The following is a 57671-nucleotide window of genomic DNA, read 5'->3' on the forward strand; positions in this document are numbered from 1 at the left end:
GATTCTCTTGGACCATTTTATCAACTTCTTCATAGACATTCGAAATGACCTTGGAATCCACTTCGTCTCCTACCACTATTTTCAAAATTTGATCGAAGGTGTCCTTTTCTTCTAAAGCTGTTATGATCTCTTCACACTGGAGGACATCCACAATAAACATTTCATTTGGCTGATTCACTTTTCCACCGTTGTAAAGAATATGATTCACATCAGCTGAATTATCATTAAAAGCAGGAAACAGAAAACCGGCCAATGGAGCCGTTAAATTAATAATCGGATCCACGGCATTATTCGATTTAAATTCTTTCTCAATATAATCAAAAAGCAACGCTTTTTTCGGTTGATCAGTTTTATTGAGACTGCAAAGGACAAACTCACTGGAGTATACCTCATCATCTCCACCTTCTTCCGATTCCATATCCCGCTTCCTTGTTGCCTTTTGGTATTCTCCACGGATAAAGGTTACGACCGTATCAAATTCATACTTTGTATGGGCGAACATTTTCTCAACGATTTGAAGCATTTTGTCGTTCCAAGCTTCCGTTGAATCTGCATGCAATCCATTGAAAAGAATCATTTGTGTGCTTTCTTCTACATCACTTCGAAATTTCAGTTCAAACAGCTTGGCATCTAGCCCCCCTGTCAAAACCTTCTTAAAGTTGGTTAAAAACAACTCCTGTGCTTCCTGCTCCAACAGTTCAAACGGCTGGGTAACCTGATGATAAATCTCTCCCGATTCTTTTTTTACATATACGTTAAATATTTCTCGTATTTTCATATATCTACTATTTAATTTAAATTGATTTCGGATACTTGCGATGTCTTTTTTATTCATATATCTCATCTCCTATCCTAGATTATACTGGTAGGATGAGAAAATAGTAATACTTGATTTTTGTTTGGTTTTAAGAGCAACAACTAAGACAGGACATGTTCACTAGTCTTTTTTTCGATACCTTTTTCAATATTCCTTAATTCAAAGGAAGGTAATAGTATTGACCATATGTTATTCATTTCAAATAATTTGGTAGGTATTAGCTAAAAAATGGTTATTTACTCTGTTGCAGCTATATTTTTTGCATCTGCTTAAGATTGTTCCATATTTTTATAGATACAAAAGCAATCAAAGCAAACGATAGGATAACTATAACGGTACCCATTAAGGAATCACTAAGACTGATTCCTATCAAGCTATATACGATCATTAAAGGGATATTCGAAATGATTATAGTTAACATGTAAGTGGAATATTTTATCCCAACTGCTGCAGCTAAAAAACATATTGCATCTGATGGTGCGATAGGACAAATGATTCCTAATGCTAAAAACTTATAATTGTAATTCTCCAATAAAGTTTTTAATTTTGGATATTTACTCTCTAGGTTCTGTTTAATCTTTTTACTAGAAAAAATTCTTGAGATTATATAAACTAATGTTTCACTCAATACTATCCCGACCATTGAGAGGATAATACCAAGTATTGGATTAAAACAAATTCCCCCTAATAACATTAGAGTTGCACCCGGGATCAACAGAAGCAGCCTAATTATCCACAAAGCAAGAAATAGTAATATTGTATATTTTGTATTTCCCGATATAAATTCCTTTAACACACCCATATCGAGTGACAGTAAATGAAATTGCTTTAAAAGATAGATAATTGCAATCCATAGAGATACGATGAAAATTATCTTTTTCATTTTCTACACTCTCCTCGCTTTCAATACATTCATGATAAGCAATGAGAATTAAGAAACACTCCGTAAAATTCTTAAGGATTCTTAAGTTTATTTATAAAAAAAATGCTTACAGAAATTTTTAATCCGTAAGCCATTACATATGTATTGGATGTTCTATAATAAAGCTCATCCAACCTTTTTTATATTCCGCATGAATATGACCGTTGTGAAGTTCAACAATTTTTTTGGAGATAGCAAGTCCAAGTCCAGAACCTTGATTATCTTTTCTCGCTTTATCCCCTCTGAAAAACCGTTCAAACAATTTATTTACTTCCTCTACAGGAGGCGTCTTGGCTCTGTTTGACACTTTCAAAATTGCCTTATTGTCATGTAGCTCAAAACTTACATGTATTTCAGAAGGTTTCATACTGTACTTTATCGCATTCATAAAGAGATTATCATAGACACGAACCATTTTGTCTATATCCATTAAAATCGGTACATTTTCTTCCGTGATTGATTTTTGAACACTTAATTGTTCCTTTTCAAAAATAGGAATGTATTCTCCAACTATTTGTTCCAATAATCCTGACAATTCTACTTCATTTAGATTCAGCAAAACATCCGGGCTCGATAAATGAGTATATTCAAATAGTTCATCAATTAGATATTTCAGCCTTTTTGATTTTGAATCTATCGTTTCAAGGTATTCCAAATATTGTTCTTTACTCACGTATTGTTCTTTTTTTAGTAAATCCAAATATCCGATAATCGATGTTAATGGTGTCCTTAAATCATGTGAAATGTTTGAAATAAGTTCGGTTTTCGCCCGTTCTAATTGTCTTTCATTTTCAAATTTATTCTCTAATTCTCTAGACATATGATTAATATTTTGTGCAAGTTGAGTCAATTCATCACTACTCTTGATTTTAATTGTCAAGCCAAGTTTACCATTGGCAATATGATGAATACTTTCAGAAATGAGTTTCAAATATAATATTTTTTTTCGCACCAATAACAAAAAAACGACAACAAAGGTACCGATACCAACAGAATACTGAAATAACAATGACAAATAACTAATAAGAGGGCTATGTTCTGTCACGTACATTTTATTATATAGATACACGTAAAATAAGGTAATAAGGATCATCATTCCTAATGACACAAAAAAACTGATTGCTATCGCAACAAGGAGTCTTACTATTAGCTTATTTCCAAACCTCCTCATATTTTATACCCTGTTCCCCATACGGTTTTGATATAAATGGGATGTTTAGAATCCTCTTCTATTTTGTCTCTGATTTTTGTAATGTGTACCATTACTGTATTATCCGATTTAAAAAAGTCTTCCTTCCATACTGTTTCATATATTTTTTCGACACTAAGAACAATGCCTTTATTTCTGGAAAGAAGCTCAAGTATGTCAAATTCTTTTGGAGTAAGCCTTACTTCCTTCCCCCGAACCCACACTTGTCGAGTATCGGTATTTACCGTCAAATCACCAATTTCAATAATGTTCTTAGTATTCTTTGTATCTGCATTGTATTTTTTATATCTTCTTAATTGGGATTTTACTCTTGCGATTAATTCTAATGGGTTAAACGGCTTTGATAAATAATCATCGGCACCTGAAGTCAGACCCTGTATTTTATCGATATCCTCCGATTTTGCAGAAAGCATAATGATAGGCATATTTCGTTCCTGCCTAATCTTCATACATGCTTCAATTCCGTCCATGTTGGGCATCATAATATCCAATATAATGAGGTCAAACTCTCTTTCTTCCAATAGTTTTAACGCTTCAATAGCATCTTCAACCTTATGAGTGTACAGACCTTCATTCTCTAAATAAACAGAAATGAGATTTCTTATATCTTTGTCGTCATCAACGATAAGAATTTTAGACTCCATAATATTCCTCCATATTTTGCGACATAGAACAGTTAAAGACATAGGCCGGAGGCAAATTTCTAATTTCCCGTTTTACATCAATTTTAGTAAAAAATTGTTCAATAAATGTCTTTTTAAATTTAGTGTATTGGAAAGTAATGAATTGCCCCTCCTTTTTTAAAATCTTAGTGGTATTTAGTAAAATTTTTAATGAAACGGTTTTTGGCAAGCTTGCAAAAGGAAGTCCAGAAATAACATAGTCTGCATAAGGTATATGATATTCCTTTAAATAATTCACAATGTTCTCCGCAGATCCATTTACAATGAATACATTCTTTTCCCTTTTGAATTTTTCTTTTAATAATATATAAAATTCTTTATTGTTTTCCACTAATAAAACAACGGTCTTTGGATTTCGTTTTTCAAGCAACTTTTCTGTAAATACACCTGTACCTGGTCCGTACTCCACAATGTATTGAGCATTCCTAAAGTTGATTTTTTCTACCATTTTATCTGCAAGAAATTTTGAACTAGGAAGTATTGCACCTACTGTTCTTGGATTAACAATATATTGAAATAAGAATAACAATCTTCTCATTACTAATCACTCCATTGATTTGAATTTATAATTATACTTTAAAATCTAAATCTAAAGAAAAAGGAGTGAAATTCCTTAAGAATTCTTAACTTTTGAAGTAAGTTCTCAAAAACAGTTTGTCCTTTGGGCAGAAGACCATTCCTAAAGGAATGGCCTTTTTCGGTTCACCGGAAGGTTAGTTTGTATTAATAATTTTATAGGCAGATAGAATGTGGAAACTGAGAAAAGAGAGCGGGAAGGCGTGGTAACGGATTGTGATCACTGAAAAGATATGTTTTTTAAGTTTAGTTTTCAATTGAAAAGAACATTCAAAGTCATAGACTTAGAGGATAGTCCATTTTACTATCCTCTAAGTCAGTAAGTTCCTTCCTCACTAGTTAAAGTAGCTTAGTTCCTCCAGATACCTTAAAATTACAGGAATTTCCTATCCCCATATTTCTTTAGAAATATCTACAATATATTTCAACTTCGCCCATTGCTCTTCTTCCGTTAAAATATTTCCGTGATGCGTTGAGGCAAAACCGCATTGTGGGCTGATACATAATTGCTCTAATGGTACGTATTTTGTTGCTTCTTTTACGCGTGCTTTAATCGTCTCCTTCTCTTCTAATGTACCATGCTTCGATGTGAAGACTCCTAGCACGACTTGGGGGCCGCCATTTGGAATGTATTCCAAGGGTTGGAAATCCCCTGAACGGTCGTCATCGTATTCTAAGAAAAATCCGTTCACTTTTTCTTTTGCAAATAAAGTTGGCGCGATTTTTGCATAACTGCCTTCAAAAGCTCATTTCGATCGGTAGTTACCACGGCAAAGATGTGTCGTTACAATTAGATCTTCCGGTTTATCTTCTAGTACGCTATTTGCAACCCGTAAGGCTAATTCGATTAATTCTTCACGAGAATAACCGCTATCATTAAATGGAATTTCCGGTGCATTAAGACCTGCAATGTAGACATCATCTAGTTGAAGATAACGGCAGCCGGCGTCATAAAAGGCGTTGATTGCCTCACGGTAGGCTTGAATTATGTCATTTGCATATTCTTCAATGTCTGGATAAACTTCCAAGTTACGGATACCAGCGTTAAATAATTGATTGGGACTCGGAATCGTTTGTTTTGCAATGGCACGGTCACCAACAATTTCTTTAAATTCAATAAAGTCTTTTACATGCGGGTGATGGGGGTTAAAGGAGATTTTTCCAACTACCCGAATATCATATCGTTCAGTTTCCTCCCCCTTAAATTTAAAGCCATGCTCTGGGATATAGCCCTCGACACCATTTAAATGCTCTAGAAAATCTGTATGCCAAAATCTTCTACGGAATTCACCGTCTGTGACAGCTTTCAGTCCGACTTCGATTTGTTTATCAACAACCTTTTTAATCTCGTCTGTTTCAATTTCGTGTAGTTCCAGGGCCGTAATATTCCCTTCTTGGAAATCCTTCCTCGCCTGATGAATTCTCTCTGGTCGTAATAAACTTCCTACATGATCCGCTCTGAATGGAGCTTTAATTAATGTTTTTGTCATTTTAATCTCTCTCCTTTAAGTATTTTTTTAATCTAGCATTATGGCAAAATAGCAAAAGAACGGACAGGAAAACCAGTTGCCTTCTCAGGCTTTGGACTAATATTGAAAATAACCGCTCCTTTGGCCGGCAGCTTATCTAGGTTCGTTAACAATTCAACTTGAAATGTATCTTGCTCAAGCACATAGTATTCACCAACGAGGGAACCATTTTTGCGATAATCAACAGAAGCATCTGTATCAAATGTTTCGTGTCCGACAGCTTTAATCTTTCTTTCTTCAAATAAAAATGTTAAGGCTTCAATTCCCCATCCAGGTGTGTGACTATTTCCCTCCTCATCTTTATTTTCAAATGCCTCCTTATCAGGCCAACGCTTGCCCCAGTCAGTGCGTAAAGCCACAAATGTTCCTGCTTCAATTTTTCCATGTTCCTCTTCAAACGCTAAGATATCTTCAACGGATAAGATAAAGTCATGATCATCTGCTACTTCCCGCGATTTATCAATCACGATAAGGGGCAAAACGAGTTCTTTTAACTCAAGCTCCTCAAGGTAACGTTTGTTGCGAACGAAATGGATCGGGGCATCAATATGTGTTCCGTATTGACCTGGGAACTGGAAACTTTGCGCAAAAAAGCCATCATCGTGGGTGAAAAGTGATTTGAATTCCGCATCGTCAAAAGCTGAAAAATGTGGAGAAGCGGGTCCAAACGTATGTGTGAGATCGACCCATTCTTTCTTTTGCAACACCTCAAATGCTTTCAAAAGCTCATTGTCTGTTTTTACTGTTGACATTAAATCACCTCATATATAATTTTTAAATATACTAAAAACCCCTCTTCTAGAAAACAGAAGAGGGGTGAATAAACGAATACATTACCTGCTCCTCTTATCTTCTAGCCCTACGCTACTGGAATTGGCACAGTACTTAAAAAAGTCCGCTGCCGAGGCATCAAAGGGCCAGTCCCTCCACCTCTCTGGATAAGAAAAATTCGAAATATTAAGTTATGGAATTTACTATACAATTTGGAAATGGATTTGTCAACATGAATGGATAAAGTATTTGATATGGCATGCTTAGAAAGATTAACATTTAAATAGAATAAGCCTGCTGAAAACGAAGGAAAAGCAGCCTTGAACAAGTATGATTACTGGTTCTATGACTGTTTTTTTGTCGTAGAGTTTTTGAATATTGTTTAAGAGGAACTTGATCAACATAATTAAAAGAAGAAGTACTTCATAAAGTGTATAGGAGGTACTTGATTAACTTATTTAAAAGAAAAAGTACCTCATAGAGCGTTTAGGAGGTACTTGAGTAACAGGATTAAAAGAAGAAGTACTTCATAGAGCGTTTAGGAGGTACTTGAGTAACAGGATTAAAAGAAAAAGTACTTCATAGAGCGTTTATGAGGTACTTCATTAACTTATTTAAAAGATGAAGTACCTCATAAAGCGTTTAGGAGGTACTTGATCAACAGGATTAAAAGAAGAAGTACCTCATAAAGCGTTTAGGAGGTACTTGAGTAACAGGATTAAAAGAAAAAGTACTTCATAGAGCATTTAGGAGGTACTTGATTAACTTATTTAAATGAAGAAGTACCTCATAAAGCGTTTAGGAGGTACTTGATCAACAGGATTAAAAGAAGAAGTACCTCATTAAGCGTTTAGGAGGTACTTGATCAACAGGATTAAAAGAAGAAGTACTTCATAAAGCGTTTAGGAGGTACTTAATCAACAGGATTAAAAGAAGAAGTACCTCATTAAGCGTTTAGGAGGTACTTGATTAACTTATTTAAAAGAAGAAGTACCTCATAGACCGTTCAAAAGGTACTTGATCAGCAAAATTAAAAGAAGATGTATTACTTCGTTCCAGTAGAGCCATGCCCGCCTCGGTTTTCATTTCCAAGCGATACAACCTCAACTAGCTCTACCGTCGGCATTTTTTTCATGATTCGGAACTGACAGATGCGGTCGTTCATTTCAATTACGGTATCTCTTAATGCGTACGCGGGGAAAAACCATTGATCTTGGTCGCCTTTATACGATTCGTCAATGACTCCCATGGAATTCGTTTGGATGATTCCAAAATTCTTGAACGTACTTGAACGGGGTACGACATGTGCTTCATATCCTTCCGGAAGCTCCATTGCAACGCCAAGTGGAATTAGTTTGAATTCATCTTTTTTTAATTCGATGGTTTTTGCTGCACGTAAATCTAACCAGTCACCTTGGACAATTTTATCGATTTTTACTAAGTTTTCATCAAAATATTTAATCTTAATTTGTTGTGTTGACATGTTTTTCTCCTCTACTTCTAAAGAATAGCGACGGGTTGCCCAAAAAGCCCCCATCGCTAAGCTGTTTAATAGTCATAATCTGTTTCTTTCATATCCTCAACGACTGAAAGTAAATAACCATTTCCCACCGTTGAGAAGAAATCGTGATTCGTTGTTCCGGTAGATAATCCATTAATAACAATCGGATTCACATCATCTGCTGTATCAGGGAATAGTGGTGATAAACCAAGATTCATTAATGCTTTATTGGCATTATAGCGAAGGAAAACTTTCACATCTTCCGTCCAGCCTACTTGGTCATATAAGGATTCTGTGTACTTCACTTCATTTTCATATAATTTATAAAGCAAAGAGTATGTCCAAGATTTGATCGCTTCTTTTTCCGAGTCTGTCAATTGCTCGAAGCCAATTTTAAACTTATATCCAATATAGGCCCCATGTGCCGATTCGTCTCTAATAATTAACTTGATGACTTCTGCCACGTTAATTAATTTTGCTCTACCTAAATAATATAATGGTGTGTAAAAGCCGGAATAAAATAAAAATGATTCCAAAAAGACACTGGCTACTTTCTTCTCTAACGGAGTACCGTTTTGATATATTTCATCAATGATACGCGCCTTCGTTTGAAGAAAATCATCTTCTCTCGCCCATCTAAAAATATCTTCAATTTCTTTTTTCGTATTGAGCGTGCTGAAAATCGATGAATAGCTTCGCGCATGCTCGGATTCCATAAATTGAATATTATTTAATACTGCAATTTCATGCTGTGTTTTTGCGTCCTTCCGCAATGCATCAATCCCGTTCTCCGATTGGAGTGTATCGAGCATCGTTAGTCCGCCAAATACCTTTTCTACCAAACGTTTCTCAGGATCAGGAAGTTTCGTCCAGTCGGATTTATCTTTAGACACAGGCATACGTGTCGATAGCCAGAATTGTTCTGTCAATTTCTCATACGTCATTTTATCCATTATATCTTCAATATTATTCCAATTTATTGCATCATAATAATTCCATTCCATCTAGAGTCTACCCCCCCTTAAATACTGCAAGATTCACAATAGTTCGCACCAACTTCAGTTCCATCATCCGTATACGTTCTAATGTAATAAACTGATTTAATGCCTTTTTTCCATGCATAATTTCTCAAGATATTCAAATCTCTTGTTGTTTTCTTCGTAGGATATTCGCTGTTTATTTTCCATTCATACATCCCATCTGGTAATTCAGATCTCATAAACAACGTCATACTTAAACCTTGATCGACATGCTTTTGTGCCGTTGCATACGTATCAATCACTTTTCGTTGATCGATATCATAGGCAGACTCATAGTATGGTAGTGTTTCGGTCGTTAAATATGGTGCAGGATAATACACTTTCCCACGTTTTCCTTCGGTACGTTCCTCAATTCGTTGAGTAATCGGATGAATGGAGGCTGTTGCCTCGTTCACATATGAAATCGATCCCGTCGGTGCAGTCGCAAGCCGGTAGGCATTGTATATTCCGTATTGCATGACGGATTCTTTTAATTGTTGCCAGTCTTTATGATGTGGAATAAAAATATCTTTAAATAGTTCTTTCACTTTTTCATGTTTAAATTCAAAATCCGGTTCGTTTAAATATTTATCAAAATATTCGCCTGTTGCGTATTTTGACTTTTCAAACTCATAGAACGTTTTACCCGTTTCGATTGAAATTTTATTACTTTCAACGAGGGTCCAATAGTTTAATAGCATGAAATAAATATCCGTAAATTCCAAGCTTTCAGGTGAGCCGTAATACATTTGATTTTTCGCTAAAAATCCATGTAAATTCATAGCTCCTAGACCAACCGAATGATACATGTCATTCCCGTTTTTCACCGAAGGAACGACATCGATACTCGAATGATCGGTTACGTATGTTAAAGCACGCAGCATCGTACGCACTGATTTTCCAAAGTCAGGTGAACCCATTAGATTGGTAACATTGGTTGAACCTAAATTACAGCTGACATCATTCCCTAATTGCTCAAAGGTTTGGTCATTATTGATCATGGAATCCTTTTGTACTTGAAAAATTTCCGTACATAGATTAGACATGATAATCGTTCCATCAATCGGATTCGCGCGATTCACATTATCAATATTAATGATATATGGATAGCCGCTTTCATTTTGAAGATTGCTTATTTCTGTTTCTAAATCTCTCGCTTTAATTTTTGATTTACGAATATGAGGATTTTCAACCATCCTGTCATATTCTTTCGTGATGTCTATATATGCAAATGGTTTTCCGTAAATTTTTTCAACATCATGCGGAGAAAATAAATACATATAATCATTGTTTTTAATTAATTCATAGAATTTATCCGGTACGATGAGGCCAAGTGATAATGTTTTAATCCGCACTTTCTCATCAGCATTTTCTTTTCGAACAGATAAGAAGTCAACGATGTCAGGATGGAAAATATTTAAATACACGACACCTGCACCATCTCTCGCTCCACCTTGGTTGGCATAAGAAAAGGCATCCTCAAACATTTTCATCACGGGAACTACCCCATCAGCAAGTCCATATACGCCTCTAATCGGATCATTATTCGCACGCAGATTCGATAAACTGATTCCAACTCCTCCGCCTAATTTGGATAATTGCAAAGCAGAGTTGATACTTCTGCCAATCGAATTCATATCATCGGAAACTGTTAAAAGGAAACACGAAACCATTTCCCCTGCTCTCTTTTTACCAATATTTAAAAATGTAGGGGTTGCCGGTTGATAACGCTGGTTGATTAATTCTTCCGCTAAGTCGAGTGCCAATTGTTCATTCCCATCAGCTATCGCAAGTGCATTAAAGGCCAGGCGATCTTCATATCTTTCTAAAAATCGATTCCCATCATCGGTTTTCATTGCATATTGGGAATAAAACTTATACGCCCCCATAAATGAACGGAAACGGAATTTTTTATTATAAATACTTTTAAATACTTTTTTGACAAACTTGCGATCGTATTTATCTAGAAAATCGACTTTAATATAATCATTTTCAATTAAATAATCCAACTTTTCGTCTAATGAGTGAAAAAATACTGTATTAGGATTAACATATTCTAAAAAGTAAGCTTTAACAGCTGCCTTGTCTTTATCTAATTGGATCTTTCCATCTTTAGGTAGATTTAATAGATTGTTAAGGGTAAAATACGTATCCTCTTTGACCTTTTTACTTAATTCCGGTGCTAGCAAGTTGATTCACTTCCTTCTTAAAATAAATAACGTCTTCATCTGTCCCGCTAAATTCAAATGTAAAGAGTAATGGTTTCTGATATTTTTGGGCTAAATCCCGTGCATTAAAGCAATAATTATGATCAAAATTCAAATTACCGCTGCCAACAAAGCCAACTAAATAGTCGAGGTTATTTTTATAGTTAAGAAATGAACTAATGATATCTGTAATATCGTCATCATAGGATGGGGCAATCATAATAAAGGATTCATGGACCTCAAAAAGAGGATCCGAGTAGTTGATTTCAACAGATTCCAGCTCGGTCCTCTTTACGAAGCTTCTAACATTTCCAGTTAAGGAAAGATAAACAACTAACATTTAACAGCTAATGCTTTCAATTTATCTGGCTGAAAACCAGTAAATGGTTCCTGCCCCTCAACAATCACTACCGGCATCTGACGCAAATTCAGTGTATTTACAACGTAATCAAAAGCATTCTCATCTTCTTCTACATTGAACGTTTCAAACTCAATTCCTTCCCCATTTAGAACTACTTTTGTCATATCACATTGAGGACATCCATTTTTCGTATACACTGTTACTTTCGACATTTTATTACCGCCTATCTACAATATTTTCGTCTATTAATATCTGATTATAGCAATTTATGACGAGAATTTCATCCCATTAAGCTGCTAATTATTTTTTTGCAAAATTAGAAAGAAATACACTTGACAAAGGATTTTTTCAGAGGAAATAAAACAAAATAGGAATAATACTAGTGGTAGAGGGGAATCGGGGAAACCTTTTATAACTTTTTTTGTCACTCTAAACTTTGAAACTTACTTAAAGAAAAAAATATTTTGAGGAAATTATTTTTTGTGACAAGTGATTACAGGCAAGAAACTCTTCAATGAACCTGTAATCGTCTTGTCTATTAAACCATGTAATCGTTCTTTACCTCTTTAGATTATTTGCTCGCCATTTCCAATTTATTTTCATAAAATTGCTTATTTATTCTAAAGTTAATGTTACTTTTTATACTTGCAAGCTGATTAGGATCAGCTATCATGATTGATAGTTCAAATTGAAGGTTGGTAGCCCCAAATCCAACAAAGTTCACAAATGGTTCCGGATCCAATAAGACTGCCGGTGAGACCAAGCTTTCCTCTCTTGCAATCTCCATAAGCAATTCTTTTACTTTTTCTGCATCGGTTCCAATATCAACAGTAAAAGGAATCGATATTCGAAGTCTAGGATCACTAAACGAACGGTTAACGACCTTTTCTCCTAAAAAATAGGAATTCGGAACAATAATGTGTTCGTTATTAACTGTTTTAATAATCGTCGCCCGCATATTAATTTTTTCAACGTCTCCAATAATATCATCGATAAGAACGCGATCCCCAACTTTTATTGGACGTTCAAACAGAATAATCACTCCGGAGATAAAGTTGGATGCAATGTTTTGCAGTCCAAACCCAATTCCGACACTGATGATGCTAGCAAACATCGTTAATGCACTTAGATTGATCCCCACTGTCGTTAGACTGACAATAATCGCAATAATCATAATAGAATAATGTACAACTCGGTCAAATGTATATCTCGTGCCTTTATCTAAGTGGTATCGATTGTAAATCCCAGGCAATAAAACATTGGTTGAAATTTTTGAAAATCGACTGGCTAAAGAAATAATTAAAACAGCCACAATAATTAGGAATAGCGTTATATCCACTTTGCCGAATTTAAAAATCTTGGCAAACATCCATTTAGCTTTTGAAAAATATAGAAGCAAAAAGATCAGTGTTCCATAAAAAGTAAACCAATTTACGATGCTTCTCAACGCAGCATGACGTTTGGGAAGCTTTTTGAGAATCGAAAGAAGAATCCATCGCAATATCGACATTCCAATAACAACAGCTGCAATGATGATTAAGCTCATATAATTAAAAGCGTGAAGCCAATTTTTTAATGTTTGAATATCCATGTTTTCACCTTCATTATTCTATGCAATTTTTCTTTAGTTGATTAAAGAGCAAACTCCTTGTATATTCTAGCAAATAAATCTGAAAGAGGGATGGGTATAAAGTCTGTAAATAAAAGCATAAATAACATAATTAGCACACAAAAGCTTGGGATATTTCCTTAGCTTTTGTGTGCTAATTACAAGTTCATTAGGCGCAAAATCGAGTTTGAATAAGCGGAGAATTTTCCCTTAATTAAGAAATAGAACTGAAAATACCTTAAATAGGCGGAAAGATTCCGGCTATTAACTCGAAAAACGTGAAAATGGGTGATTTTGCTTTGCTTAATCGGAAATCCTCCGCTTATATCCCCCGAACCGAGCCCGAGTCTGCCGGTTAACCGGAAAATCTCCGCTTATATTGATGATCTTTAGTTGCTCAAAAAGGAGATACTATTTGGTATGTTTCTCCACCTAAACTGAACTATTTAATAACTGAAGTTAAAAGAAAAGTCATCACCATTTTATTTAGTCCACACTGCATTAAGTCGTTGCTGCTGAGGAAGCTGCAGCATGGTCAGCCTTCACACAATCAATTGCGACAACAAGCGCAATCATGATCGCCTCCATCTCCTCATTCAATATTTGTACCTTGTAGCTATCGCCCCAAGTGAACCACTCCTTGCTCACTTTACCGACCAGTTCACCGTGCTGTAATACATGAAAATCCATATCCCACCAATTTCCCTGCACTTCAATACCCGCTGAATCAATTGTATAGCGTGCTTTTAAGAAAGAAAACTCCTTCTTAATCGTTAACAACTCTTGACCATTCACCTCAACAAAAAACTTTGGCAAAAAGCTGAACGCCTTTTTCGTAATGAGCGCAATTTCATCCCTGGTAGTATTTAAAATGGAAAAAGTCTTTGGAACTTTCATAAAGCTCCCTTCCACGAAATAAACGTCCTTCCCCTGCTCATCCTTCACTGTAAATTTCCCACTTAGACTGAATACCTTTTGTTTTATATAAAATTGCTTCATACGATGCCTCCTTTGATATAGGATATTACTATAAGTATATTATAGGTATAGTTTAATCTTACATCACCATCTTAGTTTGTAGATGGAAAATTTTCCAAATCACTGAGGATTAAAAAAAGCTTTGGGCTGTACTATCTATGGACTGGCTTGGAGGTCGCCTTTCCATAGATTTCATCGTGAATTTTTAAAACCTTTTTGCTTATGTAACGTATACTTATTATCTAGTTTTTTAAGAAAGGGTGAAAGCGATGATATCAAAGTCTATCAATCGATTGTTCACCAAAAATAAGGGAAAAACCTTAGGGGAACGTATTGGCAATTATTTTATGATCATATGCCTTCTATTTTTCATTTTGACAATAATCATATTTGGTATTTCATTTTTCTTCAAAAAAAATTGGATTGTTCATGAGATTATTCAGCTGATTAGTGGTGTTTGTTTCACATTTGTTTTCTGCTCGGTCTTTATCACATTAATTTTTATGACTCGTAATTGGATTTGGAAACTATTAGGTGTTTTTATAACGGTCATTTTTTTCTATGCTGCCACTCAACTTATGGTAGATGTGAAAATGATCTATAAAGATAAGGTCGCTTATGAAAACAAACAATTTGAAAGGATCGTTGGCATCCCGAAAGAGGTGGAGTATGATAACCCGGAGTCCGGACCGAGAATGGTGTATGAAATCACGTTTGAAGATGTAGTAGTTCAAGCTACACATCTATGGATACGCCAAGATTATTTTGAAAAAAATATGAAAGGGAAAAGACTGGAAGTTTTCTATTTACCGAACAGTCGTTATGCGATGGATGTCCTTGTTGCTGATTAATGAAAAGTGACGGGTGTTTTGTGCCATTCTCCGTATACCAAAACGGTATCGGCTAAAGAAATGGCTTTGTACTGGGAAGCAGCGTTTTCTTTTACACTGCCTTCCGTACTGTTTTTTGAATGTATCAACCTAAAGTTCGTATTTTATTTTTCTTCTTTATAAAATAGTGTCAATAAGAAAAACATGATGAAGCTTAAAAGTAAAGCAACTCCGCCGCCAATATAGATCACTAACGTGACACCTTCTGGTAAGTCAAATGGCTTAACCATATATAACCACATACCAATCGTTAGCCCTGTTGACCCTATAATGGCCGTCCAAACATGTATCTTAGTCAAAATCGTCTCTTTTGTTTGGAACACCTTATAGAAAACTGCCCACCCAAAAAGAGTTAACCAACCAACGACAAGGATATGTGCATGAACCGGACGAAAGGCATATGAACCTGATCCAGCCATGTGTGCGCCTAAAACAGCTCCAATCACCCCAAAAATCCCAGCAAATCGTAACAATACTTTACTATTGTTATTCACTTTAATTTCCTCCTCCTTTTATCACCATTATTTTTAAACCGTCTTAAACTATAATGTACCTTCTGAATATGAACAGGTGATGAACAAAAGATTACAAAAAAATTGTCATGTACTACCAGTAGGAATGACAAACATAATTTAGTGTGAATAAATTGTTTACTGTTGAATTGAACTAAAGATTAACAGTTTATAAAAAAGTTGCACCGTTTTTCCCCATTGAATATGATTATCTAAAGAGGTGGATGTATGAAACTAAACCATTTAAATTTAACTGTCGAGGATGTAGAAATTACACGGGAGTTCTTAGAAAATTATTTTGGCATGACATGTATTGGCAGCCGAGGAAAGGGATTTTCTGCTATGTTTGATGATGATCAATTTGTACTATCTTTGATGAAAGGAAAGGATGTCCGCTATCCTAAGACCTTTCATATTGGATTCCCGCAAGAGAGTAGAGAAAAAGTTGATCAAATTAACAAACGTTTAAAAAATGATGGTTATGAAGTTAATCCTCCTACCGAATCTCATGCCTATACCTTCTATGTTCAAGCTCCGGGTGGATTTACCATTGAAATTTTTTCAGAGTAAAACAATATGAGGGTATTGTCGAGGTCGATGTTTGCCATCAATCAGGTTAGAGGAGGAAACAGAGTGCTAAAAACTAATTCATTAGGTAAAATTGTAATTCTTAACGGAACTCCTCGGTCTGGAAAATCAAGTATAGCAACTATTGTCCAAAATACGTTTGAAGGAGTTTGGATGAATTTAGGTGTTGATAATTTTATTCGAATGACTCCTCAACGTTACCAACCTGGAATAGGATTAAGACCTGGAGGCGAACGCCCAGATTTAGAGCCATTAATCGTTACCTTGTATCAAGCTATGTACGAATCTATTGCAGCACATAGTCGATTAGGATTGAACGTTGTAGTTGATGTGGGACATCACGATAACTATTCAATTAGGAGGGGGATTCTTTATAAGTGTGTTCGTATTTTGAAAGAATTTCCCGTGTTATTTGTGGGTATCCGATGTCCCCTAAATGTTGTAATGGAGCGACGAATTGCGACTTGGAATAACAGCTACGCTGAAGATGGGTCTGTACCAAAACCCATTATGTTGTGGCAAAAGTCCGTTCATTTGCCAGGTATCTATGATCTGGAGATTGATACATCGGTTCTAAGTCCTGAAGAATGTGCAAATTTGATTCGAAAAAAATTAGAAGAGAATTCCATAGATACAGCTTTTAAGCGTCTTGCAAATAGGATAAACGAGGAGACAAACTGAATTCGTTCTTCAACTGACGGTATTTATTAATAACTTCTCACTATATCTTTTTTTCAACCGTACGACTTATTCGGGATTAGTACCTGCGAAGCTGTCACCAAGTGCCACCCCCCACTCTTACACCTAGAAATACTGGACAAGAAAATAAATTCCTAGACTGTTGCTGTTTTATTGAACAAACATTCCCAGCTGAAACGTAATATTCAAAGTGATTAAGGTTTTTTTGGCCGATTAACTTTTTTATCGTATTCTAATTCAGGGAGACAAGATATTCAGCAAGTTTATCGAAAGAACCCTCAAGATCTTGTTGAAGCTTTCGAGCCATACCTTTGTAGGTTTCTTGTTCCTCAACTGAAGCGTTCACAGGGTAACCTTTCAGTTTTAAAACAGTTTTACCTTCGTCATCTTCTAGCGTTATGATATTCATAATTTCAAGAGGCCAGCTCACGTTAAAAGGCGCTCGGACCGTATTGCCTTGCTCATCGGAAAAGGATCGGATAAAAGCCACTTTCTCAGGTTCGACAACCTCTTGGTATGCAAACTTTCCCCACATAATCTGATTTCCGTCAAGAGACGTCTGAATACCTAAAAACTCGCCACCTGATCGAGCGTCCATTTTAACGATTTCGAGGGTGACTCCCTTTGGTCCCCACCATTTCGCGAAATGCCCGAGCTCTGTCCATGCTTTAAAAACGAGTTCGCGAGGGGCATCGAATACACGCGTAATTGCAATTTCAAACGATTGATTCAGATTGTTATCCATGAAAAACCTCCTTGTTTTTTGAAAGGAACGTTCTTAATTATTTTTATACTATCTATTAATAATAATAAATTAGCACAAAAAAAGGTACTTCTTTTCATCGCCTATTATGGCAGTGTTCCTATAATAAGTAAAAATGAAATGAGCAATTTCTGATGCTAACCCTAACCGAGCAAATGAACATTTTCTTTTAAGCAATTCTTGTTAATTTAAAGGGAATTTATTTTGTTTAAAGAAGTATTAAGATAAAATCATAATACTTTGAGGTGTACATATGAAAATTGAATTTTAGGATGCCGCAAATGGGCAGTTTAACAGAGGTAAGTATCCGCCGGTAGAACCGGCGGTTTTAGTTTTTCCTATATGGGCACTTTACCAAGATCTTAGAATTTATTTACTTGAATTTCTACTCGATTACCCCATACCCTTCCGGTGCAGGAATAGCATTTTCCGCAGAACGACTGACTGATTCCCATTCCTTCCATATGGATATACGTTTTTCGGTATTTTCAACAGCTAAATCGTAGACAAGGCTGCCTAGAATTAGTCGAAGAGGTGGATTTTCACTAGTAACCAATTTCATGATCGCTTCGGCTGCCAACTTAGGATCACTATCAACAGATTCGGTTGAATTTTGTTTTGCCAATTCCTCACGTAATGAATCATATTCTTGTTTCTGAGTAGTGAAACCCATTTTCAAATAAAGGTTCGTCCAATAACCTCCGGGTTCTACAATTGATACGTTTATTCCAAAATGAGCAGCTTCTTGTGCTAAAGCCTCGCTAAATCCCTCCAACGCAAATTTACTAGCACTGTAAACTCCTGACATAGGACCGGTAATCAGTCCACCGATACTCGATATTTGAATAATATGGCCAGAACCCTGCGCCCTCAAGTACGGCATTACTGCTTGGCAAACCCAAACTGCCCCATAGAAATTCGTTTCCATTTGACTTCTTACTTCATCTTCATTAAACTCTTCAATCATTCCCATTACCATATTTCCTGCATTGTTTATGACAATATCAATTTTCCCAAAATGTTTAATTGCTGATTCCACCGTAGCAAAAACATCACTTCTATTCGTAACATCAAGCCTCAATGGAAGCAACTTTCCTTCAAATTGACGTTTTAACTCATTTAGTTTTTCTATATTTCTAGCAACACCAACAACTTTGTCTCCTAACTCCAATGCTTTTTTCGCGAATTCGTATCCTAGTCCACTGCTTGCACCTGTAATAAACCATACTCGTGTATTTTCAACGTTACTAAATGTCATAAATAATCTCCTCCAACTAAATCATATTTTTTCAGGATGCATTTAATACCAATTAGTAAACCAAATCAAAAAAAATAAAAAGCATAGGCAATCTATGCTCCAAAATATAGTAACTTCAATTAAATCTATCTTCATGGTACTTTTCTACAAAAACCAATGTATATTTTAACTTTACATAAGATCAAATGTTATAATCTTTTATAGTAATTGATTGCAAAGTTGGTGTTTACTTATGAAAGTATATACAGTTCAACATTTAGTAGCGTATCGTAAAATGAGAGAACAAGGCTTCTTAGTCGGTGATGAAAAGTATGTTTGGGAAGAATTTAAAGAACCCTATCACTGGATGATGAAACAAATGGAGAAACGTATCGAGGGATATAATGCGATTGATTATCCCATTTGGCTTTGGAGGACAAGAGTGGATAGGAATAGCTCGGGGCTTTTTCCTAGAGGAACAAAAGGGGTAATCTTAACTTTAGAAATTCCAGATGACCAAATCCTATGGTCAGATTTCAATCTATGGCATTGTGTTTTAAATAATGGGAGTGTAACTGGAAGTGAAGAGGAAGAGAACATATTAGAAGAAAGTGGAAAGGATATTCAATACACTTGGGAACGAATCTTTGATTTTGATTGGTTCCGTAATGCAGATCCTAAGTGGGTCGGAAAGTATGATGAGTTTAACCTCCAAGGAGTTACCCCTAAGATAACTTTGGATATGGTTAAAAAAGTAACAAGATTTATTGCAAAAGGTAGTAATATTAATAGATAACTAGTAGGTACTATTGGTGTAAAAATAAGAATAAACCCACACCTATAATTACCAAAAAATAACAAAGATGAAATTAAGTGTACAATACAGACGAGAATTACAATAAAAAATATTTCTAAAGGACTGCAGAATACTGCAGTTTTTTGTGTTACTATCGGGGAAGTTTAGTGAAATAAAGCACCTCCTTAGAATACAATTATTTATGACGAATAGAGGTGGAAAAGATGAAATATCAGGAAGTAATGAATGATACAAAATGGGATGAAATTAGGTTACCCATGTTTGAGTTTCCTAACAATCGACAATGGAGAACAAAAGATATTGAAACGGACTACCTCTGCCACTGGGATGGTGAATGGTTTTATAATTTTAGGAGTGGCGGTTATAAGTGTATTGAATGGTTAGGGATAAAGGCAGAAACCGTAGAAATAAGGCATGAAGTTTTAAAAATTCTAAATAATATTCATGTTCCTGGAGAGGTACTTGGCGATGTAATTAGGGTTTATGGATATGTTGAAATTGGTAAACCTGTTAACTATCTATAAAATTCCTTATTCAATTAACAGGGGCAAGAGTTGAAGATCAGGTGAAGTTTCTTATTGCACGAAGCGGCAGTATAGTACAATTTTTAAAATAAAAGGAGGCGTTTTTTTCTAATGAAATATCATGATTTAATGAAATGGCAGGGGAATATTCTCTTAAAGGAAATTGCAGAGGATGTAGCTCTCGATGAAGGTGCCCTTAAGATAAAGATTGAACGATGTAAAGTTAGTGATAAAACTGTTTCCGTAATCGAGTTTGATGATGTAGTAATTGAAGCGAATCCTATTGAAGTGGATAGTGAATTACCAATCATCGAGCTGGAATTCAGCTCCTATGTTTCCTATTCAGTTATTAATGAGAGTTTTGCTCCATTCCAGGATTATGAGGTTTATGAAGGTAGTTTGTTTAGAATATATTCAAAATCAAGGTATTTAGATTTTATAAAACTACGAACTTTTGCAGTAGATATATTTCCTGACCTTGTACATTATCAAATACCTTGTCTTAACCACATAATCGATATTATTTCAAATGAAGTACCAATTGTTACAGAAATAAACAGATATACAATGAAAAGAATGTGAAGAAATTAACTTATACTACAATGGGCATTAATTGAACAATGTTCATTAGCTTGTCTTTAACAATCGGTCCATTAACTGGAGGAGGAAAATCAAGTGAAATTGAATACTTATGTGGTAATAAAAGCACGGTGTTTGCAAATGCATTTAAGAAATGCTGATTACGGAAATATAGTAGAAAGTAAAAAAGAACCAAAAATACGCTAGTTATGAATAAAAGAGTGCATATTTTTAGTTCTTTGTAATTTTCGATTATTGAACATTCCTTTTCCTAATGTTTAGATGTACTCTTTTTAAATGATTTTAATAGGCGTTTAGCATCACTGATAGAAACTTCTTGTGTAACTACTTCATACTTGTAGTCTCCCGAATTACCAATAAAATGAGCATTTGGTGTATTTTTGATTTCAAATACGCTCCACTTAATTCCATTTAGGGTAAAGGAATCGAGTTTTTTGCCTTTGGTTGTATTAAAGTCACCTAATGAACCTACAACTGAATCTTTGTGATACATTCTTACATAGATCAGACGAGAACCTGAACCACTTTCATTTCTTTCTTTTTTATAGCTATATGTTAAATACGCTTGATTAAATTCTTTATATCTTTCCATGCTAGCTGAGAAAATCTGTAATTCTGGATTTGAAAATTCGTAAAGAAAAGGTACTTTTCTACGTAGAATATCCAATACTGCCTTAACATCTATATCAATTGAATCGGCATGTTCAATAACCTTGATATCTTTCTCCCTAGAATCTTTAGTACTATTATCTTGTATTTGCATCGGATTATAATTACTCAAATTAGGTATGAATTGTTTGGAATCAATTGGAACATTTACTGATAAACTTTCTGGATGAAGATAGCTTATAATCTCTCCTTTTTCATTGTAAATTTCATACTTTAATAAGATGCCAGTATCTTTATCCACCCAAAACCGAAAGCTTTTTTCCTCTGGTTGCATATGATTTACAATACTCTTATCAATATTTCCGTGTAAAACAATAGTATTATGACTAAGTAGCTCATCATTTTGCTTCTCAATATTCCAAAGATTATTAAATCTTAAATATTTTGCTGCCATCTCGTATGGAAATAATGATAATCCTGAAGTTCCAATTGGAGGTCTTTCTCTAAATTTATCTTCCGAATCATATAATTTTCTAATCGGTAGTGAAAATACATCGTCTGGATTAACTGCATCTCTTTTACCTTTCATCTCATAATCATTAGTAAAATAGGTCTTTCTATCATTATCTATATTCCAGATTGATTGGTTATTATAGAACATTTCGTTCGTTGTTATTTTTGCACCTGTTACCTTCTCATCCGGGATGTTTATGGTTTTTTCATAACCGCCAATTAATTTCTTTAAACTAATTTTGTACTCCACATCTACTTGACTAGTGGAATTATCTTTAAATCTATCATATTCCTCGAATTTGCCAGAAGCACTTTCAAAGTAGTCAACCGTATTGAAAAGTTTATTTAATACGTCCTCTTTTGTCATATCATTGTAGTTTTCAGCTTGTTGAGAATATGTATATATCGAATTATTAGTAGGGTCATTATTTGATTTAAGTTTCTCCCTATACGCTTGACCGGATATTTTCTTTTCTTTTGGAAGGAGACCAAAGTTTTCCAATGTAATATAACTTATGCCAATTAAAAAAATACAGGTAATACCAACACTCAAAATTCGTGGAAACAGATTTTTCATCCTTTTAGTTTTTTTGGAATTATAGATTGCTTTTCTAACTTCAGACTTGTTTTTATTCCGAAAATCTAAATTTTTTAAAACCGTATTATCCATATTTTCTTTTAAATTTTTCAACAATTCATCCATCAGTTCTGCCCCCTTTTTCCATCATTTTTTTTAACAAAAGACGCCCCCGGTATAACCTGGATTTTATCGTTTGTATACTAATGTCCAGCATGTCTGCTATCTGGATATAAGAAAGCTCCTCATAGTAATACAAAATAATAACTTCACGATACTTAATTGGCAGTGTCAATACTTTTATTGATAAATCCTTTTTTTTCTCCATGTTCAATAATTCCGATTCTGGAGTATTATTGTCGATTTTATTTTTTGAGATAAATTCTGTTAAAATAATGTTCTTAAAGCTCCAGCTTCGTAACTTATCCTTACATAAATTAACTGTAATTCTGTAAATCCATGTTTTATAGGAAGACTCACTTCGAAAGGTATCTAGATTCCTATAACATTTAATGAAAACTTCCTGTGCAATATCCTCTGCTAATTGTTCTTTTTTTACAAAAGTGTACGCTAACCGAACAACACTTTTTCCATACTCATTCATTAGCCATTCAATCGTTTCTTCTCTATCAACAAAATTATCTTCCATTTCATCACACTTCTTTTTCTCTAACATCCTCCACACCCTTTCAAACTTTAGACGGTGCCAAAAGGGTATGGTTGCATTTAATCTAATTTTATTACGGAACTTTTCTAATATAATATACCTTTATCAAGAAAGGTTTTTAGGGTACAACATACTATTGGCCATCAACACCCATCTTAACAGCTTCTAATTTTTATTGACTAGTTGAACCGTTCTCATCATATTCTTATAAAAAAGAAGGGATGGGAATGAGTTGATCAAAGTTAAGGTTCGTTTACGACCCATTGTTAGTAGGATTAATTTGCCTACTGTTATGAAAACGACTATACTTCCGGGTGATTCAATTGAAAGATTATTTATTGCGACCCAGGTAGGCGAGATTTTTTACATAGGAAACGGGGATATAAAAACTTTTTTAGATATTCGTCATCGTATCATTAAACTAGGTTCCTCCGAACCAGGTGTTTCCGGTCGGGGATATGATGAACGGGGATTGCTAGGTCTGGCATTTCATCCACATTTTTATTTTAACGGGTTGTTTTATCTTCATTATTCGGTAGCTGAATCACAAGGTCCGGGGGCACTTTCTGAACATTTTAAGCCAAACCCGTGTGATTCGAGTACGCTAAATCTAAGGTGGAAAAATAGAGAGAGATTCTATGATCATATTGATACCGTGGAAGAATGGATTTTACAATCAAATGGTCAACCTCAAAAAAGGCGGACGTTATTGAACTTAAGAAGACCATTTTTTAACCATAATGGTGTTAACAGCTTAAACTTTTCACCTGAAACAGGAAAACTTGTGTTGACAATAGGAGATGGTGGTGCGGGCTATGATCCATTTAATTTAAGTCAGGATGATATGGAGATATTCGGTAAAATCATCGAAATTGATGTAGACAAGAATACGTCAATCCTTAATCCCCCAGTCGTCACACGTTTTAATGAGCTGCCAGTACCTATTCAAGAAACACTTACGGTAATCGCCAAAGGGGTTCGCAATATACCAGGCATAGCATTTCAAAGATTGGGTCATCAGTATATTAAATATGTGGGAAATGTCGGACAAGATTTAGTAGAGTCGATTTTTTCATTCGTCCACTATAAACCTACACCAGTTACTCACCTCATTGAAGCTTCTTTAATGAAAACGAACCCTATCGATGAGGGGCTTATAAACCTTGGGTGGAGGGGATGGGAAGGTTCTTTACCTACTTCGACGATAAGAGATTGCTCAGCAGACCCGACTTTGAAAGAGAAAACCATCGCCTATTATAATGAAGCAATAAAAACTTCAGTGAGTCGTCTTCAACCTTTAACTAGTTATTTTCATAAAGATCCTCGCCCCGATAAGTTTGGAGGAACCGCCCTAACAGGAGTTCAGCCGTATATGGGAGATGGCATCCCCCATTTAACGGAAAGCGTAGTGTTTACCGATCTTGCCCGCGTTGAAGAATCGCGGCCACCTGTCCGAGGGGTTTTAGCCTATACAAGAGGAAATGATTTTAGCGTTATTGAAACCGATGATCACTTTGGTTCGCAATCAGCCTATTATGTTAGTTTGGGAACAAATATGGATCAAACGAGACTCTATTTAGGTGTATACGGATCTATGAAAGTGACGGATTTGAATCAGGGTAGGGTTATGGAGATTGTTTTGTGATTTATTACCATGGAATTCGTTTTTTTCGCTCGATAACTTTGGATTTAACCGAATCGAATTAAAAAACACCCACAAAGATTGATTGTTCAACATTTGCGGGTGTCTGTCATTATAATTGTAATTATAGAATTCTACTTTGCATTCTCATCCGGTTGATGGATGCCAAAGATATTTCCTTCCGTATCAGTATAGTACCCCTGCCATGCCATTCCAGGTAGCGCATACTTTGGCATGGCCACTTTGCCACCAGAACTCATAATTTTTGCTTCAGTAGAATCGTAATCTTCCACTCCCATTGTACAAGCAAAACCATTTAAAGGCTGATTCGCTTCTGGAGGAGGAGGACTTTGACGTTTCATCAACGCTCCGTTAATGCCAAGTTCACTATCTTCACCTGTCACAGCCCCGAAATAAGGCATCCCCGCATACTCACTCCAATCCTCAAACCTCCAGCCAAAAACTTCTCCATAAAATTCTTTCGCCCGTTCCATATCATCCACATGAATTTCGAAATGAACTAATCTGCCCATAACAGCCTCCTATTTTTCATCAAAATTTGGTTTGCTAAGTATGTATTTCTTCATTAATAATGGGTACTCCTTCAAAATGAATATTTAAGGCACCCACCATTTCTACGAGTATATCCTGTAATTGTAGCTAGCATTCAGTACATTACGAGATATTCTCTCTAAAAATTACCCAAAATGTATGTCTACAATTTACTTGGAAAAATAAATCCTTAAGGCTTCGACACCATCACCCTTTTTTCATAGGAAGGGAATATTATCCTCAATGGCGAATGTTGATTTATATAAATTTGTTACGGAGCTGATATGAAAATGAATCATAAAATTGCTGACTTACATATTCACTCTTTATTTTCCGATGGAACGATGTCTCCCGAAGAAATTATAGCTAAAGCAGTAGAGAAAGGGTTAGGTTTAATAGCGATTACTGACCACAATGTGCTAAAAGGTTCAAGAGAAATACAAAAGCTAAATGATAATAAAGAACTATTGTTAATATCTGGTGTAGAACTGGACGCATTAGATAGAGGCAAAAATCTGCATATATTGGGTTATGGAATGGATTTAAATAATGAAAGGTTTAGAGAATTTACTAAAAAAAACAGATTGCTTTTTGAGTCTTTAGATGAGCGACTCATAGAAAGGATGCAAAGGGAATACGATAACATATCTCTAGAGGAATACTTAAATTATAATTATGACCGAAAAAACGGTGGTTGGAAGGCATTGCATTATTTTGTGGAAAAGGGGATTGCCAGTAGCTTAACAGCAGGTTTTGCATTCTATTCAAAGTATGAACTATCATTTGACTGTATTGAATTTCCCTCTGTTAGCATGGTATGTAATCATATTCACAGTGCAGGTGGGAAGGCAATTCTTGCTCATCCAGGAAGAGTAATAAATGTTACCGAAAGGAACGATTTTAAGAGAGAAATCACTAGATTAATTAATTTAGGGATTGATGGCATTGAGTGCTATTATCCAACGCATTCTCATGAAGTCACAGAAGATTGCTTGTCCATTTGCAAAGAACTTGGCTTGTTAATTACAGCAGGTTCTGATTGTCACGGTAATTTTGGAAAAACCGAAATTGGAGAGATGAAAATACCGATTTCTTGGTTAAATCTTGGGGATATTTAAGACACAATTATGTAAGCAAATTCATCACATGATTAAACTTACGGGTAACGACTATAACGACAGGTCTTTTCTTTCCATTTAACTCTACCGTCCATACCCTCTCCACGTCTGCTGTGTCTTTGTAAACTAGTAGTTTCGAACGTATATTATTCATTAGAAATACATATAAAAAAAGACAGGAAATTATTATCACCCTGTCCCAACTTTTCAAGAAAAAAATAGTATCTTATCCAAAGAATATTATTACCGTAAAATATATCCTATGACATTGTTGAGAGCCCCCCTCTATCACTCCCCCTTCACAAAATACCCCGCCGCAGGAAACCGCTCAAACTCCTTCTCATCTCCCGAAACGAAATCACATCAATCCCTCTAGTAATTTATTAAATCTATTTTTTATATTGCACTTAAATATAAATCTAACGAATCCTCCGCCTCATTTGCGACCAACTGAATAAAATCATCATAATCCTTTTGGGTATGTGCTTTATCTAAAGCTTCGTAATATTTCAAACGATTTTCTACTTTGATAACGACAGGTGGGTAGCCCTCTTTCATGAGTTCCAAATTTAATAATAAACGAGAGGTAAGACCATTCCCATCGATAAAAGGATGTTTCCGACAAAAATAGCGTGTAACATTGCACCACGAATAACGGGATGCATTTGTTTTGCTTCTTGTTCATACCAATTTAAAAGCTGCTCCATTTGGTCTTTTATAAGAAATGGAGCAGGCGGCCTATGCATTGCACCTGAAGTAAAAACTTGTTGATCCCGATATACACCCGCATATTCATCATCAATGCCTTGTAATATAAGGCGATGCAAATTTTTAATTTGCCATTCCGAAAAGAGTTCTTTATTTTGGACAATTTCTTCTACATACGAAATCGCATCACGATGATTAATAACTTCTAAATGTTCACGCATCGTTTTCCCACCAACTGTGATCCCTTCAAGAACTATTTTCTTTTCATTTATTGTTAAGGCGTTCCCTTCGATAGCATTTGTGTTATATGTCCATTCAAGCAATAATTTTTCGCGTAAACTACTTAATGTATACTTTGGTAAAGGTTGATTTGCATCAAGACGAGCCTTTTTCTGATCAATTTTTTCAAACATTCTACCTCACCTCATAGGGTTTTGTCCTTCGTCCCTACACACGCTTCACTTTAAACACCGTACTTTTTGGTATATTTGGATTGTGGTGTACGACGAATGCTTTAGAAAAACGATACAGGTATTCTTCTTCATGAGATTTGGGAGTAAGAATAATCATTTTTCGTTTCAATTCTTGCTCATACAATCCGAACACTTTTTCTTTTCGACCTTCATCAAGGGCACTATCAAATTCATCTAGGACAATGTATCCTGGTGATGCCGCGATTGTTTGTAGTAACGCCAGAGCAAACAATAAAGAACTAAGTGATTCCTCGCCGCCTGATACACCTTTTCCTACTTTCCCACCTCGCGCTTTCACACTAACATCTTCTAATTTTCCACGGTGGCCTTCTTTTCTTGCCTTAATAAATAGTGTATACCGGATTTGTCCTCGTCGGTCGGTGTTCATATCCCATTCAATTTTTCCTTCAAAGCCGAATAAAGACATATAGTTCACAAACTTCTGGTTCACACCGATGATTTTCATGTTGATAGTCTCTTCCAGATCTTCTTTAAATCGTTCCATTCGCTCTATATATTCTTCCAATAAGATTTTTGATTTTTTCACTTCATTTTCTGACCGATCATATTCTTCTTTCATTTTTGCGTAGTTTTCAGGTGCTGCTTCATCGATACCCGTCTCGCTTATCGCAAATTCAAAAGAAGTTTTTCCATGATTACGTAACTCCTCCGCTTGCGGTTTTGTCAGCTCGGAAAAACGCTCCATCTGATCGTTCCATTTAGAAACTAAGTCTTTCGCGGTTTCTTGAAGTTTTTGTCCTTCTTTTCTTGTACGAGAATATCCCTCTTCGTTTGATAATCGCTCTTCTGACCTTGTTTTTATTTGTCGTTCCATTTGTTCGATTTCTCGATCCCGACCAATAAGATCATTTTCTTCATCTTCTAGCTCTCTTGATAGTCGTCTTTCTTCATGTCTTTTGGCATCTAATGTAGTGGAAATTTCCTCTAATTGATTGTTTTTTTCCTTTTTATTTTGATTAAGCCCCACTAGAATGCTCTTTAATCTCTGAACTTCCTCTATTTTTGCTTGTTCTTTACGAAATTGTTGGTAGATTTTTAGATAGTCTCGATACGTTAATAAGGATTGTTCCCACCTTACTAATGATGTTCTTTGCTCGTTTAACCCCTCTTGAATCAAACGGTTTTCATTTTCAATAGCCTCTATCTCTTTCCTTACTTTGTCATACTGGCTTTGCCGCCATTCTCGTTCATTTTCTTTCGTTAAAAACGCTTCCGCTTCTTTAAGTAACTCTTTCCTGCTAAAGAGGATCGAATTTCGATTGTTGCGTTCTAGAATATCCTTATTGAGTTGAAGCTTTTCTTCCTCTATTTGTGTTAGCTCTTTTTCCAATTTCACCTGCTTGATTTGGAGTACTTTTTCACTTAATATGATTCTCTTTTCCTCTTGTGGTCCCCGAACCCCTTTTTCATCAACGAGCTGACCATTAACAATTAAAGGCTTTTCTTCTTTAAAAAATGACTCCACCCACCAAAGGGCTTTTATTGCATATGGGTATAGGCGTTCATCTAGATTATCTTTAACCTTTAGATGCTTGTCCGGCAACTGCATAATTGTTTTGTCCGGAATTAGGTTAGGTAATGAAACGTGATAAAGGTCATTAGGCGCTCGAAATACTTTTTTATTAACAAATAATGTATATTTGATCGTATCGAATACATATTCATCCTGCTGACCCGCTGTCTCATCTAATTCCACAAGCTCACGTAACGGATAAACTTCGATTTGATTCGCTTTAAAAAATCGGATGGATTGTTCCTGACGGGAGTTGTAGACTTTATTATTTTTTAGTAGTGTCACTTCTTTTTCAATCTTCTGTTCCTTTTCATTCAAAACACGGAATCTATCTTTATTGTTCTCTATTTCAAGATTATTTTTATCCATCTCAGATTGAATAGCATTACTACCGTGATAAGCGTCTATCAATTCATTATATTTTCTTTCCTGAGCTTTATCCTGGTCAATTTTTACAGATAATTCCGCCCTTTTCAAAATTAGATCATTTAACTGATTCGATAGACTATTAGCCTTTGTAACCATTGTATTTATAAATGTATCTATCTCTTTATATTTCTTTTCCGCTTCATTTAACCTTACCTTCACTTCATCCTCTGACAAACCAATACGATCGACCTGTTTGGTGATCTCGGCAATTTGTTCAGATATTGCATCTATTTTTTCGTTGGTATCTTTTAGCTGTTTATTTATTTTCTGTACTTCTAGGTCCAATACACCTTCTTGATTTTGAAGTTCGCTAAGTAGTATCCTGAACTGTTCAAGCTCTTCTTTTTTCTCAACGAAATGAATTTCCGATTCCCGTTTGGCATTCATCTTTTCCTTTTTATTTGCTAACAATTCTTCAATTTGTACTTTCAGGGAGTCTATTTGATTTAGGTAGTAGGTTTCCAACCATTTTATTCCTCGATAATATTGGTTAAAGCCTTCCTCACGTCGACGATTGCGGTCATAGTACCGATCAAGTTCCATTTTCTTTTGCTTTAATTGCAATTTATTAAGACCTTGTTTACCTTCCGCTTCTTGCAAGCTTTGCTCCGTCTCCTTAACAAGCTCTTTACTTTCTTCCCAATTTTTCTGGATCCTATCGATTCCGTTCATCTCACTAAAAATTCGGAAACGTTCTTCTGGATGCATGATGGCAAATTGATTAACTTCCTTTTGGTACCAAATCAAATAAAAGGCATCGGGATCGACAGCATATTTATACAGCACTTGATTTTTATATTCCTTAAAATTCAAGTTGCCACCACTAGTAAATTTCGTGATACGCTCCCATTTGTCAATTTCGTCCCCCTCTTCTATATAAAACTCTCTTTTAATGGGATCACCGGGTTTTTGTTCAATTTCCAAGCGGAATTGTACATAAAGGGGTGCATCTACCTTCATTTTCCCGGCATTTTTAAAGAGAAGATCGATTTTTGCTCGCCATGTCTGATCTGACGGTAGATTATTAGACTTTAATCCTTCCACATCCACTTTACTTGAATAAAGAACCCCACCCATACAAAAGGTTACCGTTGATTTACCCGCTCCGTTAGGCCCGGAAATAAGAACATGATCATGCTCGCCAGACAAATCCAACACGGTCGGAATATAATCCCGAATCCCAGAAAATCTAAGCCTCCAAGGTATCATCCGGTACACCTCCATTCATGTTGTAGCGTTTGAAGAAACGGAGAACATCCTCCATATGGAGCTGATTCGATTGACTGAACTCGGCATATCTCCGTAGAAATGAATCGGAAAAAAGATGGGCACCAATCGTTGTTAGCTGATATGCCTCTTCATCCGAGTTGGTGTCATAGATTTCGATTGCACCTATTTTTTTCAAGGGATCTACATTCGCTTGAATTTTCCTTGTTACCTGCAGGGATTCATGACCAAAACTATTAATTAATTGTGAGAACAATGTATACTCATTTTGCAGCACTTCTTGATGATAAAAAATAAACATAAGAATGGCCAAGCTCTCCTTATTTAATACATTTCTAGCTTGTTTTGCAGGAACACGCATTAGTGATACTACTTGATTCTTTCGTTCATCATAAATTACCTTGAAATAACGGCTAACAGCTTGATTCACTCGCTTTAAAAAGGAAAAAAACGCCTCATCACCATTTACTCCAAGTAATTTTTCCACTTCTTTGCGGGAAAGCCCGAAATTCCCCATTCGGATCGTTGCAGAGGAGGAAAATAATATTTGCATAAATGTAAGCTCTTCTTCCTTCGTTAAAAATCCCTGAATCGACTGTAAAGCACTCAAAGGATTATCGTTAATATTTTCATTTTCTTCGTTTTCTAATTCCATAGCTTCCTTGTTCATCATCTTCCCACCTCCAATCTCTTTCTTCCATATTGCCTTGTAATTTTCGGTTTGCTTTTTCATCAATATCTGCCTTTTTATTTGCAACAAGTGCAGAAACTCCGATTAAACCGTTTAACACATCACTCCACTTGTCAGACCCAGCTTGAATAACTAACTCATCTAATCCCGCTTCTTCTACCTCGTCAAGGTATTTTTCAATATGCTCGGTATGGATCATTTGCTTAGTCATTTGCCATTTTGAATCACCCATTATTTCGTCTAACTTATCTTCCATTATTTCATCGGTTTCTCGAAAATCCTCCTCCACCTCTTCCTCAATTTCATCCGTAACAGGTTCATAATTCTCGATATAGTTTATACCTTCATCAATCGCGTTCGGAGATAAAGGGCTAGCGAATTTAACGGGTACCCAAAGTCCATCCAACTCTTCCTCCTCGTACTGACCTTGTTCCATAAAACTGAGGATTTGCAATGCATTTGGAATATCCGAACCAATTGGTGGATCAAATGATTGCACGATAAAGTTTCTCAGTAAATCCGGTTGTATCGTTTCAATGAAATCCGTCTCTTGTAAATGTGCGAACTTGAGAATTTTGTTAATGGTGCCTAGGCTAATCTTTGTTCCTTCACTTATAGCTGTCATGCCTCTCTGTTTAATAGAAGCAAAGACTAGTTCCTGATCAAATGTTTCAAATTTAGCCAGACGTTCGATCATTTTCGATTCTAATTCTTTCATCAATTGATGAATGACTTCTACTTGGGACAATGCATTTCGATCCGCTAAATACTCTAACTCCCTTTCAGTAAGCAGCAAAATAGCTTCCTCTACATTTTTAATCATGCTAGCCAATTTATTTCCACCGGAAATGCCCTTGTCATCATAGGCTTCACTAATTTCTGCATCCCTTTTTGCTTGAAACAAGGATCTGGCAACATCGTCATTCATATAATAAGCAAGCGAATCATTTGCCAATCGAATTAAAACATCCATCATTCTTTTTCCTAAATCGCGCATCTTAATTCGCTTTGCGGTCTTCGTTATCCAATTAAATTTCCCTAATACATAGGTTAAGTGTTTCATATATTCAATCGTCATTTCTTCGTCATAGCCATATGTGTGACGATACCGATAAAAGAGTGTGTCTTCGTTTTCAATTCGATCCGTCATACCAAGTGCTTCTTGATTAATAAGATTCAGTACACGTATAAAGCGCAGTACATTTTTTGGTGCCTGAAATGATTCCTTATCACTTAAATCATTTAAAACACCCGCTAATGCAGCCATGTCCCGCATCGTTTGGAGAAGTTCTGGCTTGTCCGCATCCATGTTAAAAATAGAAATTAAGGACTGATCCATTTTTTCCACCGTTCTACTCCCCCTATCTCCTGCTCCTGTTCCACTTTTTGAACTTGAATGGCTTTTTCATATCGTGATTGAAACTCCTCAACATTTAAAACGACTTCTAATGGTGGAACAACCCATTTCGTTATTGACCGATATTTTTGCACGGTTTCTCCTATATCTTTCGCAATGATGAGTCCAGCTTCATCAACATCCGTCCAAATAATCACCTGTTTTACATTTGAAACAAGCTGTTCAATCAATCGTCGGTGCGCCGATCTTAACTGGCCATCAATTCCTAATACGAGACTCTTTGAATCTAACAAAAAATTCTTATCATAAGCCATTCGTGTTAAAATTCCTCGGTTTTCAACTAACCACAAAACTTGCGCATCCGTTTGAAAATCTTCAGTAAAAACCGCTAAATCTGTTGTGGCATGAATTGGACCATAGTCATATGAAACACTTACACCCCGCATCGGTCCCGTAAAATAAATCGGGGTAATCGTACCTAAACTGCTTAGTCCGAGTAAATGCAGCGGATACTCAAGCAACTCTTCAGCACCTTCGATAAATTCCTTTTTATAGGAATCGAATTCCTTTGATCCCCCAATTTTCCGGTAATACCGTGCTCCAATCTGTTTCCAATCAAAATGATGTTCGACCATTGAAATTTGATAAAAAGCTGTTAGAAAGTGTAAAAATAACAGTTGCTTTTGAAACCTCCAAGTAGAACTATTGTGATTAATTTTCCCCTCAGTTACAACTTCATCTAATATATCTTTTAATCTATAGAGTTGTTCTTTCCGTGTAAGGTTAGGTAAAGAAGAGTTCTTTATTTTAATCCATTGTTCTTTCCATTCAGTGATGGATTGAGTCTTCTTTGTTTCATGTTCATCCTCTATTTGCTTTTTATACAGAAATAAAGAGAAACCCATTCGAAACTGTACGCTTTTCACCGTTCTCTCGTCTTTAGCCAAGCGATACTCTCGAATGATCCAACCGTTACGAATCCACTCATATGTTTCATTTGTGAGTTCGAATTGCTTCTTTGACTTTGGACTTGTAAAATCTTTTAGGAGAATACTTGGTGGGACATTTTGATTATTAATCCCCAGGGTAAACATCGCAACCGTCCTTCTAGTCCGGGCAGTCTTTTTTTCAACAGGAATATCGATAAGCCCATTATTTTCTCTAATATCTAGTAAATTAAGTTCTTCATTTTTTAATAATATATATTCATACAAATAATCTTTCCATACATTATTTATCAAACTTTGGTCCCCCTCTAGTACTTTTATTTTATCATAGAGCAAGGAGCAACTTTCGTTTACAGCTAATAACAAATTTTGTAAAAAGGCATTGTTCGTTTTTAGAAAATTTGAATGTAGGTTTCAAAAAATGCAAAAAACGGGAAAGCCAATTACTGCTTTCCCGTTTCCATTACATAATATAAATTAAAAATAGTCTCTTATTGTGGCCAACACTCTACTCATCTTCTTCACCCCAAAACATTTCTTCTTTCTCATTTATAATTTGTTCTTTAGGAGGCCTACTATCAAAATAATTATCAAATAACATATTGAGTAATTTTATCCGTGCCTTATTATCCATTTCTACAATTGCTTCCATAATCTCATCAGCAGTCATTTATAACCACCTCATTAAGTAATAAATTGATTTAAATTAATTATACAAAATCTTATCTTTTTAAAGAGTACTACTTGTTCTTGAAATATAGTTGGAACTTTAATTTTTACCTTCTCTTCTTCCGAACTCATCGGCATCATTCCTTGGTAAAAAAAATGACCCACATTGGTCCGCATTGTTAAGAGGCGTTGTGGGTTCTGTTAACTTTAAATTAACAATCGGCTTTCTGATTGTCAAGCGCCTTAAGGATAACAAGTACTTTCTTATCAACCTCTCTGATTTTATTTGTCGTGGTAACTTTAATTTATCAGAAGTAGTCCTTATTTTTATTCAAAAAATAATCAAAGCCGGTGAAATTTTACTCGTCGTAAAAATTCACCGGCTTTTTCATCTTAGTAGTGGGTTTTGTACTCTTTTTATTAGTATCGAAATTGGTCCATTTCTTCTTTGGTTAATTCTATTGGTTGTTTTCCAACAGCTTTACAATACTTGTGCATGTCTCGAATTCGAATTCTTGGAGGTTTGTCGCCTGGAAGTACGTATTTCCCACTAGGTATGAAATTGTCCATGTCATCTTCAAAGTTCGTATGGTGCACTGGATTTTCATACTCCTCTCTCGTCGCTTTATACCCCCTTTCGGTAGGCTTAACAACAAATGATTTCAATTCGGGCATATTGTAACACCTCCTACAAAATGTGACCTTAGTAATCCTTCTGATTTATCGGTGTCAAAGAAGTAAAAGGGTCTTCCTTCTTGATAACTTGCTAATGTTGCACCTAGCTTGTCTCTGTAATATTCTTCATTATAATTCTTTTTCGCGAACAAACCAACATATCCTTCAAATTCTAGGGTAAAACTATAATCCATTGCAAAACATAATAAATGATTCCCAGAATACGCATATTTTCGTTTAGGAAAATCCCGCTTGTTTTGGGGAGCTGATTCCATCAACTTTACATAAATCATTTGACTGTGGTGCCATTCCTGAATCGCAATTACTCCCTGTATCTCTACAGTATTCCCTTTGACAAATAAACCAAACACCAAGTTATTCTTGATTTTAAATTCCTTTTCCCAGTCGAACCAACCATTACGTTTGGTTAGTCCATACTTTTTCACATCACTTTTCTCCAATGCTTGAAAGCAAACATCTACATAATCCCCTGATTGGACATTTACTAGCATAAGATCTAATTCTCGCTTTCTATATTCTACTTATAATTATAGCATGCACATAGAATTCAGTGTGTGTAAAAAGGTAAAATGATGGGAAAGCGGACATTCAAAAAAACTTACCTAATTATGCCAATCGAGTTGATTCCCCCTTCACAAAATACCCCGCCACCGCCGGAAACCGCTCAAACTCCCTCCTCATCTCCCGGAACGAGATCACATCATTCCCTCTAGTAAGCTCAAAATCTAGCAAATATTCATGACAATTCAGTGGGTACTTATGAAATGATTTACGATAGAACTCTATAGCCTCTTCCTCACTACCGGCATAGATAAAGACAAAGTTCTTCTTGTCCATCTTCAAGGAATAGATGCCAATTTTACGAATCCCCAATACATTCTTTTGCACTAATTCTGCTATTTTTTCATGATTTGCTTGCTTCATGTCTATTTTGGATAGATCATCATCCAATGAAATTTTCTTCTCTGCTAATAAATGATATAGGGAATGAGCCAGTGTAGAATCTTCATAAAGCAAACTATACTCATACATCTCTCTCACCAACATATGATAACACCCCGATTTCAGAAATTTATCAGCCACCAAAATGCGGACTCTGTTCATATTTTTCCCCAATTGCCCCTGTATGCTCGTTGTAATTCACCTTGATTGTTCCAACAGGACCATTCCGGTTTTTCGAGATAATCATTTCAAGGGAATGATCTTCAGAATCCTTGTTATAATAGGCTTCGCGATATAGAAATAAAATGACATCGGCATCCTGTTCGACACTACCGGATTCACGAATATCAGACATCATCGGCCGTTTATTGGCTCTCGTTTCGACAGATCGATTGAGCTGTGCCAAACAAATGACAGGGCAGTCAAAATCCTTCGCCATCGTTTTGAGCGATTTAGATATTTCTGTTACCTGTAGATGGGGATTTCCCCCGTAAAATTCACTTGGGTGAATCAGTGTTAAGTAATCGATAAAAACGATTGGTTTCTTAGATGGGTATTCGTGCATGAGTTTTCTTGTTTTCGCTCTCATTTCAGCAACGGTTTGCCCTGCCCCATCAAAGATTTGCATATTGGTTTCATCAAGATCACCAATGACATCCGACCATTTCTGCTTTTGACTTTGACTAAGCATTCGTTTCGGATCCCGCATTTTGACACGGTTATATCCTCCGGTCGAAGCCATTAATCGCGAGGTGATGAGCTTTTCAGGCATTTCCAGGGAAAAGACGAGTGGCAGAAATCCTGCCCAACCCGCTATTTTTGCAAAATGAAGCATCACATCGGTTTTCCCCATTGATGGCCTTCCCGCTACAATTGTCACTTCCCCGCTCTGAAAGCCTCCGGTCACAAGATCAAGCTTTTTGATCCCCGATGTCACGCCTTTTGAATGATATTGATCTTCCCAAGGTGCTTCATAGATTCTCACTAATGCTTGGTGTAAAGAGGTGTGATCCTCCATCTTCGATTGGTTAATTTTATCCAATTCGGCAATGACTTTCGCTATCTCCCAATCATTCATCGCTGCCAGCGTTAAGATGTTTCTCTTTTCTCGTTCTTTCCACATGTCAAGAATAAGCTTCTCTGTTTCATTAAATTTCTCAAGATTTGCATACGATAAAATCTCTGAAAGATAAGACATTCCACCGTATGATTCGAGATTGGGTAAGGTCGTAAACGTAAGCAAATCAATATTTTTACCTGCCTGTTTTAACTGCATCATTCTTCTCATTAATTCTTCGTGCTGTTTGCTTTCCAAATGATCTGGTTGGATAATGGTATCGTGAAGTAAGTATTCTGCCTTCATCAAGCTTCCTAGAAACGTTTTTTCCACCACACTCATCCATCTTCACCTGCCGATAGGTCGAGTTCAAATTCCCTAGGAATTGCTCTTCCAGCAGGAATTGATTCGGTTAATGGTCTATATTGCTTTTGTTTCTCATCATACGAATCCACTTCTTCCACAGTTAGCAAAGCTTCATTTTCCCAGTTTTTCAGAATACCGATGATATAATTCAGCTTTCGCTTGTTATTGGCACATGCAATTTTCATGGCTTTTACAATCATGTCCTTCGGTTGTAAAAAACTTGAATCATCCAACCACGACAACAACTGCTCTTTTGCATTTACGTTCGTAAAACCAAATCCATTTGTATCCCAGAACTCTATAATTTCTTTCACATCATCATTACTCAGTGACGGATTCGCTATGTGTGTATTATTATCTATACTTGGATAGAGATCTTTTTGTTGTTTTTGTTTTTCTTTTTGTTTTTCTTTTTCTTTTTGCCCACGTGTCGTAAAACGAGTCGGCAACGTATCGTCAAATTCTTCACAGAATTCGTTTTCATCATCCTCTTTTTCTTCCATCTCCACGGGCATCTCTTTTTGTCGATAAAAAGCTTCATATAAGCTACGAATCTCTTCCTTATGTATGAATTCCGAAACATATTGTATTAGCGAGTAATCCTCAACCTCTTTCAGTTCGGAAACAATACAATCCATGACCGGTTTTCCACCTTTATGCAAGTTCTCTCTTCCCCAGTTCTTAATCGCTAGTTCCCTAGTTTTAGGATTATAACGAATCAATTGATGGTGCTTCTCGAAACGCTCCATTAACGAATGCACACTCTCAATCGAATAGCCCAAATCAAACGCCATTTCTTTCTTCGTTATTCGATAGATTCCAATTTGTGTTGTATGCGGATTCGTAAGCAGATAAAGGTAAAAATACTTATCCTCCGGAGTCATCTCTTCTAAAACAATCGGATTCTTCCAAAATTCTGTACGCACCATTCTATACTTTGCCATCTTCATCCCTGCCCTTTCTCTTAAAATTGCCTTCATAGTAGAAATATAAATTTGTGGAGAAAAAAGGCACCCTTCCTTCCAAAAACTTGTGAACATTTTGTCAACTATTCGAATTTAAGTAAAAAAATTAGCAATAATCAGCTTCACAAAGGCAAGAATGGTGTACCATTCACTCGCGACCCACAAAAAAAACACGGTAAACATTCGCTTAGCAATATTCCCCATAAAAAAAAGCCCATTTTCCCACTAAGGAATCCTCGGCTTTATTTCATTGAATAGTAGGTTTGCACATCCAACACTAAAAACCCGGTTACTCTCCGCATGAGAAGGGTAACCGGGTTTCTTACAATTTACATCTAATCATTTGTATAATTGAATGAAATTAAAGCACTGCAGATGCTTGACTAACGAATGAGATAAGCTGTTCGTGATCAACCGTATCCCCTTTATGGAGCTTCAATGTCTTTCTTTCCGGAGGTCCATCGAACATGCCTTCCGGAAGATCCAGAGTGTCGGCATTAAAAATGGTAAAGCTAACTGCTGCTTTAGATGTCGAGATTACAGCAGCGTACTTTCCGTTTTTTAAAAAATGTGGCTTTTTGTATTGAATGCGTTCATGTACATCTGGTATGGACTTATGGACAATCCCCCTCAGATTAGTAGCAAGGTCTTTCTGCCATGGTTCGTTTATTGCATCTATAAATTCTGTAACTTCCTGATTCATTTACACATACTCTCCTTTTCGTGCATAGTGAATTTTTTTGAAATTGAAATGGTTTACGGTTTGGTAATCATCCATGTCACACCGAATTTATCTATCACTTCTCCATAGTAGGCGCCCCACGGCTGCAAAGCAAAGGGATACTTGTTTTCTCCACCTTCCCCAAGCTTGGCAAATGCCTCTTTCGCTTCGGACTCGTTGTCATAGGTTAAAGCAAGACTGATACTACGGCTACTAGATACCGGTTCAAATGAATCGGAGATCATTAACATATTCCTTCCCGCTACCATCAAAGACAGATGCATAACTTTATCCTTTACCGCTTCAGGAGTTCCTGGTGCCTCACTGAATGTTTTAACTGATAGAATTTCCCCACCGAGTGATTCTACGTAAAAATTCGCCTGACTTCTTGCATCCTCCGACATGAGATAAGCGTTTAATTGTGCTCCCATTTTTTCAACAACCTTTCAAATTTAATTTATCCATCTATAAATACGACGACCAATCACTTGTGAAATCGACAAAGAAAAAAACTTTTATTAAATTTTTTTCAACATATGAAGATGATCTTGTAAAGAGGCTTCCATCGCCATAATTCCGGGGTCATGTATAGACTCTATTTCCTCTTTTAATCTTCGCAATTCTATCTCGTACTTACCTCTCACCTTTGGAACCGGCATTTTCAGCGCCCAGTTTAGCGCCTCGTCCTCCGTACTCACATTAATCAGCATATATTCCATGATAAGCCCTTGGTTTACTGGAAACGGGCCAGCCAATATCTCTGGTTTTCTACCTTTCTTTGGATATGTTATTCTTAATCCAGTTGAACTTGGCTGAAGCTCTTCATCGGCAAGAAATATACCTTTTTGAGCCAGTGACTTCTTATACGAAGTCATTGCTTCAAGATAATCCTTTCCGTCGGCTACTCCTGCCTCCGAGTACTCTGTGGCTTTGACAATCAATAAAAATCTCATTGCTTTTCCCTCCTCGTATTAGTTGGAAGGAATGGGGAGCAAAATAGACTGCTCAACTATTCCTTTACCAACACGACGAATAAGGAACGAGATAATCGACAAGGCTGGGAAAAAATTATGTAGATTTTCCTTTTTCACATTCCATCGCGCGATTTAATAGTAGGGATCGTTCACGTTCATTCTGGGTTAGTGATGCAGCACGTTCAAATTCTGCCCGAGCTTCATCATAGCGCCCTAGCTTAACAAGGAGATCCCCGCGAACACTTGGCAATAGATGATATTTCTTTAAGGATGGGTCAGCATTTAACACGTCGACAATCTGGATGCCAATGTCCGGACCAAATGCCATGGATATAGCAACTGCCCGATTTAACTCTACGATTGGGGAGGGCATGACAATCGAAAGCGCTTCGTAAAGAGCAGCAATTCGAGGCCAATCCGTATCCTCTGGAGTCAGTGCCTGAGCATGGCAGGCAGAAATTGCTGCCTGCAAAGAATATGGTCCAAGTGAACGCCCTGACTTCCTACTGCGCTCTAGTGCTGCCAATCCACGGCGAATCAATAATTGATCCCATTGTGCACGGTTTTGATCCATAAGAAGGATAGGTTCTCCTTTAGAATTAACTCGAGTTTTGAACCGAGAAAATTGAATTTCCATTAAAGCGACTAGCCCATGAACTTCTGGTTCATTCGGTGCGATCTCGGCAAGGACACGTCCCAATCTTAGTGCCTCTTGGCATAGCAAAGGACGGATCCAGTGTTCCCCGGAAGTTGCTGAATATCCTTCATTAAACATAAGGTAAATCACTTCAAGTACGGTCGACAGACGAACATGAAGTTCCTCTCCAAGAGGGACCTCAAAAGGAATCTCTTTTTCTTTAAGGGTTCTCTTAGCACGGACAATTCTCTGAGCAATGGTTGATTCCGCAACGAGAAATGAACGTGCAATTTCTTCTGTGGTAAGTCCGCATAACAGGCGCAGTGTCAATGCAACTCTGGCATCCTGTGATAATACTGGATGACAAGTCATAAAAATCAGACGAAGGAGATCGTCACCAATCTCCCCATCCAGAACATGATCTATGTCTTCCTCAGTATATAAATCTGCATTTTTAGCAATTTCCACATACTTTTGATCACGAATCTTCGTTCTTCGTAAAAGGTCAATCGCACGCCGTTTCGCCGTCGTCATCAGCCATGCGCCGGGATTGTCTGGTATCCCGGCATGCGGCCATTTTTCAAGAGCAACCACCAAGGCATCTTGAGCAAGATCCTCTGCAAGGCCAACATCCCGAACCATCCCGGTTAGCTTTGCAATGAGCTTTGGTGACTCTATTCGCCATATCGCTTCAATTGTTCGTTGTGTTTTGGGCAAACTCACGCCTTCTTTTGCTCCTCTACATGTTTGCGAAGTGCTGCTTCTTTTTCCAGAAATTCCGGATTATCTGTCAAATCTACCGCCTCGAATACCTGTCTAAGCTCAATTTCTCCTTGACCAAATCCATGCGGATCCGGCATCCGTAATGCCCATTCAATCGCTTCTTCTCTTGATTTAACTTCAATTAAGGTATATCCCGCAATGATTTCTTTCGCCTCCGTAAATGGACCGTCCATAATCTTTGGTTTACTCCCCGGTTCCGGATAGGAAATCCTTATTCCGCTTGAACTAGGTTGCAGTCCATCTGCTGCTAGTAAAACACCCGCTTTCACCAATTCTTCATTATACTTTTGCATCGCCTCAATAAGCTCCGGGCTAGGCATTTTTCCTTCTTCTGAGTCTGTAGTCGCTTTTACAATCATCATAAATCTCATAAGTAATAACCTCCAATTTTTTATGGTGAAGCTTCATTCCACTTCTATTTATACAACGAATACCTTTTTTGTTAAATCGACAACCGAAATTATTTTTTTGCATTTTTTTGCGAAAATCTTTGTCTCATTAGTGATTAGCCGAAAAAAATACTGTAAGCTCTGGTGATATCTTTTTAGTATCAAGCTTCTTCGTATGGCCAAGACCCTTTTTACTCAACAATTGTGCATTAGGGAGTACATTTGCCAAGTTTTTAGCACTATGACGTAGAGATGCAGGGCTTTCCGTCCCTTCTAATACCAACGTTGGCATCGTCACACTGCTCCACCACTCAGCGGACAGTTCCTTTCCTTCCATATAGCCATCCAACAATGCAGCATCATATGGAAGCGTATGTGCAACCGCCATAAGCTTAGACCACACCCCAGGCATGATGCGCATCATGCTTACAACAAATGAGGGTGCCCCCATAACCTTGGTCATAAAGTACTTAATGGCTTCGGCTCTGTTATCCTTGGAAATCAGTTCAGCAGTATACTTAGTAAAATCTTTCGGCGGCTGACGATCCTCCGCTTTTACCACGAAAGGAGGTTCGTGCAGAGCCAATTTCGTAATGTTTAACCCTTTCTTTGCAGCTAGCAGGGCTAGAAAAGCTCCCGAAGATAATCCCCAAACATATACCGAACCACCGGCATCATCAATCAAAGCCTGAAGATCTTCAATTTCCCGCTCAACATCATATGGCTGTGTATCACCGCTATCTCCCCGGCCGCGTCGGTCGTAGTTGTAAACCGTGAAATACTCGGACAACAGGGTAGCAAGCTCCACCTGCTGTGGAAATTTTCGATAGCTAAAGGCACCTGCTACAAGGATGAGAGCTGGCCCCCGGCCAACTTTGTCATAAGCGATTTTCGTTCCGTCTTTTGAAGTAACTGTAAACATAAAATTTCCCTCCTAATCGTTATACTTAGCTTTCAATATTTATGAATTATTTCCGTTTCTAATAAGACGACGAACGACTATAAACAAAATCGACACATCCGGATAAAAAAAATTTTTTTGCCAAAAAAATGGAGTTAACTGGATACTTAAAAATTCCATATCATCTTAATACTCTATGTATGTCGTATTTCCCTTTAAAAAGTGAAAGAACATTTTGTCCTTTTAATTTCACAATACAGATATCGGATTAAACGGCTATACTGCCGAATTGCTCCAAAACTCTTCAATTCCTGAACACGTTTGACAGAACACCATTTACAAATAATGTTCACACCTAACTAAATAAAAAAATGGCTGGTATAAGTCCAGTTTAATACCGAACTTACACCAGCCAATAAGCTGCAAATATACATACTAACTTTTTTGGGTCACACTATTCTCCGGTTCCCCAGCCCCATCAGAACCAATGGTATCAAGCATTGCACGTACTTCATCTGTTGTCTTTGTGCTCATTAATTGATTTCTTAATTCACTCGCCCCGCGAAACCCTTTGACATATATCTTAAAAAAGCGAAGAAGATGTTTGAAAGGACGCGGCTCAAATTCCTCTGAATATTTATCATGAAGGTCAAGCTGCAATCGTAAAAGATCAAGTAATTCCTCACTGCTATGTTCTTTCGGCTCTTTTTCAAAGGCAAATGGATTTGTAAAAATACCCCGGCCAATCATAACCCCATCCACACCATATTCTTGAACGAGTTTCAATCCAGTTTGACGGTCAGGTATATCACCATTGATCGTCAAAAGTGTATCCGGTGCCACCTCATCGCGAAGTTTCTTAATTTCCGGAATCAGCTCCCAATGGGCATCAACTTTGCTCATTTCCTTTCTTGTCCGCAAATGAATAGAAAGATTAGCGATATCTTGTTTCAATATATGTGTTAGCCAATCACGCCATTCGTCTATATTCGTGTAACCAAGCCTTGTTTTCACACTTACAGGTAATCCCCCTGCTTTAGCAGCTTGTACGATATCCGCGGCGACTTCAGGACGAAGGATCAGACCGCTTCCCTTCCCCTTAGCTGCCACATTATGCACAGGACAGCCCATATTGATGTCCACACCCCGAAATCCCATTTTCGCCACACCAATACTCGTTTCCCGAAAATATTCAGGCTGGTCTCCCCATATATGTGCCACCATTGGTTGTTCATCTTCTGTAAAAGTCAAACGCCCACGCACGCTCTGTTGCCCATCGGGATGACAATAACTCACCGTGTTTGTAAACTCTGTAAAAAACACATCCGGTCTAGCTGCTTTACTCACAACATGACGAAAAACAACATCCGTCACATCTTCCATTGGTGCAAGTATAAAAAATGGCCGTGGTAAATCACGCCAAAAATTGTCTGTCATTATCAATTCAAGTCCTTTCATAATGGGATCTCCGTTCAACTTTCGTCCCAAAATAAAAAAGCAAAAATGTTCCTGCTCCTTTTACACTTATACCATGTGTAAGCGTTTTTTATCAAACGATAGTAAATTTCGAACATTATAAACTTTACTATTAACAAGCGAAAAGTGCAAAGAAATTCGAGTAAGGGGAAGGATATATTTTGACTGGGAGTAATATCAGGATGCGTTATAATGATGAAAACATAATATTAGTGGCCACTGAACCATGAGAGCTAGGACGTACACGTACACGTACAGTATGATGCACACAGGGAAGTGCTCCGAAGGGAATATTTTTTAAAAAACAACTGTTGGATTTTTCTAATGTTATTACCATTTTGACCCTTTTTTAAGGTGATTACGATAAACTTACATTTTCTATAAGAGATTCTAACCTTGAAGGTTTACAAGTGACAAACATTAAAATAAAGAAACATATTTCGTCGGAAGAAAGCCACAAACAATGCCGAAAGTTCGAATAGTACCACATAGATAAAAGATGAATTTATTTTGTGATATTGATCGTTACCAGCACGAGAAGTTGTACAAGTTCAGTCGATTTTAAATCCAGTTTGATGAATAAGCGGAGAAACTTCCCTTAATTAAAAAATAGCATAGAAAATACCTTAAATAGCCGGAAGGATTCCGGCTATTTACTCGAAAAACGTGAAAATGGGTGATTTTGCTTTGCTTAATCGGAAAACTTCCGCTTATATATCCCGAACCGACCTCGATCCTACTGTCTAACCGGAAAATATCCGCTTACTTAATTATCTTTGGTTTCTCAAAAAGGACATCAATTACCTACTTACGGAAAAAAATTAATTATACTGCTTTTAACATTTGTCGAATGGATCCAAGATGATATGCTGAATGTGCCAAAGAAGATAACACTTCATTCGCCAGTTGTTCATTCCATTCAATCGTGTCAATCGATTCCAAAAGGGTGAAGTATTCATTTCGCAATCCATCTTGAATTCGTTTCCATTGCTGTTCATCAACTGAATGAATTTCCCAACTCTTTCCCCAATCCATTTCTGGTTGTTTCCCATTTTTTAAGATTCCATTCGTTCCCCACATATGATAGCGGATATGATCTGTTTGTGCAGCAAACGTTGTTCCATGAACTGACATGGAGGCTTGTTCGCAAGTCATTCCCTCAAGTACACCGAAAATTCCGGAATTCGGTTCCGAATTGGTGAACCAACTTCCTTTTACAGGAACTGGGGGTCCTTCGAATGTTTCTCGTACCATCGTTTTAATCGAGTTTATCAATCTTTCACACATGTTTAACCCCTCCAATAAATTTTTTATGCATGCACACAACCGCCAATTGAACGAACAACCTTTTGGCAGATTATCCTTTGCATCTTTCGAGAGAAATCAGCACATTGTTCTCTGATGTATTTAACCTTCTATAATTACTTTGATGGTTATATTATGTAATGGTTGATTCTAACTGTCAATACCTTTTATAATGGTTAAAAGAAAAATTAAAGTCCGACTGTAGATAAGACAAGGAGAAGTCATATGTCTGATATAAATAAAGATGTACACAAGCATGATTTACTTGGCGGCCGTTTGTGTTTGGATTTTGCCAATACAGTAAGTTGGCACGATAGCAGTGAGAAATCACAGGAGTGGCTGACGAGTTACGAGAATCTCGTAAACTGGAGTTTGCATGCCGATATTCTTAAGAAACAACAGGCGCTTTCACTACTAAAGAAGGCAGAAAATCGGCCTTCTGAGGCAAAAAAGGTTCTCCAACAAGCGGTTGAGTTAAGGGAATCGATTTACCATATTTTTAGTCTAGTATCAAACGATGATACTCCAAACGCTAAAGATCTTGCTATTTTGAATACTGCCATAGGCAATGCTTACGGAAAGATGCAAGTAGTGCCCGATGAGAATAAATTTTCATTGGAATTTTTGAATTGTGAAGAATTAGATGGGATGCTTCCACCGATTGTTCAATCTGCTATTGAAATCCTTACTTCTGAAAAAGAACTAAGTAGGGTGAAAAAGTGTGAAGGCTATCCGTGTGGTTGGCTGTTTTTTGATACAAGCCGCAATCGCAGCAGGCGTTGGTGTTCGATGGCAGACTGCGGGAATCGTGCAAAAGCAAAGCGTTTTTATCATAATAAAAATAATAACTCCTAATACGGAGTTATTTTTGTTTAAAATGGCACAACGCTTCCAACATTACACGGCATTTGACATCCTACAAACGTGTATTTTCCCGAGCAACAAAAAAGTCCTATTTGGCGTGTTGTTTTTTATACTTTTTCTATTCTAGGGGATATTATTTCTTACAAGGGTAGGAGCTTACAGACTGATCTAGAAAAAATTCAACGTATTATTTCAGATTTTTACAGACAAAGTGATGAAAACTCGGAGGACTTATATGACTAATGTGGACAAAGTGTTTCGACGTAAAGTCGCAAATGTGAGTATTTGGGGAACAACATATCTTCATCCAAGAAATCCCTATATCGTGGCATTATGGTCAACGACTTTTCCTGGTTATGGGCATCTATTATTACATAAGTATATACGTGGATTTTCTTTAATTATATGGGAAGTATTTATAAATCAAAGTTCACATCTAAACCTCGCAATGGTGTATTCATTTATGGGAGACATTGAAGCTGCGAAAGAAGTATTAAATATAAATTATGTCTATATGTATATTCCTCTTTACATCTTTGCTATTTGGGACAGTTACCGTACTACTGTGGAAATGAATAATCTTTATCTATTGGCTGAAAAAGAAAAACCCTCTGTTAATGCTCTAATTGTAAAACCATTTGAAGTGAATTATCTTGATAAAAGAAGTCCTTTAGTAGCGTTGCTTTGGTCAATGACGGTTCCTAGCGTTGGTCAATTATACCTTCACCAGATTATCTCTGCATTTTTTACTCTAGTGGTTACTGTTATTTTTGTTCATTACTCACACTTTATAGAAGGATTACATTATTTAATGCTTGGAGATATCATAAAGTCTACTGAGGTGCTTGATAAACAATGGCTGCTTTATATGCCTTCATTGTATTTCTTTAATATATTTGAGACCTACATGAATGCTGTAGAAAATAATAAATTATTTGAAGTGGAACAAAAAATGTTCCTGAAAAGAAAATACCAATCGAGTGATTTTAAAATTAAGGCAACCAAGGTGAGTTCAAATGCAAATTTACGCAACATTTGATTATTCAATACGTTTAGAATTAGCCATCACTAAATTAGAAAAAATGGGGATAAGCGAAATATTTGCCGTACCACTGAACAACGGCCCCGAAGATAGTGAAATTTTTGATTCCATTCATCGTTCAGATGGAAAATCATTATTGAGTAAAGGAATGATCCTAGCTGTATTTTTTTCCGTAATAGGGGCAAGCAGAGGCTTCAAACTTGATTGGGGCCCAATCTATTGGGGACTGATTGGAGCCGCCTTTGGATTTATTCTCGGCTTCTGCATTGATTTATACATAAATTTGAAAAAGACGAAAAAACGAAGAACTATAAAAGGAAAGACGTCGGAAATAATTATTATTGTAAATTGTAACGAATCTGAAGGGCGAGAAGTCGAGAAAATTCTTTGGGAGCAATTAGCTGTTGGAGTCGGCAAGGTTGACTAGTACTTGAAATAAAAAAGGCGATTACCCACAGTTGGGTAGCCGCTTCGAATCAATTTTTCAAGAAAACCCATTCTAGTTTACCATTCACTTTTTGATAGCCTTTTCTTAATGGGGATGTACAAATCGACTTTACATTTCCCCTCAGGGTCAAACGCTGGATTATTCAGATTAAATTCCAGGCTATATTTATGATCTGCCTCATACTCACTTTTAGGTAACCATTCCTCAAATACCTTATGATAAGTATTACCTAACTTATCGGGTGTATCGTAAAACTGATAGAAAGCATAAAGTCCACCAGATATTTTTTTAAACTGAATATCAGTATGTTTTTCTTTTTCAAAACCATCAGGTATGGTTACACATGCATCGTGACGGCAAGATTCTGCTTCCACAAGCGCGGGATTATCTAAAGATATTCCGATAAAGGATTGATTAGGCGGGAACAGCCCATTTTCTTCTGCCCATTGACCTAATTTTCCCCAATGGGGTTGGGGTTCAAAATAGCTACCGACATGCCTAATATACGCTACATCAAAGTCAGGAAGTTCTTTAATTAAGACATCCATTTTTTTACACTCCTAAGAAAAATTAAAATTAAATTGATAGAAAACCAACAACCCTTAACTTTTTAAAGTGTATTTACCTATTTAACAGTTACAAATCATCACTACATTTCCATCCGGGTCTTTTATGTTAAACCAAGCCGTATCACCAACCGTCTCGATTTCTCTCACAATTTCAATGCCTTTGTCTTTAATATATTGATAGGCGTCATCAATTTTTGGTGCGTAGAGATTAAAAATTGGGCTTAGACTTACATTATGCTTGAATTCAGGGTCAAACGTGTGGTCATCTAAAGTTAAAGACGTAGTACCTACCAATGGTATGTTATAAACAGGCGAAACAACGCGATCTAAATCGACATCTAACCCTAACAAATCGGAGTACCATTTTGCTGAAAGCATCAAATTTGTAACATGAACAAAAACACCATTCATTTGGTTTTTTACAGGCAATGTTTTTTCCATTCGAAAACCTCCTTTTTTTATCCTTTATGTATTTCTAGATTGTTGTTGGTAGTTCCTTCTATATAGCAACATTTTAATTTGTTAACGTGTTGGTTGGGGAGTTTTATTTACAAAACCACGGTTCTTTGGCCTTGGCTCTATAGTTATTCATTGATGATTTTCGTAGAGATATGAGAATTCATAGGCGGATAATTTCCGGCTAATGTATATAGAGGAAGCTTAAGTAGCAGGGATAAGCGGAGAAATTCCGGTTAGCTGCTCTGAATTGGCAAAAATTCAAAGATTTGCTTCATATAAGCGGAAAATTCCGCTTATATTTAAGGAAATATGGGTATTTCCCAACTTAAACGGAATCTTTCCGGTTATTTTTCAAACATAGTGAAATCAACTTAACAATGCCTAGGCCATAAAATGCATTATACAGTAGCTAACACTTTGAATATTCTTATACAACAACAAAAGCTCTGCGATCAATAAAAATAATTATGTACGTTTCTAAGGAAACAAATATCTCTATTAGAACACTCCCACCGCCCACTTTCTAAGTTCATAAATAGTCGTAAACTGCTCTTCACTTATCCAATATGGTCCGTCAATCGGGTCGTTGACATGCAAAAAACCTCCATATACACCATCCAGCAAGACCGCATGATTATTAGCGATGGCTGTACCCCAAGGATAGTCATGAAACTTCGGGGAACCAAATCCAATTGTGACATATACAACTACTGGATGATCTTCTATTATACATGTCTTCAAATGACTAATTGTAGCGCCTGAAATGTCGATAACTTTTCCATATTGTTTCCCCCATTGTTCAAGAGGTTCCGGGAATATTGCTTCAAATCTACCTTTATTAATTTTGTAAGGAGATCCCCCAAACCCGTCATATGGATTGTATTCAGGATCGATCGGCATTTGTTTGACAAACTCACCATAATTCATATCAACGGCGTATCCCTTGTATTGCAGCCCCATTAAAAGAGAAGCCGCTTCGCATCCATTTTCTACTTGCCATGCCATTTGATTAATATGCTTTGTAGCTAACAAATAATAATCTTTATGATTTTTCGGAATAACAAGATCGTTTCGCTCATGTAAAAGTAAACAGTGTCCTGTAGGCAAATATAACGTTTCACCAGTTGTTTCATACCACCATCGTTTATAAATATCTTGTTTCTTTTTCTTTACTTCATAAGAAATTCCTGGTGACAAATCAATCGGTCGTTCAAATTGATTGAGACCTTTACTATTAGGCTCCATCACATAGGCATACATAGAGCAATCAAATTCCTTTTCATTGCTCTTATAAAAAATACTACGCCCATCCATAATGAAAACATCTTCACTTTTTAAAAATAAACCTTCATCAGTCATATAAAATTCTTCGGATTGACGTGCATATATGGAGGTAATACTCACAGTTCCAAGGAAAGGAATGTTCCGTATTTCTCTCATACATCGGTCATAAACACTTGCACCGTAAATAGTGGTGACTTTTCCACATAATACATCACTAAAGGTTTCTTTAAGTTCAAACGATTCACGGCAAGCAATCGCAAATTGCTTCGGGATATAATACCCATCATTTGTCCACCACCAGTATTCACCAAAAACATCTACTACTGTCCCCTCGGTCTTTTTACGAGTGCCACGGGATACTATTTCTCCAAGGCTTCCATCGATCTTCTTTGATGTGATTTTTTCTTTTATAAGGATCATTGTTTCAAAAACCTCTATGACATGAAAAAACGGCTCACCCTCAAGATAGACATCATTTTTATTTACTGCCAGCCCACTATGAGTTACTAGGTATGGATCATTATCAAAACAAACTTCTTTAGTAAAGCGCCACATCGATTTGAATGTAAGAATTGGACCGGGAGTGTAATCGGACAAATACGATTGACTCCCCTCTTTTCTAGTAATAAATCCATTGCAATTGAGTATTTTACTCATATTCTCTCTCCTGTCTATGATTTATCCGGAATTTTTATTTTTTCAATTATACATCAAAAGAGGATTTAAATTGACAATAATAGAATAAAATGAAAGAGTATTTTTTATATTTAGACAACTATTATGTGAAGGAGGAGAAGTATGCAAAATCATCTCTTAAACAAAACAGCAAATGAGCAATCAAATAATGAAAGCCGATTCCAAAGAGAAATCGGAGTTTTTGGCGGAACTAATATTTTAATGGGCATCATGATTGGTTCAGGAATTTTCTATATTGGATCGTATGTAATGCAGCGGTCGGGTATGGGAATGGGCGCTGCATTATTAGCTTGGCTTATTGGGGGAATCGTCACACTTCTTGGCGCCTTGTGTTTTGCCGAATTAGGAGCCATGATCCCTAAAGCTGGGGGAATTTATGTTTATTTATCAAAAGCTTACTCTCCGGTTGTTGGATACATGTTCAGTTTTCAAAGTATGCTTATTGGAGGGCCCGGTTCGATTGCCGCTCTAGCCATTGCCCTTCCATCCGCTTTAGCATCCGTCGTAAGTTTAAGTGGAACAACCATTAAGCTAATAGCCATCATTGTCATCATCCTCTTTACTTTTATTAATTATATTGGCGTGAAATCCGGAAAAGTCGTCCAGAATCTATTCAATGTAGCTAAACTGCTGCCCATTATTCTCATTATTTTATTAGGTATTTTGGGAGGTTCCGAGCTTCCTAAACTAGCGTTAAATCCAACAAATGCAGGAATGCTCGATTGGGTAAAAATGTTGTCCTTTGCAGTCATTGCCTCATTATGGGCATATGAAGGCTGGACAAATCTTAATACGGTGGCAGAAGAAATCAAACAGCCGCAAGTCAATTTGCCTAAAGCTTTAATTTTTTCCGTAGGATTAACGATGGTTATTTACGTCCTGTTTAACTACGCGATTTATCGTGTTTTACCTGCCAACCAAATTACTGAATCAATAGAGAACAACCATCTTTATTTAGGAACCGATGTAGCAAATGTCTTTCTTGGTAATGCAGGCACTATATTAGTTGTCATCGCAATGATTCTCGCCATGACCGGTTCCATTAACGGAATGATTCTATCATTCTCGAGAACGTATTATGCTGTTGCCAGAGACAAATTTTTCTTTAAATCCTTTGCAAACCTGCATCCAAGATTTCATACACCCCATTACGGATTACTGCTGCAAATGGTCATATCCATTCTTTTAGTTTTAACCCGTAACTTAGACCAGCTAACGTCGCTCGTCGTTTTTGCAGGAGCTATTTTTAATGTGCTATCTATTATCGCCGTTCCTATATTACGTAAAAAAATGCCAAATGAAAAGCGTCCTTATAAAGTATGGGGATATCCAATCACGGTTATTATTGCGGTGGTGGCCTTTGCAGTCATCCTATTAAATAATCTCTTCGATGATCCGGTAACGTCCATATTGGGTCTGCTTATTCCATTAATAGGAGCTGGAGTCTATCTAATGTTTAAACGTACTATTCCTCGAGAGGAAAAGTAAATATGGGAGAAGGTGTACTTGTGACGATATCCGAAAAAGATAAGGAATTTATCAATATAAAGAAAATTGACGATAGTATCATAGTTGATCTTAAATACGCTACTGCAGACAACTTTACTAAACAGAAAATATACGACTTTTCCATCGCTGTCGCTAGAGTAGGAACCGCAAAAAAATTAGGCATCGCGGCAAACATTCTGAAGAAACAGGGGTTTCGCCTAATCGTATGGGATGCCTATCGACCTTCCTATGCTCAAAAGAAAATGTTCGAAATTTATCCAGATCCAATTTGGGTAGCTCCGCCAAATCCAAACCATAGCCATGAAAAAGGTGTTACCTTCGATTTAACTCTCGCCGATTTGGATGGGAAAGAAGTAGAAATGCAAAGCCAATTCGATGATTTCAGTAACGCCGCAAAAAGAAATGCGGTTCGTACCCCATTACAGGAGTACCATTATCACATTCTCGATAGCGCTATGACAAAAGCCGGCTTTAAAGGGTATGAAAATGAATGGTGGGACTATCAAGATACAGACGCTTCACTTTACGGACCTATGCAAGTCAATCCAAACGATTACAAGTAATGGAGGTTTATAAAAGATTATGGGATTAAAAAAGAGATACAATGACATTTGTAATTTACCTAGTGGGCAAAAAAATCTAATCACAGATGTGCCGGGTGTTTTGGTCGGACATGTGACCATCGATGATAGCAGCCAAAAGACTGGTGTTACAGCTATCTTGCCTCAACCCGACAACCTTTTTCAACAAAAGCTCGTCGCTGCTACACATGTGATTAACGGCTTCGGCAAGAGTGCCGGCTTGGTTCAAATTGATGAGCTTGGTACCCTGGAAAGCCCAATTATTTTAACAAACACATTTGCAGTAGGCACAGCGATAACCGCAAATATTAAGTATATGCTCAGCCATAACACCGATATTGGTAACTCAACAGGAACGATCAACTCCGTTGTCCTTGAATGCAATGACGGCGTGATTAACAATATACGTAATTTGGTGATAACAGAAGATCATGTCTCTGAGGCGATAAAAAAAGCAAGCGAAGACTTTGAAGAAGGTGCTGTTGGTGCTGGAAGAGGTATGAGCTGCTATGATTTAAAAGGAGGCATCGGTTCTGCTTCTCGAGTAATTTCTATAGATGGCAAAGACTATACAATCGGCGTCTTAGTATTAGCAAATCATGGTTTTCTTGATGTGTTGAATATTTATGGAACCCCAATTGGAAAAATGTTATCCGAAGATAAAGCAATAAAACCGATCGAAAAAGGGAGCATTATTACCATCATAGCGACCGATATTCCATTCGACAGCCGTCAACTCAAAAGATTAGCAAAACGTTCAAGTGTTGGGATTACTCGAAGTGGCTCATTCATCGGCAACGGAAGCGGTGAAATAACCGTTGCCTTCTCAACAGCAAACAGAGTCTCCCATTATGAAAACGAACAAATTGAACAAATCTTTCGTGTTAGTGAAAACCACATGGATGAATACTTTAGGGCCGTTGTCTCAGCTGTCGATGAGTCCGTTTTAAGTGTACTCGTTCATGCAGAAACAGTCATTGATCGTAATGGGACCCCTCATTTAAGTCTTCTTGATTCGATTAAGCAGTTTCAGGTGAAACATAATGATGAAGAGGTTGAGAAAATGTTGGAGAGGTTGGGGATTGGAATATAAATTTTTTTACTACAGCAGTAGTTCGAATTCCTATAGTAAACATAAAAAAGAGGACAACAAATCCCCCGATTTACATGCGAACAATGTGGGAACTCATCAATGAGAGGAATAAATTCTAGTATCAATATTTTGTAAAAAAGATTGGATAAAAGTTTAATTTTTCCTATTTATAAATACAAATTTCAAAACTTCACATTTTCGTATTTATTACAACTTTATAAATGCCTTCGACGATCAAAAGTAGGCAACATCCACAAGGAGGAATTGCCTACTTTTAAAATGAATTGCGAGATACATTAATGACTATTTTTTATTTTACCTTATCAAACCAGGAGGTAGCTGTTTCCTTCAAGACCTGATTCAATTCTTCAATATTTCTTATCCCGGTATCTTGTAGCCACTCCCTGCCTGCTTGTTCACCATTTTCAGCAAAAGGTGCGACGCCCTTCTTCCAAGTGGCCCGGCCGCATAATACTCCATTAAAGGTGGAACCGGATTCTTTAGCAAACTTCAATGTTTCTTGGAATAGTTTGGCACTTACGCCGGCACTTAAGAAAATAAATGGCAGCTCTGTTACTTCACTTTGTTGTCTAAAAAATGCAGCAGCTTCGTCTTTGCTATAGACCGTTTCACCTTCCGAGTATCCTTCGACAAAGTTCATATCAACAGGAACTTCTACTTTCAAAACGTCTACATTATACTGTGGCTTAGAAAACTCCTTCATTGCTTCAATCACTTTATGAGGTTTCACTTTGGCATACGCTTTACTTTTCACATCATCATTGTTGGCATCATATGTCACAATTTCTAAGAAAAACGGTATGTCTTCAGCGATACATTCGGAGCCTACACGTTCCATGTACACATGTTTATACTGATTAATTTTTTCATCTTCGTCTACATCATAATAGAGTAGAAATTTCACCGCATCTGCTCCTGCTTCTTTCAATCGTTTAACCGACCACTCAGGTAATAAATCGGGAAGACGCCCCACCGCAGTTGCATCATAGCCGGTTTTTTCATAAGCCACTAATAAACCGGAGTCTTTGTGGCGAACTTTTGCAGCTGGCAAACCATATTCAGGATCCAATAGAATGGAAGTCGCATATGGGGTCAATTCTTCAGATACTAATTCTTTAAACCGGATAATACTCTCGTCTCCTACATTAGCCGCCTTTCCGGCTGCAATCATCTTTTTCAATGATCCACGTTGGTCAATCGCTAATGCTCCAATTACACCCGTTTCATCAGATAATCTTTTTAAAGCCTCTAATTTATTCGTTGTTAGTTCTAACACTGTATGTCACCATAAATCGGCAAGAAATCCACTGTTTTCAAACTTAGTAGAATTGCCGACCCCTTCCCTTGATAAAAAATATACGCAACCTTCCACTCTATCAATCTATTATTTCCACTTTTACAGTATCAAACAATTGCTTAAATTTAGTGAAATTAATATATCCGGTTCCTGCTTCCATCGTATTCAGCATTCCTGTAGTCATCGCCGTTTTCAATAATGTTTCAACCGTCTGATCATGTTTCAGTGCAACGGCTAACCCAGCAACCGTGGCATCACCGGAGCCAACAGGATTAACAACATCTATTTGAGGGATCGTGACCCGATAATAATTATCAGCATGTTTGACAAAGGCGCCTTCACTTCCCATCGAGACGACAATCCATTCAATCCCAGTCAGTAATTCATGATTTACAGCCCGTTTCAAACTGTCTATATCTGCATCAACTTTCATCCCAAGCATATGAGACAATTCGGCTGTATTCGGTTTGATGGCAAATGGTTTTACCTGATGCAACAAAACTTGCCTTAATGGTTCTCCTGCCGAATCCACTACAACAGGAATATTCTTTTCCCGACTGATTTCTACCATTTTTTGATAAAAATTATTGGGCAATCCTTTCGGTAAACTGCCGGAAATGATTACAATTGTAACGCTAGTCAGGAGATTCGCGAATTTTTCTAAAAATGCCGCTCCTTCAGCATAAGATAAAGTCGGACCAGCCTCCAAAATCTCTGTTTGCATCCCATCATGAAGAACTGCGATACAATTTCTTGATTCCTGATTGATTTTCAAGAAGTTATTTTGAATATTGCATTTAGTTAATTCTTGAATGATGTAATCGCCAATCGTTCCGCCCAGTACCCCTGTAGCGAGGACCTCTTCTTCCATTTGCGCAACCACCCGGGCGACATTTAAGCCTTTTCCCCCGGCCGTTTTTCTGACCATTTCTACCCGATTGACATCATCTAACTCGAATCCATCAATAGGATAAAAAATATCAACGGATGGATTCATGGTGACAGTTAGTATCATGGCACTCCCTCTTTCTTATACCGGCAAACTTTATTAAGATAAGTTCAATTAAATCAAACGTATTCGTGGATGGTAACGCCTTTAACAACCCGGTTCACCATTCCAGTCGGAGATGGGGTATCCGGTTTATTTCCTACTTTTACGGATGTGAGCAGTGAGACCGTTTGCCCGATCATGACAAATGGTAGTGCCAAGTATGCATCCGGTACACATTGTGCATCGCTATCAAATAAGAAGGTATTTCCATCATAGTTCGTTTCACCTTCCACAGATATCGCATATATTCCATTTGCGATGTCATCCTGCTGCAATTCATTTAAAATATCCAAATCATATTGACGTGTATACGGATTATTGGAAACAAACACAAATACCAACGATTTTTCATTAACAAATGATTTTGGACCGTGTCTAAAAGCGAGTGAGGAATCAAAAGCAGTCACAATTTTACCAGCGGTTAATTCCAATACTTTTAACTGCGCTTCTCTTGAGAGTCCCTCTAAACTACCTGAACCAAGGTAAATAATACGATCAAAATCAGCAGAAATAATTTTTTGAATAAAATCCTCTCTGCTTATGACACTTTCGCCCATTTGGCGAATTGTTTTAACAATCGACAATTTTTCTTCAACTGACAAAGGATCAAAAACGAGCAATGCAGTTAGTGTCATACATGAATAGCTACCGGTCATGGCAAATCCTTGATCATTCGATTTTTCAGGCATCAATAACAGCAAATTATTCGTATCGTCTTGCGCTCGTTTTGCTAATTCTCCATTTTTTGCACAGGTAATTGTTATTTGATAGAAGTCCTTTACTAGCTGTTCCGCTAATTCAACAGCTGCAACACTTTCCGGGCTATTTCCGCTTCTAGCAAAAGAAACTAACAAGGTTGGGAAATCTGCTTTTAAAAATTGATAGGGGTTCGATACTAAAGTGGTTGTCGGAATACTTAAAAACTCCCACTTTTGTTCATCCACTTTTCCTTTTAAGTATGGCAGAACGGTTTCGCCTACATAGGCAGATGTTCCTGCACCAGTAAATATGACGCGAAC

The 57671-nt window shown here is 36.8% G+C and carries 57 protein-coding genes, 3 pseudogenes and 1 riboswitch (2 of these 61 cut by a window edge); of the genes and pseudogenes, 14 read left to right on the forward strand and 46 right to left on the reverse strand.

Going from position 1 to position 57671, the window contains the following annotated elements:
• From I5776_RS15605 to I5776_RS15670, 14 genes and pseudogenes are all read right to left on the reverse strand, one after another.
• Positions 1-835, reverse strand: the 5' portion of a protein-coding gene (locus tag I5776_RS15605; RefSeq protein WP_202777291.1) for a DUF4317 domain-containing protein. The gene continues 326 nt to the left of window position 1, outside the view; 835 of the gene's 1161 nt are visible here — the first part of the coding sequence; its start codon is at positions 833-835; its stop codon lies off the left edge, out of view.
• Between the two features lie 232 nt (positions 836-1067).
• Positions 1068-1700, reverse strand: coding sequence for a TVP38/TMEM64 family protein (locus I5776_RS15610; RefSeq protein WP_202777292.1), 633 nt, complete (start codon positions 1698-1700; stop codon positions 1068-1070).
• 133 nt (positions 1701-1833) lie between these two features.
• Positions 1834-2724: pseudogene (locus I5776_RS15615) on the reverse strand (HAMP domain-containing sensor histidine kinase); the annotation flags it as partial.
• A 182-nt stretch (positions 2725-2906) separates the two neighbouring features.
• Positions 2907-3593 carry a response regulator transcription factor gene (locus I5776_RS15620; RefSeq protein WP_202777294.1) on the reverse strand — a complete coding sequence of 229 codons (687 nt, stop codon included), beginning with the start codon at positions 3591-3593 and terminating at the stop codon, positions 2907-2909.
• Positions 3583-4170 (reverse strand): class I SAM-dependent methyltransferase, encoded by a 588-nt coding sequence (locus I5776_RS15625; RefSeq protein WP_202777295.1) that lies wholly within the window; start codon positions 4168-4170, stop codon positions 3583-3585. Before I5776_RS15625 ends, I5776_RS15620 begins: the two co-directional genes overlap by 11 nt.
• 424 nt (positions 4171-4594) lie before the next feature.
• A pseudogene (locus I5776_RS15630) lies at positions 4595-5698 on the reverse strand (5-methyltetrahydropteroyltriglutamate--homocysteine S-methyltransferase).
• Positions 5699-5736: 38 nt separating this feature from the next.
• Positions 5737-6489, reverse strand: a complete 753-nt coding sequence (locus tag I5776_RS15635; RefSeq protein ID WP_202777296.1) for a cyclase family protein — start codon at positions 6487-6489, stop codon at positions 5737-5739.
• A 91-nt stretch (positions 6490-6580) separates the two neighbouring features.
• Positions 6581-6682: riboswitch (SAM riboswitch) on the reverse strand.
• An 871-nt stretch (positions 6683-7553) separates the two neighbouring features.
• Positions 7554-7991 (reverse strand): dUTP diphosphatase, encoded by a 438-nt coding sequence (locus I5776_RS15640; protein ID WP_202777297.1) that lies wholly within the window; start codon positions 7989-7991, stop codon positions 7554-7556.
• A 65-nt stretch (positions 7992-8056) separates the two neighbouring features.
• Positions 8057-9013, reverse strand: coding sequence for a class 1b ribonucleoside-diphosphate reductase subunit beta (gene nrdF, locus I5776_RS15645; RefSeq protein ID WP_202777298.1), 957 nt, complete (start codon positions 9011-9013; stop codon positions 8057-8059).
• Positions 9014-9030: 17 nt separating this feature from the next.
• Positions 9031-11217 carry a class 1b ribonucleoside-diphosphate reductase subunit alpha gene (gene nrdE, locus I5776_RS15650; RefSeq protein ID WP_202777299.1) on the reverse strand — a complete coding sequence of 729 codons (2187 nt, stop codon included), beginning with the start codon at positions 11215-11217 and terminating at the stop codon, positions 9031-9033.
• Positions 11195-11575 (reverse strand): class Ib ribonucleoside-diphosphate reductase assembly flavoprotein NrdI, encoded by a 381-nt coding sequence (gene nrdI / locus I5776_RS15655; RefSeq protein WP_202777300.1) that lies wholly within the window; start codon positions 11573-11575, stop codon positions 11195-11197. The genes nrdE and nrdI overlap by 23 nt, the downstream gene beginning before the upstream one ends.
• Entirely contained in the window at positions 11569-11808 is a 240-nt protein-coding gene (locus I5776_RS15660; protein WP_202777301.1) for a glutaredoxin domain-containing protein, read from the reverse strand. The genes nrdI and I5776_RS15660 overlap by 7 nt, the downstream gene beginning before the upstream one ends.
• 359 nt (positions 11809-12167) lie before the next feature.
• Entirely contained in the window at positions 12168-13187 is a 1020-nt protein-coding gene (locus I5776_RS15665; protein ID WP_202777302.1) for a mechanosensitive ion channel family protein, read from the reverse strand.
• Positions 13188-13706: 519 nt separating this feature from the next.
• Positions 13707-14204 (reverse strand): LURP-one-related/scramblase family protein, encoded by a 498-nt coding sequence (locus I5776_RS15670; RefSeq protein WP_202777303.1) that lies wholly within the window; start codon positions 14202-14204, stop codon positions 13707-13709.
• A 353-nt stretch (positions 14205-14557) separates the two neighbouring features.
• On the opposite strand from I5776_RS15670, the gene I5776_RS15675 reads away from it, so the two are divergent.
• The gene (locus tag I5776_RS15675) at positions 14558-15034 is read left to right on the forward strand and encodes a hypothetical protein (RefSeq protein ID WP_202777304.1); all 477 of its coding nucleotides are present in this window, start codon (positions 14558-14560) and stop codon (positions 15032-15034) included.
• Between the two features lie 143 nt (positions 15035-15177).
• Here the strand turns inward: I5776_RS15675 and I5776_RS15680 are convergent, their stop codons facing one another.
• Entirely contained in the window at positions 15178-15567 is a 390-nt protein-coding gene (locus I5776_RS15680; RefSeq protein ID WP_202777305.1) for a hypothetical protein, read from the reverse strand.
• A gap of 246 nt (positions 15568-15813) precedes the next feature.
• Here I5776_RS15680 and I5776_RS15685 point away from each other — a divergent pair, with 246 nt between their 5' ends.
• Together I5776_RS15685 and I5776_RS15690 are read left to right on the forward strand one after the other, a co-directional pair.
• On the forward strand, positions 15814-16155 hold the full coding sequence (locus I5776_RS15685) for a VOC family protein (protein WP_202777306.1): 342 nt from the start codon (positions 15814-15816) through the stop codon (positions 16153-16155).
• Between the two features lie 63 nt (positions 16156-16218).
• Positions 16219-16854: a chloramphenicol phosphotransferase CPT family protein gene (locus I5776_RS15690; protein WP_246483814.1), complete on the forward strand. Its 636-nt coding sequence runs from the start codon at positions 16219-16221 to the stop codon at positions 16852-16854.
• Between the two features lie 250 nt (positions 16855-17104).
• Here the strand turns inward: I5776_RS15690 and I5776_RS15695 are convergent, their stop codons facing one another.
• On the reverse strand, positions 17105-17617 hold the full coding sequence (locus I5776_RS15695; protein ID WP_202777308.1) for an SRPBCC family protein: 513 nt from the start codon (positions 17615-17617) through the stop codon (positions 17105-17107).
• A 403-nt stretch (positions 17618-18020) separates the two neighbouring features.
• A complete protein-coding gene (locus tag I5776_RS15700) occupies positions 18021-18893 on the reverse strand; it encodes an SDR family oxidoreductase (RefSeq protein WP_202777309.1) in 873 nt (290 codons plus the stop codon).
• 232 nt (positions 18894-19125) lie between these two features.
• On the opposite strand from I5776_RS15700, the gene I5776_RS15705 reads away from it, so the two are divergent.
• The 3 genes from I5776_RS15705 to I5776_RS15715 all read left to right on the forward strand — a co-directional run bounded on the left by I5776_RS15705 (position 19126) and on the right by I5776_RS15715 (position 20795).
• Positions 19126-19668, forward strand: a complete 543-nt coding sequence (locus I5776_RS15705) for a DUF3841 domain-containing protein (RefSeq protein ID WP_202777310.1) — start codon at positions 19126-19128, stop codon at positions 19666-19668.
• 224 nt (positions 19669-19892) lie between these two features.
• Positions 19893-20213 (forward strand): DUF6678 family protein, encoded by a 321-nt coding sequence (locus I5776_RS15710; RefSeq protein WP_202777311.1) that lies wholly within the window; start codon positions 19893-19895, stop codon positions 20211-20213.
• Positions 20214-20324: 111 nt separating this feature from the next.
• Complete coding sequence (locus I5776_RS15715) at positions 20325-20795, forward strand: hypothetical protein (protein WP_202777312.1); 471 nt, start codon at positions 20325-20327, stop codon at positions 20793-20795.
• Between the two features lie 268 nt (positions 20796-21063).
• On the opposite strand, the gene I5776_RS15720 is transcribed toward I5776_RS15715, so the two are convergent.
• Positions 21064-22638 carry a hypothetical protein gene (locus I5776_RS15720; protein WP_202777313.1) on the reverse strand — a complete coding sequence of 525 codons (1575 nt, stop codon included), beginning with the start codon at positions 22636-22638 and terminating at the stop codon, positions 21064-21066.
• A complete protein-coding gene (locus I5776_RS15725; protein WP_202777314.1) occupies positions 22631-23188 on the reverse strand; it encodes a sigma-70 family RNA polymerase sigma factor in 558 nt (185 codons plus the stop codon). The genes I5776_RS15720 and I5776_RS15725 overlap by 8 nt, the downstream gene beginning before the upstream one ends.
• 223 nt (positions 23189-23411) lie before the next feature.
• Between I5776_RS15725 and I5776_RS15730 the strand changes: the two genes are divergently transcribed.
• Positions 23412-24824, forward strand: a complete 1413-nt coding sequence (locus I5776_RS15730; protein ID WP_202777315.1) for a PQQ-dependent sugar dehydrogenase — start codon at positions 23412-23414, stop codon at positions 24822-24824.
• Between the two features lie 131 nt (positions 24825-24955).
• Here I5776_RS15730 and I5776_RS15735 read toward each other — a convergent pair whose 3' ends face one another.
• On the reverse strand, positions 24956-25354 hold the full coding sequence (locus I5776_RS15735) for a VOC family protein (RefSeq protein WP_202777316.1): 399 nt from the start codon (positions 25352-25354) through the stop codon (positions 24956-24958).
• Positions 25355-25657: 303 nt separating this feature from the next.
• Here I5776_RS15735 and I5776_RS15740 point away from each other — a divergent pair, with 303 nt between their 5' ends.
• Positions 25658-26491 (forward strand): PHP domain-containing protein, encoded by an 834-nt coding sequence (locus I5776_RS15740; protein ID WP_202777317.1) that lies wholly within the window; start codon positions 25658-25660, stop codon positions 26489-26491.
• 7 nt (positions 26492-26498) lie between these two features.
• Here the strand turns inward: I5776_RS15740 and I5776_RS15745 are convergent, their stop codons facing one another.
• The 20 genes and pseudogenes from I5776_RS15745 to I5776_RS15840 all read right to left on the reverse strand — a co-directional run bounded on the left by I5776_RS15745 (position 26499) and on the right by I5776_RS15840 (position 45720).
• Positions 26499-26645 (reverse strand): hypothetical protein, encoded by a 147-nt coding sequence (locus tag I5776_RS15745; RefSeq protein ID WP_202777318.1) that lies wholly within the window; start codon positions 26643-26645, stop codon positions 26499-26501.
• A 242-nt stretch (positions 26646-26887) separates the two neighbouring features.
• Positions 26888-27612 (reverse strand): annotated as a pseudogene (locus tag I5776_RS21730) (Fic family protein).
• A 34-nt stretch (positions 27613-27646) separates the two neighbouring features.
• The gene (locus tag I5776_RS15755; RefSeq protein ID WP_202777319.1) at positions 27647-30844 is read right to left on the reverse strand and encodes an AAA family ATPase; all 3198 of its coding nucleotides are present in this window, start codon (positions 30842-30844) and stop codon (positions 27647-27649) included.
• The gene (locus tag I5776_RS15760) at positions 30825-31532 is read right to left on the reverse strand and encodes a hypothetical protein (protein WP_202777320.1); all 708 of its coding nucleotides are present in this window, start codon (positions 31530-31532) and stop codon (positions 30825-30827) included. Before I5776_RS15760 ends, I5776_RS15755 begins: the two co-directional genes overlap by 20 nt.
• The gene (locus tag I5776_RS15765) at positions 31492-32901 is read right to left on the reverse strand and encodes a hypothetical protein (protein ID WP_202777321.1); all 1410 of its coding nucleotides are present in this window, start codon (positions 32899-32901) and stop codon (positions 31492-31494) included. Before I5776_RS15765 ends, I5776_RS15760 begins: the two co-directional genes overlap by 41 nt.
• Positions 32877-34151 carry a toprim domain-containing protein gene (locus I5776_RS15770; protein WP_202777322.1) on the reverse strand — a complete coding sequence of 425 codons (1275 nt, stop codon included), beginning with the start codon at positions 34149-34151 and terminating at the stop codon, positions 32877-32879. Before I5776_RS15770 ends, I5776_RS15765 begins: the two co-directional genes overlap by 25 nt.
• 214 nt (positions 34152-34365) lie before the next feature.
• Entirely contained in the window at positions 34366-34527 is a 162-nt protein-coding gene (locus tag I5776_RS15775) for a hypothetical protein (RefSeq protein ID WP_202777323.1), read from the reverse strand.
• A 419-nt stretch (positions 34528-34946) separates the two neighbouring features.
• Positions 34947-35201, reverse strand: coding sequence for a hypothetical protein (locus tag I5776_RS15780; protein WP_202777324.1), 255 nt, complete (start codon positions 35199-35201; stop codon positions 34947-34949).
• Positions 35189-35713, reverse strand: coding sequence for a hypothetical protein (locus I5776_RS15785; protein WP_202777325.1), 525 nt, complete (start codon positions 35711-35713; stop codon positions 35189-35191). Before I5776_RS15785 ends, I5776_RS15780 begins: the two co-directional genes overlap by 13 nt.
• A 115-nt stretch (positions 35714-35828) precedes the next feature.
• The gene (locus I5776_RS15790; RefSeq protein ID WP_246483815.1) at positions 35829-36338 is read right to left on the reverse strand and encodes a hypothetical protein; all 510 of its coding nucleotides are present in this window, start codon (positions 36336-36338) and stop codon (positions 35829-35831) included.
• Positions 36298-37563: a DnaB-like helicase C-terminal domain-containing protein gene (locus I5776_RS15795; RefSeq protein WP_202777326.1), complete on the reverse strand. Its 1266-nt coding sequence runs from the start codon at positions 37561-37563 to the stop codon at positions 36298-36300. The genes I5776_RS15790 and I5776_RS15795 overlap by 41 nt, the downstream gene beginning before the upstream one ends.
• Entirely contained in the window at positions 37560-38531 is a 972-nt protein-coding gene (locus I5776_RS15800; RefSeq protein WP_425490387.1) for a DnaD domain-containing protein, read from the reverse strand. The genes I5776_RS15795 and I5776_RS15800 overlap by 4 nt, the downstream gene beginning before the upstream one ends.
• Before the next feature lie 382 nt (positions 38532-38913).
• Positions 38914-39255, reverse strand: coding sequence for a DUF1801 domain-containing protein (locus I5776_RS15805; protein ID WP_202777327.1), 342 nt, complete (start codon positions 39253-39255; stop codon positions 38914-38916).
• A gap of 53 nt (positions 39256-39308) precedes the next feature.
• Entirely contained in the window at positions 39309-39704 is a 396-nt protein-coding gene (locus tag I5776_RS15810) for a VOC family protein (RefSeq protein WP_202777328.1), read from the reverse strand.
• 87 nt (positions 39705-39791) lie between these two features.
• Positions 39792-40226 carry a YciI family protein gene (locus I5776_RS15815; protein WP_202777329.1) on the reverse strand — a complete coding sequence of 145 codons (435 nt, stop codon included), beginning with the start codon at positions 40224-40226 and terminating at the stop codon, positions 39792-39794.
• Between the two features lie 115 nt (positions 40227-40341).
• Positions 40342-41607, reverse strand: a complete 1266-nt coding sequence (locus I5776_RS15820) for an RNA polymerase sigma factor (RefSeq protein ID WP_202777330.1) — start codon at positions 41605-41607, stop codon at positions 40342-40344.
• Complete coding sequence (locus I5776_RS15825) at positions 41604-42038, reverse strand: YciI family protein (protein WP_202777331.1); 435 nt, start codon at positions 42036-42038, stop codon at positions 41604-41606. Before I5776_RS15825 ends, I5776_RS15820 begins: the two co-directional genes overlap by 4 nt.
• 127 nt (positions 42039-42165) lie before the next feature.
• Entirely contained in the window at positions 42166-42978 is an 813-nt protein-coding gene (locus tag I5776_RS15830; RefSeq protein ID WP_202777332.1) for an alpha/beta fold hydrolase, read from the reverse strand.
• A 414-nt stretch (positions 42979-43392) separates the two neighbouring features.
• Positions 43393-44415, reverse strand: coding sequence for a tRNA dihydrouridine synthase (locus tag I5776_RS15835; RefSeq protein ID WP_246483817.1), 1023 nt, complete (start codon positions 44413-44415; stop codon positions 43393-43395).
• Between the two features lie 843 nt (positions 44416-45258).
• The gene (locus I5776_RS15840; protein ID WP_202777333.1) at positions 45259-45720 is read right to left on the reverse strand and encodes a hypothetical protein; all 462 of its coding nucleotides are present in this window, start codon (positions 45718-45720) and stop codon (positions 45259-45261) included.
• 243 nt (positions 45721-45963) lie between these two features.
• On the opposite strand from I5776_RS15840, the gene I5776_RS15845 reads away from it, so the two are divergent.
• From I5776_RS15845 to I5776_RS15855, 3 genes are all read left to right on the forward strand, one after another.
• A complete protein-coding gene (locus tag I5776_RS15845; protein WP_202777334.1) occupies positions 45964-46593 on the forward strand; it encodes a CGNR zinc finger domain-containing protein in 630 nt (209 codons plus the stop codon).
• A 244-nt stretch (positions 46594-46837) separates the two neighbouring features.
• On the forward strand, positions 46838-47641 hold the full coding sequence (locus tag I5776_RS15850) for a hypothetical protein (protein WP_202777335.1): 804 nt from the start codon (positions 46838-46840) through the stop codon (positions 47639-47641).
• Positions 47619-48071, forward strand: a complete 453-nt coding sequence (locus I5776_RS15855; protein WP_202777336.1) for a hypothetical protein — start codon at positions 47619-47621, stop codon at positions 48069-48071. The genes I5776_RS15850 and I5776_RS15855 overlap by 23 nt, the downstream gene beginning before the upstream one ends.
• Positions 48072-48148: 77 nt before the next feature.
• Here I5776_RS15855 and I5776_RS15860 read toward each other — a convergent pair whose 3' ends face one another.
• From I5776_RS15860 to I5776_RS15870, 3 genes are all read right to left on the reverse strand, one after another.
• Positions 48149-48640: an AraC family transcriptional regulator gene (locus I5776_RS15860; RefSeq protein WP_202777337.1), complete on the reverse strand. Its 492-nt coding sequence runs from the start codon at positions 48638-48640 to the stop codon at positions 48149-48151.
• An 81-nt stretch (positions 48641-48721) separates the two neighbouring features.
• Positions 48722-49102 (reverse strand): VOC family protein, encoded by a 381-nt coding sequence (locus I5776_RS15865; protein WP_202777338.1) that lies wholly within the window; start codon positions 49100-49102, stop codon positions 48722-48724.
• A gap of 516 nt (positions 49103-49618) precedes the next feature.
• A complete protein-coding gene (locus I5776_RS15870) occupies positions 49619-51061 on the reverse strand; it encodes a C39 family peptidase (protein ID WP_202777339.1) in 1443 nt (480 codons plus the stop codon).
• Between the two features lie 141 nt (positions 51062-51202).
• On the opposite strand from I5776_RS15870, the gene I5776_RS15875 reads away from it, so the two are divergent.
• From I5776_RS15875 to I5776_RS15885, 3 genes are read left to right on the forward strand one after another with little or no spacing between them, the layout of a single operon-like run.
• The gene (locus I5776_RS15875) at positions 51203-52588 is read left to right on the forward strand and encodes an APC family permease (protein ID WP_202777340.1); all 1386 of its coding nucleotides are present in this window, start codon (positions 51203-51205) and stop codon (positions 52586-52588) included.
• Between the two features lie 2 nt (positions 52589-52590).
• Positions 52591-53172, forward strand: a complete 582-nt coding sequence (locus I5776_RS15880) for a M15 family metallopeptidase (RefSeq protein ID WP_202777341.1) — start codon at positions 52591-52593, stop codon at positions 53170-53172.
• Positions 53173-53191: 19 nt separating this feature from the next.
• Complete coding sequence (locus I5776_RS15885) at positions 53192-54283, forward strand: DmpA family aminopeptidase (RefSeq protein ID WP_202777342.1); 1092 nt, start codon at positions 53192-53194, stop codon at positions 54281-54283.
• Positions 54284-54593: 310 nt separating this feature from the next.
• On the opposite strand, the gene lacD is transcribed toward I5776_RS15885, so the two are convergent.
• The 3 genes from lacD to I5776_RS15900 all read right to left on the reverse strand — a co-directional run.
• Positions 54594-55580 (reverse strand): tagatose-bisphosphate aldolase, encoded by a 987-nt coding sequence (gene lacD / locus I5776_RS15890; RefSeq protein WP_202777343.1) that lies wholly within the window; start codon positions 55578-55580, stop codon positions 54594-54596.
• Between the two features lie 100 nt (positions 55581-55680).
• The gene (gene lacC / locus I5776_RS15895) at positions 55681-56616 is read right to left on the reverse strand and encodes a tagatose-6-phosphate kinase (protein ID WP_202777344.1); all 936 of its coding nucleotides are present in this window, start codon (positions 56614-56616) and stop codon (positions 55681-55683) included.
• A 53-nt stretch (positions 56617-56669) separates the two neighbouring features.
• Positions 56670-57671 carry the 3' portion of an SIS domain-containing protein gene (locus tag I5776_RS15900; protein ID WP_202777345.1) on the reverse strand. The gene runs 165 nt beyond the window's last position, so 1002 of the gene's 1167 nt are visible here — the last part of the coding sequence; its start codon lies off the right edge, out of view — the gene reads right to left on this strand; its stop codon occupies positions 56670-56672.

This window comes from Heyndrickxia vini, from assembly GCF_016772275.1.
Classification (GTDB): Bacteria; Bacillota; Bacilli; order Bacillales; family Bacillaceae_C; genus Heyndrickxia; species Heyndrickxia vini.

Excerpts from the sequence above, each read along its gene's own strand:
- I5776_RS15880 (WP_202777341.1), top strand. The coding sequence starts at position 52,591 with ATGGGAGAAGGTGTACTTGTGACGATATCCGAAAAAGATAAGGAATTT.
- I5776_RS15755 (WP_202777319.1), bottom strand. The coding sequence starts at position 30,844 with ATGATACCTTGGAGGCTTAGATTTTCTGGGATTCGGGATTATATTCCG.
- I5776_RS15785 (WP_202777325.1), bottom strand. The coding sequence starts at position 35,713 with ATGCTAGTAAATGTCCAATCAGGGGATTATGTAGATGTTTGCTTTCAA.
- I5776_RS15865 (WP_202777338.1), bottom strand. The coding sequence starts at position 49,102 with ATGGAAAAAACATTGCCTGTAAAAAACCAAATGAATGGTGTTTTTGTT.
- I5776_RS15775 (WP_202777323.1), bottom strand. The coding sequence starts at position 34,527 with ATGACTGCTGATGAGATTATGGAAGCAATTGTAGAAATGGATAATAAG.
- I5776_RS15840 (WP_202777333.1), bottom strand. The coding sequence starts at position 45,720 with ATGTGTGAAAGATTGATAAACTCGATTAAAACGATGGTACGAGAAACA.
- I5776_RS15620 (WP_202777294.1), bottom strand. The coding sequence starts at position 3,593 with ATGGAGTCTAAAATTCTTATCGTTGATGACGACAAAGATATAAGAAAT.
- I5776_RS15760 (WP_202777320.1), bottom strand. The coding sequence starts at position 31,532 with ATGAACAAGGAAGCTATGGAATTAGAAAACGAAGAAAATGAAAATATT.
- I5776_RS15830 (WP_202777332.1), bottom strand. The coding sequence starts at position 42,978 with ATGTTTACAGTTACTTCAAAAGACGGAACGAAAATCGCTTATGACAAA.
- I5776_RS15710 (WP_202777311.1), top strand. The coding sequence starts at position 19,893 with ATGAAATATCAGGAAGTAATGAATGATACAAAATGGGATGAAATTAGG.
- I5776_RS15610 (WP_202777292.1), bottom strand. The coding sequence starts at position 1,700 with ATGAAAAAGATAATTTTCATCGTATCTCTATGGATTGCAATTATCTAT.
- I5776_RS15780 (WP_202777324.1), bottom strand. The coding sequence starts at position 35,201 with ATGCCCGAATTGAAATCATTTGTTGTTAAGCCTACCGAAAGGGGGTAT.
- I5776_RS15685 (WP_202777306.1), top strand. The coding sequence starts at position 15,814 with ATGAAACTAAACCATTTAAATTTAACTGTCGAGGATGTAGAAATTACA.
- I5776_RS15635 (WP_202777296.1), bottom strand. The coding sequence starts at position 6,489 with ATGTCAACAGTAAAAACAGACAATGAGCTTTTGAAAGCATTTGAGGTG.
- I5776_RS15860 (WP_202777337.1), bottom strand. The coding sequence starts at position 48,640 with ATGGATGTCTTAATTAAAGAACTTCCTGACTTTGATGTAGCGTATATT.
- I5776_RS15815 (WP_202777329.1), bottom strand. The coding sequence starts at position 40,226 with ATGAGATTTTTATTGATTGTCAAAGCCACAGAGTACTCGGAGGCAGGA.
- I5776_RS15850 (WP_202777335.1), top strand. The coding sequence starts at position 46,838 with ATGACTAATGTGGACAAAGTGTTTCGACGTAAAGTCGCAAATGTGAGT.
- nrdI (WP_202777300.1), bottom strand. The coding sequence starts at position 11,575 with ATGTTAGTTGTTTATCTTTCCTTAACTGGAAATGTTAGAAGCTTCGTA.
- I5776_RS15625 (WP_202777295.1), bottom strand. The coding sequence starts at position 4,170 with ATGAGAAGATTGTTATTCTTATTTCAATATATTGTTAATCCAAGAACA.
- I5776_RS15795 (WP_202777326.1), bottom strand. The coding sequence starts at position 37,563 with ATGAGTGTGGTGGAAAAAACGTTTCTAGGAAGCTTGATGAAGGCAGAA.
- I5776_RS15715 (WP_202777312.1), top strand. The coding sequence starts at position 20,325 with ATGAAATATCATGATTTAATGAAATGGCAGGGGAATATTCTCTTAAAG.
- I5776_RS15825 (WP_202777331.1), bottom strand. The coding sequence starts at position 42,038 with ATGAGATTTATGATGATTGTAAAAGCGACTACAGACTCAGAAGAAGGA.
- I5776_RS15845 (WP_202777334.1), top strand. The coding sequence starts at position 45,964 with ATGTCTGATATAAATAAAGATGTACACAAGCATGATTTACTTGGCGGC.
- I5776_RS15875 (WP_202777340.1), top strand. The coding sequence starts at position 51,203 with ATGCAAAATCATCTCTTAAACAAAACAGCAAATGAGCAATCAAATAAT.
- I5776_RS15800 (WP_425490387.1), bottom strand. The coding sequence starts at position 38,531 with ATGGCAAAGTATAGAATGGTGCGTACAGAATTTTGGAAGAATCCGATT.
- I5776_RS15835 (WP_246483817.1), bottom strand. The coding sequence starts at position 44,415 with ATGAAAGGACTTGAATTGATAATGACAGACAATTTTTGGCGTGATTTA.
- I5776_RS15810 (WP_202777328.1), bottom strand. The coding sequence starts at position 39,704 with ATGGGAGCACAATTAAACGCTTATCTCATGTCGGAGGATGCAAGAAGT.
- lacC (WP_202777344.1), bottom strand. The coding sequence starts at position 56,616 with ATGATACTAACTGTCACCATGAATCCATCCGTTGATATTTTTTATCCT.
- I5776_RS15695 (WP_202777308.1), bottom strand. The coding sequence starts at position 17,617 with ATGGATAACAATCTGAATCAATCGTTTGAAATTGCAATTACGCGTGTA.
- I5776_RS15870 (WP_202777339.1), bottom strand. The coding sequence starts at position 51,061 with ATGAGTAAAATACTCAATTGCAATGGATTTATTACTAGAAAAGAGGGG.
- I5776_RS15855 (WP_202777336.1), top strand. The coding sequence starts at position 47,619 with ATGCAAATTTACGCAACATTTGATTATTCAATACGTTTAGAATTAGCC.
- I5776_RS15720 (WP_202777313.1), bottom strand. The coding sequence starts at position 22,638 with ATGGATGAATTGTTGAAAAATTTAAAAGAAAATATGGATAATACGGTT.
- I5776_RS15885 (WP_202777342.1), top strand. The coding sequence starts at position 53,192 with ATGGGATTAAAAAAGAGATACAATGACATTTGTAATTTACCTAGTGGG.
- I5776_RS15665 (WP_202777302.1), bottom strand. The coding sequence starts at position 13,187 with ATGGATATTCAAACATTAAAAAATTGGCTTCACGCTTTTAATTATATG.
- I5776_RS15740 (WP_202777317.1), top strand. The coding sequence starts at position 25,658 with ATGAAAATGAATCATAAAATTGCTGACTTACATATTCACTCTTTATTT.
- I5776_RS15735 (WP_202777316.1), bottom strand. The coding sequence starts at position 25,354 with ATGGGCAGATTAGTTCATTTCGAAATTCATGTGGATGATATGGAACGG.
- I5776_RS15805 (WP_202777327.1), bottom strand. The coding sequence starts at position 39,255 with ATGAATCAGGAAGTTACAGAATTTATAGATGCAATAAACGAACCATGG.
- I5776_RS15700 (WP_202777309.1), bottom strand. The coding sequence starts at position 18,893 with ATGACATTTAGTAACGTTGAAAATACACGAGTATGGTTTATTACAGGT.
- I5776_RS15660 (WP_202777301.1), bottom strand. The coding sequence starts at position 11,808 with ATGTCGAAAGTAACAGTGTATACGAAAAATGGATGTCCTCAATGTGAT.
- I5776_RS15725 (WP_202777314.1), bottom strand. The coding sequence starts at position 23,188 with ATGTTAGAGAAAAAGAAGTGTGATGAAATGGAAGATAATTTTGTTGAT.
- I5776_RS15670 (WP_202777303.1), bottom strand. The coding sequence starts at position 14,204 with ATGAAGCAATTTTATATAAAACAAAAGGTATTCAGTCTAAGTGGGAAA.
- nrdF (WP_202777298.1), bottom strand. The coding sequence starts at position 9,013 with ATGGAATGGAATTATTATGATGCAATAAATTGGAATAATATTGAAGAT.
- I5776_RS15640 (WP_202777297.1), bottom strand. The coding sequence starts at position 7,991 with ATGTCAACACAACAAATTAAGATTAAATATTTTGATGAAAACTTAGTA.
- I5776_RS15705 (WP_202777310.1), top strand. The coding sequence starts at position 19,126 with ATGAAAGTATATACAGTTCAACATTTAGTAGCGTATCGTAAAATGAGA.
- I5776_RS15745 (WP_202777318.1), bottom strand. The coding sequence starts at position 26,645 with ATGAATAATATACGTTCGAAACTACTAGTTTACAAAGACACAGCAGAC.